The organism is Gilliamella sp. App2-1 (assembly GCF_001690255.1).
Classification (GTDB): domain Bacteria; phylum Pseudomonadota; class Gammaproteobacteria; order Enterobacterales; family Orbaceae; genus Gilliamella; species Gilliamella apicola_G.
Genome location: NZ_LZGR01000055.1, coordinates 1 through 57671, shown reverse-complemented (window position 1 = coordinate 57671; position 57671 = coordinate 1). Strand labels below are relative to the sequence as shown.

48 protein-coding genes, 2 tRNA genes, 2 rRNA genes and 1 pseudogene (1 of these 53 running past the window's edge) are annotated in these 57671 nt (G+C 36.0%); 40 read left to right on the top strand and 13 right to left on the bottom strand.

The annotated features are described in order from the left end of the window. Together glmM and tyrA are read right to left on the bottom strand one after the other, a co-directional pair. A protein-coding gene (gene glmM, locus A9G22_RS07835) for a phosphoglucosamine mutase (RefSeq protein WP_065587111.1) crosses the window boundary here: on the bottom strand, nucleotides 1-1099 show its 5' portion. Its footprint begins 233 nt before the window's first position; 1099 of the gene's 1332 nt are visible here — the first part of the coding sequence; it begins with the start codon at nucleotides 1097-1099; its stop codon lies beyond the left edge, outside the window. Between the two features lie 145 nt (nucleotides 1100-1244). Then, on the bottom strand, nucleotides 1245-2366 hold the full coding sequence (tyrA, locus tag A9G22_RS07830; protein WP_075508648.1) for a bifunctional chorismate mutase/prephenate dehydrogenase: 1122 nt from the start codon (nucleotides 2364-2366) through the stop codon (nucleotides 1245-1247). A gap of 115 nt (nucleotides 2367-2481) precedes the next feature. Here tyrA and xthA point away from each other — a divergent pair, with 115 nt between their 5' ends. The 3 genes from xthA to dolP all read left to right on the top strand — a co-directional run bounded on the left by xthA (nucleotide 2482) and on the right by dolP (nucleotide 5387). Then, the gene (gene xthA / locus A9G22_RS07825; protein WP_065587109.1) at nucleotides 2482-3288 is read left to right on the top strand and encodes an exodeoxyribonuclease III; all 807 of its coding nucleotides are present in this window, start codon (nucleotides 2482-2484) and stop codon (nucleotides 3286-3288) included. 28 nt (nucleotides 3289-3316) lie between these two features. Next, nucleotides 3317-4651, top strand: coding sequence for an exodeoxyribonuclease VII large subunit (gene xseA / locus A9G22_RS07820; RefSeq protein ID WP_075508647.1), 1335 nt, complete (start codon nucleotides 3317-3319; stop codon nucleotides 4649-4651). A gap of 163 nt (nucleotides 4652-4814) precedes the next feature. Further along, nucleotides 4815-5387, top strand: coding sequence for a division/outer membrane stress-associated lipid-binding lipoprotein (gene dolP, locus A9G22_RS07815; RefSeq protein WP_065587107.1), 573 nt, complete (start codon nucleotides 4815-4817; stop codon nucleotides 5385-5387). Nucleotides 5388-5435: 48 nt separating this feature from the next. Here the strand turns inward: dolP and csdE are convergent, their stop codons facing one another. From csdE to A9G22_RS07790, 5 genes are all read right to left on the bottom strand, one after another. Then, nucleotides 5436-5831: a cysteine desulfurase sulfur acceptor subunit CsdE gene (csdE, locus tag A9G22_RS07810; protein ID WP_065587106.1), complete on the bottom strand. Its 396-nt coding sequence runs from the start codon at nucleotides 5829-5831 to the stop codon at nucleotides 5436-5438. A 69-nt stretch (nucleotides 5832-5900) separates the two neighbouring features. Continuing rightward, nucleotides 5901-7124 carry a cysteine desulfurase CsdA gene (csdA, locus tag A9G22_RS07805; RefSeq protein WP_255306898.1) on the bottom strand — a complete coding sequence of 408 codons (1224 nt, stop codon included), beginning with the start codon at nucleotides 7122-7124 and terminating at the stop codon, nucleotides 5901-5903. Next, complete coding sequence (locus A9G22_RS07800) at nucleotides 7081-7959, bottom strand: U32 family peptidase (RefSeq protein WP_065587105.1); 879 nt, start codon at nucleotides 7957-7959, stop codon at nucleotides 7081-7083. Before A9G22_RS07800 ends, csdA begins: the two co-directional genes overlap by 44 nt. A gap of 134 nt (nucleotides 7960-8093) precedes the next feature. Next, nucleotides 8094-9089 carry a ubiquinone anaerobic biosynthesis protein UbiU gene (gene ubiU / locus A9G22_RS07795; RefSeq protein WP_065587104.1) on the bottom strand — a complete coding sequence of 332 codons (996 nt, stop codon included), beginning with the start codon at nucleotides 9087-9089 and terminating at the stop codon, nucleotides 8094-8096. A gap of 377 nt (nucleotides 9090-9466) precedes the next feature. Then, complete coding sequence (locus tag A9G22_RS07790; protein ID WP_065587103.1) at nucleotides 9467-10183, bottom strand: GntR family transcriptional regulator; 717 nt, start codon at nucleotides 10181-10183, stop codon at nucleotides 9467-9469. Nucleotides 10184-10433: 250 nt separating this feature from the next. Between A9G22_RS07790 and A9G22_RS07785 the strand changes: the two genes are divergently transcribed. The 4 genes from A9G22_RS07785 (at nucleotide 10434) to A9G22_RS07770 (ending at nucleotide 15300) form a co-directional block, all read left to right on the top strand. Then, nucleotides 10434-11762 carry a 6-phospho-alpha-glucosidase gene (locus tag A9G22_RS07785; RefSeq protein ID WP_065587102.1) on the top strand — a complete coding sequence of 443 codons (1329 nt, stop codon included), beginning with the start codon at nucleotides 10434-10436 and terminating at the stop codon, nucleotides 11760-11762. Nucleotides 11763-11882: 120 nt separating this feature from the next. Beyond that, complete coding sequence (locus tag A9G22_RS07780; RefSeq protein WP_075508646.1) at nucleotides 11883-13457, top strand: alpha-glucoside-specific PTS transporter subunit IIBC; 1575 nt, start codon at nucleotides 11883-11885, stop codon at nucleotides 13455-13457. A 165-nt stretch (nucleotides 13458-13622) separates the two neighbouring features. Further along, the gene (locus A9G22_RS07775) at nucleotides 13623-14186 is read left to right on the top strand and encodes a Sua5/YciO/YrdC/YwlC family protein (protein ID WP_075508649.1); all 564 of its coding nucleotides are present in this window, start codon (nucleotides 13623-13625) and stop codon (nucleotides 14184-14186) included. A gap of 4 nt (nucleotides 14187-14190) precedes the next feature. Continuing rightward, nucleotides 14191-15300 (top strand): anhydro-N-acetylmuramic acid kinase, encoded by a 1110-nt coding sequence (locus tag A9G22_RS07770; RefSeq protein WP_065587100.1) that lies wholly within the window; start codon nucleotides 14191-14193, stop codon nucleotides 15298-15300. A gap of 24 nt (nucleotides 15301-15324) precedes the next feature. On the opposite strand, the gene A9G22_RS07765 is transcribed toward A9G22_RS07770, so the two are convergent. Together A9G22_RS07765 and hda are read right to left on the bottom strand one after the other, a co-directional pair. Further along, nucleotides 15325-16104: a Cof-type HAD-IIB family hydrolase gene (locus A9G22_RS07765; protein WP_065587099.1), complete on the bottom strand. Its 780-nt coding sequence runs from the start codon at nucleotides 16102-16104 to the stop codon at nucleotides 15325-15327. A gap of 1 nt (nucleotide 16105) precedes the next feature. Further along, complete coding sequence (gene hda, locus A9G22_RS07760; protein WP_065587098.1) at nucleotides 16106-16789, bottom strand: DnaA inactivator Hda; 684 nt, start codon at nucleotides 16787-16789, stop codon at nucleotides 16106-16108. A 630-nt stretch (nucleotides 16790-17419) separates the two neighbouring features. On the opposite strand from hda, the gene mnmG reads away from it, so the two are divergent. Both mnmG and rsmG read left to right on the top strand, forming a co-directional pair. After that, complete coding sequence (gene mnmG, locus A9G22_RS07755) at nucleotides 17420-19312, top strand: tRNA uridine-5-carboxymethylaminomethyl(34) synthesis enzyme MnmG (RefSeq protein WP_075508645.1); 1893 nt, start codon at nucleotides 17420-17422, stop codon at nucleotides 19310-19312. Next, entirely contained in the window at nucleotides 19290-19889 is a 600-nt protein-coding gene (rsmG, locus tag A9G22_RS07750; protein WP_075508644.1) for a 16S rRNA (guanine(527)-N(7))-methyltransferase RsmG, read from the top strand. The genes mnmG and rsmG overlap by 23 nt, the downstream gene beginning before the upstream one ends. Before the next feature lie 42 nt (nucleotides 19890-19931). Here the strand turns inward: rsmG and A9G22_RS07745 are convergent, their stop codons facing one another. Continuing rightward, nucleotides 19932-21167, bottom strand: a complete 1236-nt coding sequence (locus tag A9G22_RS07745; protein WP_065587095.1) for an N-acetylmuramoyl-L-alanine amidase — start codon at nucleotides 21165-21167, stop codon at nucleotides 19932-19934. Between the two features lie 240 nt (nucleotides 21168-21407). Between A9G22_RS07745 and miaB the strand changes: the two genes are divergently transcribed. The 13 genes from miaB to A9G22_RS07680 all read left to right on the top strand — a co-directional run bounded on the left by miaB (nucleotide 21408) and on the right by A9G22_RS07680 (nucleotide 35889). Beyond that, a complete protein-coding gene (gene miaB, locus A9G22_RS07740) occupies nucleotides 21408-22835 on the top strand; it encodes a tRNA (N6-isopentenyl adenosine(37)-C2)-methylthiotransferase MiaB (RefSeq protein WP_075508643.1) in 1428 nt (475 codons plus the stop codon). 54 nt (nucleotides 22836-22889) lie between these two features. Beyond that, nucleotides 22890-23870: a PhoH family protein gene (locus A9G22_RS07735; protein ID WP_442899747.1), complete on the top strand. Its 981-nt coding sequence runs from the start codon at nucleotides 22890-22892 to the stop codon at nucleotides 23868-23870. Between the two features lie 27 nt (nucleotides 23871-23897). Then, complete coding sequence (mrdA, locus tag A9G22_RS07730) at nucleotides 23898-25835, top strand: penicillin-binding protein 2 (RefSeq protein WP_065587092.1); 1938 nt, start codon at nucleotides 23898-23900, stop codon at nucleotides 25833-25835. After that, on the top strand, nucleotides 25835-26944 hold the full coding sequence (gene mrdB, locus A9G22_RS07725) for a peptidoglycan glycosyltransferase MrdB (RefSeq protein ID WP_075508641.1): 1110 nt from the start codon (nucleotides 25835-25837) through the stop codon (nucleotides 26942-26944). The genes mrdA and mrdB overlap by 1 nt, the downstream gene beginning before the upstream one ends. A 14-nt stretch (nucleotides 26945-26958) precedes the next feature. Beyond that, nucleotides 26959-28140 (top strand): serine hydrolase, encoded by a 1182-nt coding sequence (locus A9G22_RS07720; protein WP_075508640.1) that lies wholly within the window; start codon nucleotides 26959-26961, stop codon nucleotides 28138-28140. Between the two features lie 433 nt (nucleotides 28141-28573). After that, nucleotides 28574-29311: a 30S ribosomal protein S2 gene (rpsB, locus tag A9G22_RS07715; protein ID WP_065560530.1), complete on the top strand. Its 738-nt coding sequence runs from the start codon at nucleotides 28574-28576 to the stop codon at nucleotides 29309-29311. Between the two features lie 88 nt (nucleotides 29312-29399). Then, nucleotides 29400-30257 carry a translation elongation factor Ts gene (tsf, locus tag A9G22_RS07710; protein ID WP_065587089.1) on the top strand — a complete coding sequence of 286 codons (858 nt, stop codon included), beginning with the start codon at nucleotides 29400-29402 and terminating at the stop codon, nucleotides 30255-30257. 117 nt (nucleotides 30258-30374) lie between these two features. Further along, nucleotides 30375-31109, top strand: a complete 735-nt coding sequence (gene pyrH / locus A9G22_RS07705; RefSeq protein WP_065587088.1) for a UMP kinase — start codon at nucleotides 30375-30377, stop codon at nucleotides 31107-31109. 29 nt (nucleotides 31110-31138) lie between these two features. After that, nucleotides 31139-31696: a ribosome recycling factor gene (gene frr / locus A9G22_RS07700; RefSeq protein ID WP_065587087.1), complete on the top strand. Its 558-nt coding sequence runs from the start codon at nucleotides 31139-31141 to the stop codon at nucleotides 31694-31696. 270 nt (nucleotides 31697-31966) lie between these two features. Further along, nucleotides 31967-32737, top strand: coding sequence for a hypothetical protein (locus tag A9G22_RS07695; protein WP_065587086.1), 771 nt, complete (start codon nucleotides 31967-31969; stop codon nucleotides 32735-32737). A 13-nt stretch (nucleotides 32738-32750) separates the two neighbouring features. Further along, nucleotides 32751-33152, top strand: a complete 402-nt coding sequence (locus A9G22_RS07690) for a HEPN domain-containing protein (RefSeq protein WP_075508639.1) — start codon at nucleotides 32751-32753, stop codon at nucleotides 33150-33152. A 396-nt stretch (nucleotides 33153-33548) separates the two neighbouring features. Then, complete coding sequence (locus A9G22_RS07685; RefSeq protein ID WP_075508638.1) at nucleotides 33549-34754, top strand: MFS transporter; 1206 nt, start codon at nucleotides 33549-33551, stop codon at nucleotides 34752-34754. 64 nt (nucleotides 34755-34818) lie between these two features. Further along, entirely contained in the window at nucleotides 34819-35889 is a 1071-nt protein-coding gene (locus tag A9G22_RS07680; protein ID WP_075508637.1) for an alpha/beta hydrolase, read from the top strand. Nucleotides 35890-35984: 95 nt separating this feature from the next. Here the strand turns inward: A9G22_RS07680 and A9G22_RS07675 are convergent, their stop codons facing one another. Further along, nucleotides 35985-36860 carry a LysR family transcriptional regulator gene (locus A9G22_RS07675; RefSeq protein ID WP_065587119.1) on the bottom strand — a complete coding sequence of 292 codons (876 nt, stop codon included), beginning with the start codon at nucleotides 36858-36860 and terminating at the stop codon, nucleotides 35985-35987. Between the two features lie 511 nt (nucleotides 36861-37371). Between A9G22_RS07675 and deoC the strand changes: the two genes are divergently transcribed. The 3 genes from deoC to ispC all read left to right on the top strand — a co-directional run bounded on the left by deoC (nucleotide 37372) and on the right by ispC (nucleotide 40040). Further along, complete coding sequence (gene deoC, locus A9G22_RS07670) at nucleotides 37372-38037, top strand: deoxyribose-phosphate aldolase (protein ID WP_176700249.1); 666 nt, start codon at nucleotides 37372-37374, stop codon at nucleotides 38035-38037. Between the two features lie 61 nt (nucleotides 38038-38098). Next, entirely contained in the window at nucleotides 38099-38860 is a 762-nt protein-coding gene (deoR, locus tag A9G22_RS07665) for a DNA-binding transcriptional repressor DeoR (RefSeq protein ID WP_065587081.1), read from the top strand. Nucleotide 38861: 1 nt separating this feature from the next. Next, a complete protein-coding gene (ispC, locus tag A9G22_RS07660) occupies nucleotides 38862-40040 on the top strand; it encodes a 1-deoxy-D-xylulose-5-phosphate reductoisomerase (RefSeq protein ID WP_075508636.1) in 1179 nt (392 codons plus the stop codon). A gap of 113 nt (nucleotides 40041-40153) precedes the next feature. On the opposite strand, the gene A9G22_RS07655 is transcribed toward ispC, so the two are convergent. Then, nucleotides 40154-41113, bottom strand: a complete 960-nt coding sequence (locus A9G22_RS07655; RefSeq protein ID WP_075508635.1) for an aminoimidazole riboside kinase — start codon at nucleotides 41111-41113, stop codon at nucleotides 40154-40156. A 318-nt stretch (nucleotides 41114-41431) separates the two neighbouring features. On the opposite strand from A9G22_RS07655, the gene A9G22_RS07650 reads away from it, so the two are divergent. Beyond that, on the top strand, nucleotides 41432-42901 hold the full coding sequence (locus A9G22_RS07650) for a glycoside hydrolase family 32 protein (protein ID WP_065587078.1): 1470 nt from the start codon (nucleotides 41432-41434) through the stop codon (nucleotides 42899-42901). A 727-nt stretch (nucleotides 42902-43628) separates the two neighbouring features. Here A9G22_RS07650 and tusB read toward each other — a convergent pair. Then, on the bottom strand, nucleotides 43629-43910 hold the full coding sequence (gene tusB, locus A9G22_RS07645) for a sulfurtransferase complex subunit TusB (protein WP_065587077.1): 282 nt from the start codon (nucleotides 43908-43910) through the stop codon (nucleotides 43629-43631). A gap of 133 nt (nucleotides 43911-44043) precedes the next feature. On the opposite strand from tusB, the gene tsaE reads away from it, so the two are divergent. From tsaE to A9G22_RS11570, 14 genes and pseudogenes are all read left to right on the top strand, one after another. Continuing rightward, entirely contained in the window at nucleotides 44044-44517 is a 474-nt protein-coding gene (gene tsaE, locus A9G22_RS07640; RefSeq protein ID WP_065587076.1) for a tRNA (adenosine(37)-N6)-threonylcarbamoyltransferase complex ATPase subunit type 1 TsaE, read from the top strand. 62 nt (nucleotides 44518-44579) lie between these two features. Continuing rightward, a pseudogene (locus tag A9G22_RS07635) lies at nucleotides 44580-45284 on the top strand (N-acetylmuramoyl-L-alanine amidase); the annotation flags it as partial. Between the two features lie 20 nt (nucleotides 45285-45304). Further along, complete coding sequence (gene mutL, locus A9G22_RS07630) at nucleotides 45305-47158, top strand: DNA mismatch repair endonuclease MutL (RefSeq protein ID WP_065587074.1); 1854 nt, start codon at nucleotides 45305-45307, stop codon at nucleotides 47156-47158. Further along, nucleotides 47155-48066: a tRNA (adenosine(37)-N6)-dimethylallyltransferase MiaA gene (gene miaA / locus A9G22_RS07625; RefSeq protein WP_065587073.1), complete on the top strand. Its 912-nt coding sequence runs from the start codon at nucleotides 47155-47157 to the stop codon at nucleotides 48064-48066. Before mutL ends, miaA begins: the two co-directional genes overlap by 4 nt. A 269-nt stretch (nucleotides 48067-48335) precedes the next feature. Beyond that, entirely contained in the window at nucleotides 48336-48581 is a 246-nt protein-coding gene (hfq, locus tag A9G22_RS07620) for an RNA chaperone Hfq (protein WP_065587072.1), read from the top strand. 20 nt (nucleotides 48582-48601) lie between these two features. Further along, nucleotides 48602-49897 carry a ribosome rescue GTPase HflX gene (hflX, locus tag A9G22_RS07615; RefSeq protein ID WP_065587071.1) on the top strand — a complete coding sequence of 432 codons (1296 nt, stop codon included), beginning with the start codon at nucleotides 48602-48604 and terminating at the stop codon, nucleotides 49895-49897. A 23-nt stretch (nucleotides 49898-49920) separates the two neighbouring features. Beyond that, nucleotides 49921-51150: an FtsH protease activity modulator HflK gene (gene hflK, locus A9G22_RS07610; protein ID WP_065587070.1), complete on the top strand. Its 1230-nt coding sequence runs from the start codon at nucleotides 49921-49923 to the stop codon at nucleotides 51148-51150. Between the two features lie 10 nt (nucleotides 51151-51160). Then, a complete protein-coding gene (gene hflC / locus A9G22_RS07605) occupies nucleotides 51161-52120 on the top strand; it encodes a protease modulator HflC (protein ID WP_065587069.1) in 960 nt (319 codons plus the stop codon). A gap of 19 nt (nucleotides 52121-52139) precedes the next feature. Then, entirely contained in the window at nucleotides 52140-53438 is a 1299-nt protein-coding gene (locus tag A9G22_RS07600) for an adenylosuccinate synthase (RefSeq protein ID WP_065587068.1), read from the top strand. Between the two features lie 89 nt (nucleotides 53439-53527). Continuing rightward, nucleotides 53528-54709 carry a formate-dependent phosphoribosylglycinamide formyltransferase gene (gene purT, locus A9G22_RS07595; RefSeq protein ID WP_075508634.1) on the top strand — a complete coding sequence of 394 codons (1182 nt, stop codon included), beginning with the start codon at nucleotides 53528-53530 and terminating at the stop codon, nucleotides 54707-54709. A 300-nt stretch (nucleotides 54710-55009) separates the two neighbouring features. After that, a 16S ribosomal RNA gene (locus A9G22_RS07590) occupies nucleotides 55010-56547 on the top strand. Nucleotides 56548-56605: 58 nt separating this feature from the next. Further along, nucleotides 56606-56682: transfer RNA gene (locus A9G22_RS07585), tRNA-Ile, on the top strand. A gap of 112 nt (nucleotides 56683-56794) precedes the next feature. Beyond that, a tRNA-Ala gene (locus A9G22_RS07580) sits at nucleotides 56795-56870 on the top strand. A gap of 263 nt (nucleotides 56871-57133) precedes the next feature. Beyond that, nucleotides 57134-57671 (top strand): 23S ribosomal RNA (locus A9G22_RS11570); the annotation flags it as partial.

Below are 57671 nucleotides of genomic sequence, written 5' to 3'. Positions count from 1 at the left end.
TCATGCCACTGCACAAATCTGCCAACGACATGTCATTACGTACCATTGCCGCTAGTACTTGTAAACCAGCAACAATACCATCACCCGTGGTGGTTTTATCTAATAGTAAAACGTGCCCCGAATTTTCAGCACCTAAGCGCCAATTTTTCTCGACTAATTTTTCAAGTACATAACGATCGCCTACTTTGGCTCGCACAAAAGGAATACCAAGCTTTTTAAGCGCTATCTCAAGCCCCATATTGCTCATTAAAGTGCCGACAACGCCGCCTTTTAGTTGACCTTGTCTTAATGCTTCGCGTGCAATGATGTAGATAATTAAATCACCATCAATTTTGCAACCTTTATGATCAACCATAATGATGCGATCGCCATCGCCGTCTAATGCAAAACCTAAATCGGCCTTTTCATCAATCACACTTTTAGCTAATGCTTTTACGTCAGTTGCACCACAGTTTTCGTTGATATTAACCCCATTAGGCTCACAGCCAATTTTAATCACTTGTGCACCAAGCTCTCGTAATACTTTAGGCGCGATGTGATAGGTAGCGCCATTTGCACAATCAACAACAATTTTTAATCCTGCCAAACTTAAATCATGATCGAATGTACTTTTACAAAATTCGATATAACGACCTGCTGCATCGGTGATACGGCTTGCTCGGCCGAGTTGTTTGGATTCTACGCAATCGATCTTTTTTTCAAGTTCGGCTTCGATCTCTAATTCGATGGTATCATCAAGCTTTTTTCCTTCGGTTGAAAAGAACTTAATACCATTATCATAAAAAGGATTGTGTGAGGCTGAAATGACTACACCAGCATCAGCACGGAAAGTGCGAGTTAAATATGCAATGGCTGGAGTTGGCATGGGTCCTGTAAAAGCAGCGGCAACGCCTGCGGAAGCAAATCCTGCTTCTAGTGCTGATTCAAGCATATAGCCTGAAATGCGGGTATCTTTACCGATTAATACTTTTTTAACGCCATCTTTGGCAAGCACACGACCCGCTGCCCAGCCTAATTTGAGCGCAAAATCTGGTGTGATAGGATACTCTCCAACTTTACCGCGAATCCCATCGGTACCAAAATATTTTCGTTTAGACATCTAATTCCCTCACACTAATAGTATTGTTTTTGATAACGTTTTATCTGCAACACTTTATTTTATTGCAAATATAACCACTATCTTTTGATAAACACATATTTTAAGTTGTAAAAACTTTCAGGAAAGTATACCGTTTAGTATAAACTTACTCTCGATTATCATTAGCAAATTTTAATAATACTTGGCTCTCTTTAATAAAACGCTCTGCGTAAGAGCCAAACCAAGCGGTAACTTCATTAAAATTCTGGATAAATTTTGTTTTATCGCGGTGTTCAATTATTTTAACCATTTGCCCAAATCGTTCGTAATAGCGTTTGATTAATTCGATATTATCATCCGAAGCCATAATGATATCGGCATAAAGCTCAGGATCTTGAGCAAATAAGCGCCCTACCATCATCAGTTCAAGCCGATAAATCGGTGAGGAAAGTGCGATCAATTGTTCTAAATCAGCCTGTTCACGTTGCAAATTAACGCCATACGAAAAAGAAGTAAAGTGTCGTAATGCTTGGATGAACGACATGCATTTGTCATGCTCTTTGGCATCAATAGCACATAAATTAGCCCCCCAAATACGCATTTGTTCAATTAGCCATTGGCATTTATCTGGGTATCGACCTTCACAGTAAACAATAATTTGTTTGGCTAAATTGGATACATCTGGACCAAACATCGGGTGTAAACCGACAACAGGACCATGATGTTTATCAAGCATAGCTTGGAGTGGTTTGGCTTTTATAGATGTAAAATCCGTTAAAATACAATCTTTCGGTAATTGTGGTAGTTGTTTAATGATTTCACAAGTTTTGTTAATAGGCACAGTCACAATCACTGCCGCTGCATCGGCGACCACTTCGGCAGCTTGATGCATCGTTTTTGATCCTAATGTTTTAACCTGATAGCCAGATAAAGCAAATAAGTGAGCAAATAATCGCCCCATTTGCCCATTGCCGCCAACAATAACTATCGATCCTTGACCTCTATAGACTTTTTTAAAGCCTTTATCATTTTCGCTAATATAAGACTCACGCATTAAACGACGTAAAATATCTTCAATCAATGCGGATGATATACCTGCTTTTTCAGCTTCTTGACGCCTTTTAGCTAGCATTTCTGCTTCACGCTTAGGATCGTAAATAGGAATACCGTGTTTGCTTTTTACTTCGCCAACTTCGGCAACTAATGCTAATCGCTTGGTAATTAAAGATAAAATAGATTTATCAACTTCATCGATTTTATTGCGCAAGGCAAGTAATTCCGTAGACATATTCGGTGATTCCTTTTATCACAAATGGTGGCTTTTATTGTAATAGCTTAACAGTATATCGTATTTTTGTTACGATGCGTATTTAGAACATGGAAACAAATACAATAAATTTATTATGAAAGTTATCTCGTTTAATATTAATAGCCTTCGCGCGCGAATTCATCAATTAGCAGCAATTATTGATACTCACCAACCAGATATTATTGGTTTACAAGAAACGAAGGTTCATAACGATCAGTTTCCTATTGACGAATTAGCACAGTTTGGTTATCACTTATATTATCACGGACAAAAAAGTCACTATGGAGTGGCGTTATTAACTAAGCAAAAACCATTGTCCGTACAGTATGGCTTTCCAACCGATAGTGATGATGCGCAATGTCGTTTGATTATGGCTGAGCTACCAACTAGTCAAGGCAATTTGACGGTAATTAATGGTTATTTTCCTCAAGGTGAAAGTTTACATCATGAAATTAAATATCCTGCTAAACGTAAATTTTATCAGGATTTAATAACCTATATAAATCAGCAACAATTAAGCTGTCAGTTATCTTTAATTATGGGTGATATGAATATTTGCCCAACCGATTTAGATATTGGAATTTTAGAAGAGAGCCGTAAACGTTGGCTACGCACAGGTAAATGTTCATTTTTGCCGGAAGAACGTGAATGGATGAATAGTATAATGTCGCTCGGTTTTATTGATACTTACCGCAATACTCACCCAACTGAGCTTGAATATTCTTGGTTTGATTATCGTTCTAAAGGTTTTGAGACCCATACTGGGCTAAGAATCGATTTAATATTAGCAAGCCAAAAAATGATGGCGCATTGCAAGCAAACTGGGATTGATTATGATATTCGTGCAATGGAAAAGCCATCTGATCATGCGCCAATTTGGGCTCAGTTTGATTTAGTTTAAACTTATCTAGTTATAAAAGGATAACCGCATGCAAAACAGTTCTATTTTATCGGTCAAAGATCTTAATCAAATGGTTAAAGAGCTGCTTTGTGATGCTATTGGTCAAATTTGGTTAATGGGAGAAATTTCAAACTTTTCACGTCCATCATCAGGACATTGGTATTTTTCATTAAAAGACGATAGCGCACAAGTGCGCTGTGCCATGTTTCGCAATAGTAATTTTCGTGCCGGTTTTTCACCACAAAATGGGCAGCAGGTTTTAGTCAGGGCAACAGTGACACTATATGAAGCGCGCGGTGAATATCAGCTGGTTATTGATAAAATTCAACCGGCAGGTGTGGGATTATTGCAGCAAAAGTTTGAACAGCTAAAACAAAAACTGTCTGATGAGGGCTTATTTGATCCTATTTATAAACAACCATTACCTGAAAATATTCGTACCGTTGGTATTATTACTTCGTCAACGGGGGCTGCACTACATGACATTTGTCAGATATTAAAACGCCGTGATCCCAGTTTGGATTTGATTATTTACCCAACGCAAGTGCAAGGCAGCGAAGCGGCAGGGCAAATTGCAAAGATGATTCTCATTGCCAATATTCGTCAAGAATGTGATGTTTTAATCGTTGGACGAGGTGGTGGCTCGCTTGAAGATTTATGGTCATTTAATGAAGAAGTGGTGGCAAGGGCTATTTATTCTAGTCAATTACCCATTGTGAGCGCAGTTGGGCATGAAATTGATTTTACGATTGCCGATTTTGTGGCTGATATGAGAGCAGCAACGCCATCAGCGGCAGCAGAGCTTGTGAGCCGAGATAGTTTAGAACAAGTAAAACGCTTACAAGTTCAAGAACAGCATTTATCCATGGCAATGGATTATTATTTAATGCAATGCCGAGAAAAACTCAATAAATGGCGTCATCAATTACAAACTCAGCATCCACAAGCAAAACTAGAAAAACAATTGAATCAACTATTAAGCTGCCGTCATTCACTCTATGACAATATTCAGCAATATTTACTTAAACTATCAAATCGTCATAATTCACTAGATAGACGATTATTACGAGTATCGCCACAAAATAACATGACTTATTTAGGGCAAGTGGTATGGCAAAAACAGCAGCAACTCATTAATTTAATTAAGCAAAAGTTAACAGAATCACAACATCAATTTGTTTTGCAAACTTCCCAACTCAATAGTGTCAGCCCACTTGCTACACTTGAGCGGGGCTATTCAGTCACTACCAGCCAAAACAACTCAGTGGTGCGTGGCTTTGAGCAAGTTACTGTCGGTGATTTTATAATAACAAGGCTAAAAAAAGGCAAGCTGGTTAGCCAAATTACTGAAATAAAAAAATAGGTAAATACTAGAACAAATTGCAAGCTATTTACTGAAAAAATTATTGATATTTATCTTAATTTTAATAATAAAATTGTTTTGCAAATCAATATCTACAAGGCATAATAAAGGCAAATTTATTGAAATTTGATTATTACTAAGTAATATATCATAAGGAGTTATAATGAAAAAACTTACCTTAATGGTAATCTTTTGTGCATTAACGTTACAAGGTTGTGTTGCTGCAGTGATTGGGGCAGGTGCAGGAGCTACAGCAAAAGTTGCAACAGATCCTCGTACTGCTGGAACTCAAGTTGATGATACTACCCTTAATTCACGTATGGGGATGAAAATAAAGAATCATGGACCAACTTTTATCGGATCACGGATTTTATCAAGCGTTTATAATGGAAATATTCTTTTAACTGGACAAGCAAATAGTCAACAAATTGAAAAAGCCGAAAACCTTGCTTATCAAGTTGAAGGGGTAAAAAAAGTCTATAACCAAATTCGTATTGGTCAACCAGTTAGTGCCGGTACTGTTACGAATGATACATGGATAACCACTAAAGTTAAATCTCAGTTCATTTTAGATGCCAAAACAAAAGCGCGTAATATCAAAGTCGTAACCGAAAATAGTGAAGTGTTTTTAATTGGTATTGTTACGCCAGAAGAAGGTAAAACTGCTGCTGAAATTGCAAGTAAAGTTAATGGCGTAAAAAAAGTTATAACACTATTTACTTATCCTGAAAATTAAACAGTAACTATATGAACGACAGGGGGGCGCATTAGCCAGCCCCCTTTTTTATGCCACCGATTTTATACGTTCAATTAATTTGGCAAGTCCGTGCAAACGTGATTGGCTGAGCTGATCAGAAATTTTTAACTGACTTAATAGGGATTGAAAATCGATTGCTGCAATTTCTTGTGCTGTTTTGTGATTGGCAATGATGATTAAAATGGCTAATAACCCTTTCACAATTCGCCCTTCACTATCGCCACTAAAAATATAGGTATTATCTGCTTGTTTTTGATAAATCAGCCAAACTCGGTTTTCGCAACCATTAACTTGATTTTGCGCTGTCTTTAGTTGTTCATGAAAATCAGGTAATTGCTTTGCTAACATTACCAACTGCCGATAACGATCTTGCCAAGTATGTTGCTTTGCAAATAACTCAGTTAAACTTTGCTGTGATAGCATAATATTGACCTATTTATGGTTGACTATTTTGTAAAAAACTTTCAGGAATCTATACCATTTAGTATAGAATTATACCAATATTTCAATCGCACTTTGCAATACTGAAATAAATTTCTCCACATCTTGCTGATTATTATATGGCATTAATGATAGACGAATTGCACCATGGCAACCTAATTTACTCATCAAAGGCTGAGCACAAAACTCGCCTGTGCGGATCGCAATATTTTGTTCACTTAACAAGATAGCAATATCATTATGATGAATATTGTTAAGATTAAACGTGATGATCGGGCTACTATCCACACTATAAAATTGAATATCCGCAAATTGGTTTAGTTGTGATTTTGCGTAGAAAGCGAGCTGCTTTGTGTAGTTCTCTGCTTGCTTATTATCCCAACTTTTTAACCATTCAAGTGTTGCATTAAAACCAAGAATGCCAGCAATATTGGGTGTACCTGCTTCAAATTTATAGGGAGGATCTTCTTGAATAAAATCATTAAACGAGGTGCTTTTTAGCATTTTACCGCCACCATGCCAAACCGACATTTGCTCAAATAAGGCTTTTTTACCATATAAAACACCAAGACCCGTTGGTCCATACAATTTATGCGCTGAAAAAGCATAAAAATCGATATCTAATTGCTGAGCATCAAGCGCATGATGAACTATGCCTTGAGCTCCATCAACAACTAAAATCGCATTATGTTGATGCACAAGGTGGCTAATTGTTGCTAAATCAGGACAAAATCCAGTTACGTTTGACATTTGGGTTATTGCAACAAGTTTAGTTTTTACTGACAATAGTGATAATAATTCATCAATATCCGATGACCATTTTATGACTTTAGCACCCGTTTGCTTAGCAACAATTAGCCAAGGTAATAAATTGCTATGATGCTCTAATTCACTCACAATAATTTCATCATCAGGTTGTAGCAATGGGCGAGCATAGCTTTGCGCAATGAGGTTGATTGATTCAGTTGCTCCGCGAGTCCAGATAATTTCAGTGCTGTTATTAGCATGAATTAAATCGGCAACATTTTGCCTTGCCTTATCAATTGTTGCGGTGACTTGCAAGGCAGTATTATGCAAACTACGCTGGGCTGTTGCGGTATTTTCTAAATAGTAGGCAAGCGTTGCATCAATCATCTGTTGTGGTTTAAGTGCGGTTGCTGCCGAGTCAAGATAGACGCTTTCACTATTAAGTGCAGGGAAATTTGCCCTAAATTGTTCAGGCAGAAAATATTTATTGGGTAAGTTCAAGTCCGGCAATACCATTCCAGTAACCATTACAATCTCGTTTATGTTCAATTTGCAGTGGATTTAATCCATCTTCGTTAGCTTTAAACTGCTTTACAATATCGAGTGTTTCAAGACCAAGTGGTGAAATTCTTACGATATCGACTAAACCTTTCATCTCTTTGAGATTATTACCTAAGTTATAACAATAACCACTTTGAGTCTGAATACCGTTTAACACAAATACTTTCTGCTGTTCTTGTGAGAACACTTCACGACCAACCGGATACTTAATGCAGCAAGTTTCACACTTATCTTTTGGTTTATCTTCCGATCTTGCGGTAAAACAGCGAGCCGAATAAGCTAAGGGTAAATAGCCGTAACTGAAAACTTCAACGTCAAAATTTCGTTCAACATTTAAACTTTCAAGCTGATTAAGTACATTCGCTAACCAGTCACGAGAAAGCTCAACTGGCATACACCAACGTACCATCCCTTGTTTTTGTAATAATCTTAATGTTAATGCGTTATAACAGTTAATAGCAGGGCCTGCAACAAATGGTAATTTATGCTCCTGCGCAATATTAATGGCGGCTAAATCATTTGCTTCTACTAAAAAATCGCCATTATTCACTAACTGCCGTAAGTCGTTTAATTCTGATGGCGCTTCAAGTAACGCTAAGGTTGAAAGTACCACTTGTTTGCCCGATTTAGCAATCTCTTTTGCGAGTTCAAGCCAGTTTGGCACTTTCATTTCACGGCGTTTAGTACACACCGTTTCGCCCATATAAATAATATCGGCTTCGCTATTTTTTGCGGCGTGATAAAACGCTTCTGTTGTGGTTTTAGGCCAATAATAAAGCACTGGTCCTAATGCGTATTTCATAGTTTTGCTCACTATATTTATGTTAGATTTACTCACTAATTAAAGCTGACGCTACTGGTTCATTGCATAGGCAAAATTGAGAAAAGACTAAAGCATGTCCTTTTAAGAATTATCTTTCGATAATTAATGTTACCCTATTGCCATTTACGGTGATAAGCACCTAATGTTGTTTGTGTTCCTTCTGATACTGAACCAAGCATATCCATCCAACTTTTTTCTGCTTGGTATGATTGCGGATTAGCTTTATAGCGATCGATAGCTTGTCGCCATACTTTAGTCACTTGCTCGACATAAGCAGGGCTACGTTGACGCCCTTCAATTTTAACCGAGGCAATATTAGCAGCAAACAGTTCAGGTAATAGCTCAATGGTATTTAGGCTGGTTGGTTCCTCGATTGGATGATAAAGCGCGTCACCAACAAAATAACGCCCTTTACATAGGGTTGGATAACCTGCATTTTCGCCTTTTTTATGGCAATCAATTAACACATTATTCAATCGTGACTCAAGGCCTTTTTCGGTCTCTTCCCAACGGACAAATTTAGCTGGCGAACAAGCCCCAACAGTATTAGGCGATTCACCGGTTAAATAAGATGACAAATAGCAGCGACCTTCCGCCATAATGCACAGGCTACCAAAAGCAAACACTTCAAGTGGAACAGGGGAAACTTGTGATAGTTGTTTGACTTGATGTATCGAAAGTACACGCGGTAACACTATGCGATGTACCTGAAAATTATTATAGTAAAACTTAATCGACTCTTCATTGGTCGATGACGCTTGCACAGAAACATGACGCTCAAGATTAGTATATTTTTCAGCGGCATAATCAAGCATAGCCAGATCGGCAATAATTAACGCATCAGCACCAATATTGGCTGCAGTATCAACCGCATATTGCCAACGCTGAAAATTTTCTGGGTGGGCAAAAGTATTAATGGCAATATGTAACTTTTTGCCACGTTTATGTACATAATCAGATGCTTCAATCAATCGCTTCTCATTAAAATTTAAACCAGCAAAATGACGGGCATTGGTATCATCTTTTAAACCAATATAAACAGCATCAGCGCCATTATCAATGGCCACTTTTAGTGATGGTAAAGATCCTGCTGGACAAAGGAGTTCCATAATTATTCCTAACTTGATTTCGGTAGTTTAAACGCCCTGTATTATGCAATAATTCCGAGTGTAATGCGAATAGAAAGCAATGTTACGGACAAAAAAGTAGTATCTGTTAAATAGTCATGTTAATTTCTATCAAAAAAGAGATATTAGTCATGAGCATAATTAAAAACATTTAATCATCAAAACGTTGAATGTAACCTTTAGCTCGTGTTGTTGAGTCATAAAAAATACTTTTATGACAATATGCTGCTAGATTGGTGCATTTAAAACGGTTAAAACAGTATTTATAAAAAATGTTTTTACTTAGACTGGAAGTCTAATGTAGTATTTATCCGTTTATTATAAATACAAATTAAATTGTGTATTGTTAAAATTGACGTTCATTCCAAACCTCTGCGTGCAATATATTCAAACCGATATTGGAAACCCCTTAAATATTGAATACTGTATTCAAATATTTCCCCACTAACTAATTCACTGGTCGAACGTAGGCGTAGTACAGGATAGTTTGTTTCGATATTTAAATGCTTAGCAACAATGCTAGTAGCTAAAACGGGCTTTAAGTCTTGCTTGCTATGGGATATCTGATAACCTTTTTGTTTTTCAATATAGTGATATTTTGATGTCTGCATTACTTTAACACTAAGATCAGTAAATAGTGATAATGGCATATAACTTTGTTCTAAAATTTCAGGTTCATCATCAATTGTTCTAATACGTACTATAGAATATACCTGCGTACCAATTCCAATTTTTAGATTATCTGCAATAACGGGTTGTGCTTGCTCTAACTGAAAATGTATTACTTTTGTACCTGAAATTCGTCCTTGTGAGGTAATATTTTCGTCAAATCCTTTTAATTGAAAGGCATCATGTTTGTCAGAATTACATTTTACATAAGTACCGCTGCCTTTGATTCTCTCTAATAATCCCTGTTTTTCAAGCAATTCAAGGGCTTTACGAACCGTGACACGACTCACATTATATATATCTTGTAAAGAATGTTCTGTTGGTAGTACATCTTCAACATTTAATTCGCCAGAACGAATTTTTTTTTCAATAGTTTCAGCAATTTGTCGGTATAGTGGTTTACTCACGGCAATATCCTACATATCAAATTTTCATTATATTAACATTGAATAATTAAAATAGCATCAAATGAAAAATTTATTATTAATCAATTATCAAATATAGTAGAGCGTATTATTTAATACATTTTACTAACAACAAAAAATTTTTGTGATCCTTTTCACATTTGTATTAAATAAGTATTATTATAAATAAAACTTATTGATAACATGTTTTAACTAAATTTTTATTTAACAAGTACAATTTAGGGAACATGCTATGAAAAAGATTAATTTAACTGTTGTTGGTGCTGGTAGTACTTATACCTTAGGTATTATGAGAAGTCTTGTAACAGAAAAAGAGAACTTTCCATTAAGAAGAGTTGTTTTTTATGATATTGATGCAGCTCGCCAAGAGTTAAATGCAAAAGCAACTGAAATCATGTTTAAAGAACTCTATCCAGAAATTGAAGAGTTTACTTATACAACAGATAAAAAAGTCGCTTTTGAAAACTCTGATTTCTTTTTTATGCAAATTCGTTCAGGTGGTTTAAAAATGCGTGAACGTGATGAACAAATCCCATTGTCTTATCACTGTGTAGGTCAAGAAACTTGTGGTGCAGGCGGCATGGCTTATGGATTGCGTTCAATTGGGGATATGATTGAACTTATACGTGAAATTCGTTCATATCAAAAGAATGCTTGGATTTTAAACTATACCAATCCAGCAGCGCTTGTTGCCGAAGCCTTAAACCGAGAATTTCCTGACGATAATCGAATCTTAAACATTTGTGATATGCCTGCAGCAATCATGGTAAGTTATGCAAAATTACTTAACTGTGAGATTTGGGATTTTGTACCAGAATACTTTGGGTTAAATCATTATGGTTGGTTTACAAAAGTTAAAAATAAACAAGGCGAAGATTTAACCCAACGAATTAAAAATATTATCTTAAAAGATGGTATTAAAGCTGTTGACTCAATTATAGCTAATGATCCTTCGTGGCAAGCAACGTTTAAAAACATGGAAACCATGTTAAGAGATAACCCTGAATTTTTACCAAATACTTATTTACAATACTATTTATATCCAGAAAAAATGGTGAGTAAAGAAGATATTAATAATACTCGCGCGCGTCAAGTTATCAATGGTCGTGAAAAAAATGTATTTGAAATGTGTAAACGTATTATTGAAAAAAGCTCCATTGCTGGTGAAGAAATCCATGATGATATTCATGGTCGTTATATGATTCGAGTTGCAGCATCGCTAGCCTATAACAAAGGAGATATTTATCTTGTGATTGTCCCAAATAAAGGCGTTATTAGTAACATACAAGATGATGCAATGGTTGAAGTACCATGTATGTTAACCTCTGATGGTCCTAAAGCTTTTGCTATTGGTAAGATCCCAACATTCCAAAAAGCGATGATTGAAATCCAATTAGGTTATGAAAAATTAGTTGTTGATGCCTGGTACGAAGGCTCTAAACAAAAATTAATCAATGCATTAACACTAAATAGAACGGTTGTTAATGTCCCTAAAGCAAAAGCAATCGTTGAAGAAATATTGAACGAAAATAAAGATTATTTGCCTCAGTTTTTTAAATAATACTTTTATATCAATAATGAATAATACTAAAGTTTCGATTAATGCTTAGTGATATTCATAAATATGCGTATGACTATTTTAAAATAATGAAGTCAATATATTAATAAAAGGTTAATGTATATGAGAAACACAATTCAACGTTTTGGGGCAGCAATGTTTGTTCCTGTTTTACTCTTTCCTGCTGCTGGTATTTTATTGGGATTGACTGTTGTTTTACTGAATCCTCATTTATTCCCCTTTGCCATAGAAGGGTCTATTTATGTCAAAATTGTTAATGTATTCCAAAAAGCATCGCTGGTTTTATTTCAAAATATGCCTATGCTGTTTGCTCTTGGCTTACCGATTGCATTAGCAAAAAGGGCATCTGGTCGAGCCGTCTTAGCTGCTTTTATCTCTTATTTAACATTTAACTATTTTATTGGAGGGATTCTTGATATTTGGAGTGAACAACTTGAAATCAATTACCAAGTTGGGCAAACAGGATTAACTCAAATTGGGGGTGTATTAACATTAGATACTTCAATTGTTGGCTCTATTATAACTGCAGCTTTTACCGTTTGGATTCATAATCGCTATTTTGATTTACGTTTACCAGAATGGGTAAATGTATTTACGGGTACTCCCTTAATCGTTATTATCTGTTTTCCTTTAATGCTTATATTAGCTATATTGACGGTATTAATTTGGCCTCCAATTCAAAACGGAATTCAAACTTTACAGAGTTTCATTTTAAATTCAGGTGTGATTGGAGTATGGCTATTTACATTTTTAGAACGCATTTTAATTCCTACAGGATTACATCACTTTATTTATGGACCAATTTATTTTGGTCCCATTGTCACTGATGGCGGAACAGTTAATTATTGGATTTCTCATATTTCTGAATTTGCTACTAGCACAAAAACATTAAATGAATTATTCCCTCAGGGTGGATTTATGTTAATCGGGATGGGGAAAGTATTTGGTTGTGCTGGTATTTCAATGGCTATTTACGCAACAGCAAAACCAGAAAATAAAAAAATGGTATCTGGATTGTTAATTGGCGCAACAATTACCGCTATTTTGACAGGGATTACTGAACCAATTGAATTTACTTTTATCTTTATCGCTCCTATGTTATTTGTTGTTCACGCATTTTTGGCTGCATCAATGTCCACAATCATGTATATGTTTGGTATATCGGGAAATTTCTACTTAGGCATTATTGATTTTATCTTTCAAAATTGGTTACCACTTGGTGCAAATCATTGGGAGGTTTATGCCATTCAAATAGCTATTGGTTTAACTTTTACTGTCATTTATTTCTTTGTGTTTAAGTTTTTAATTATTAGATTCAATCTTATGACTCCTGGGCGCTCAGATAAAAATATTAAACTATTTACTAAATCGGATTATAAAAAAAATAAAAACCAAAAAGTCAACAAATCTAAGACAGACTCTGTCACTATTGATAGTGTAACACAACAAGCCATTGCCTTTATTGAAGGATTAGGAGGTAAAGGAAATATTACACAATTAACTAATTGTGCGACCCGTTTACGTATTAAAGTAAATAAACCCGAATTAGTTCAGGAAGTAGATTATTTCCAAAACCATGGCGCAATAAATGTTGTATACAAAGGACAGTCATTACAAATCATTGTGGGTTTAACCGTACCTCAAGTTAGAGAGGAAATGAGTACTTTTCTGAAGTAAATAATTTGGTGAAAATTAGTAAAAAATATTATGCCATTAATTAGAGGAAAGCTTTATCCCTTTTTTGACTATCATCATTTAAAGGCGTAAGTCATGCGGATTTGCAAAACCAAAGACCTAGGTTTAATATACATCTCAATTGTACTCAGCTCGTATTCAAATTTAATGGCTAATTTATTAACATTATCCGAAATCAATAATTACTTAAAAAATGGTGAAGTGATCGCTTACCCAACTGAAGCCGTTTTTGGTCTAGGGTGTGATCCAGATTGCGAATCAGCCGTATTAAAATTGTTACAACTAAAACAACGATCAATAGATAAAGGCTTGATTTTAATTGCCAGCCATTACCTACAACTAATTCCCTATATAGATGAATCAGCCATCACTAACGAGCAAAAACAGTTAGCGCTTACTAACTGGCCTGGACCTGTTACTTGGGTTTTTCCTAAAAATAAAAATACGCCTTATTTTTTGACTGGAAAATTTGATTCCATTGCAGTACGCGTCACCAATCATCCTTTAGTTTGTAAGCTTTGTGATCTTTATGGCAAACCGATAGTGTCAACCAGTGCTAATCTTTCTGCTCATAATCCTTGCAAAACAGCCATCGAAGTCGCCAAACAGTTTGGTCAAGAATTTCCTATTTTAGATGGTGTAACAGGTCATCGATCACAACCATCGAAAATAAAAGACATCAAAACGGGCCAAATAATTCGGCAAGGGTAACTTTATGCAAAATTTATATATTGGTGTGATGTCAGGTACTAGCATGGATGGAGTTGATATTGCTTTAGTGAATATTACCGCAAAAAATGTCATATCATCAATAGCTAGCAACTGCTATCCAATGCCCGCCGATTTAAAACAGCATTTACTAAAATTATGTGAAACTCAACAAACCACATTACAGAATTTAGGTGAGATAGATCACCTAATTGGCAAACTGTTTGCTGATAGTATAAATAATTTTTTAAAAGAAAATCATATTGATAAACAAAAAATTAAAGCTATTGGCTGTCACGGACAAACAATTTACCATTCACCAAATGGTGATAATCCTTTTACCTTACAAATTGGTGATGCCAATATCATTGCCGCAAAAACAGGTATAACCACTATTGCTGATTTTCGTCGTAAAGATATGGCTTATGGTGGACAAGGTGCGCCTCTTGTTCCTGCTTTTCACAAAGCAGTGCTACAAGATCCACAAATAAATCGCGTGGTACTAAATATCGGCGGTATGAGTAACATTTCGGTATTAATACCCAATCAAACCATCCTAGGTTATGATACTGGTCCAGGTAATGTATTACTGGATGGTTGGATAAAAGAGCACTTAGGTAAAAACTATGATAAGGGCGGATTATGGGCAAAAACCGGTAAAATAAACCAAGACTTATTAAATCTTTTATATCAAGAAGACTATTTTCAAATACCCGCTCCCAAAAGTACAGGACGAGAACTATTTAACTTATCCTGGCTCTATAAAAAATTAGCTGGAACACATTTAAAAGCACAAGATATTCAAGCAACACTCGTTGAATTTACCGCTTTATCCATTGCCAATGAAATGAATAAATTACCTATAGTAAGCACATTACCTTGTGAGCTTTTAGTTTGTGGTGGAGGTGCTAAAAATCCACTAATTATGCAAAGATTATCGGCTTTATTACCCTCATGGGCCGTATTAACGACCGATACAAAAGGTATAAGTGGAGACGATATGGAGGCAATAGCCTTTGCTTGGCTTGCTTATTGTCGAATCAATAATATTCCATCAAACATTCCAGAGGTAACAGGCGCAAGTCAAGCTGTTTGTTTAGGAGTTTATTATCAATAAACTAAAAATACAGACAATTTTTGATTAAATCAATCCAAAATGTTGTAACCCTTTAGCTATTCCATCATTATCATTAGTCTCTGTAACAAACTCAGCTTGCGCTTTTAATTCATCAACCGCATTACCCATAGCAATAGGATGATCAACGGTTAAGAACATTTCAAAATCATTCATGCCATCACCAAAAGCATAGGTTGGCACATCAGTGAAACCTTTATTTTTTAATAATTGAGTAATACCATAACCTTTAGAACCACCATGATTGAAAACATCAACACAGTAAGGTGTATTACGAATAAAGGTTAACTCAGGGAAGATATCTCGATAAAGCGCCTCACCTGATTCACAAAGTAATAAAAGCATCTGAATAGGTGATTTTAAATAAATCTGATCATCGACAGGCGGAACTTGTTCTTTTAGGAAATGATAAAATTTTTTAGTGGGTTGACTATTTTGCGACACTCGCATAATTTCGTGATTATAAAAAGACAACGGAATACCGGTTTGCTGTTTAGAGTATTGATACAAACGATCGATAACGCCCTTATCAATATCATTAGTAAAGACCTTTTCGCCTTGATATAAAACAACTTGCCCATTCATGCCAATTATCGACTCAATTTGAGTCTTTTTCATTAAATCAACCACTTCACAAGGTGTTCGACCCGTTGCAATCATTGGTGTAATATTATTTTGTTTTAATTTTTTTATAGCTTCAAAAGAGCTGGGTAACACATCGATTTGGCTATTAAATAATGTCCCATCTAGATCAAAAAAAACAATAGCTTCAGGTTTTTGACTCATATTACAAATCCAAAATATGTTTGATAAAAGGAATGGTTAATTTACGTTGTTGCGCAAGCGTTGCTACTTCAAACTTTTCTAATAAAGAAAATAGCGTACGCATATCACGGTTAACACGTTTTAATAAAAATAACCCTACTTCTGTTGATAATTCAAAACCGCTTAATTGTGCTCTTAATTGTAAGGCTTTAAGCTTATCATCATCACTAAGCTCTTTTAATTGATAAACCTGTCCCCAAGATAATCTAGAAACCAAATCAGGTAATATAAAAGAAATTTGTTTAGGTGGTGCGCTTGATGTTATCAATAATTTACTCACGTTTTTTTCAGTTAAACGATTAAATAAATCAAAAATAGCCTCTTCCCAATCTCTATGACCTGCTATTGCGTCAATATCATCTAAACAGACTAAATCATAATGATCTAATCCTTGCAGAATTTCAGGTACAAGATGATAATACTGCTTTAAGGGAATATAACTAGCTAATTTATTTTGATTTGATGCATGTAAAAGATGAGTTCGACCCGCAACATTAGCCGACCATATATAAAAGATATTAAATCCTTCTAGACCTAATAAGGTTTGCAATGAATCAAACAATAATCGATTATCACCTACATAAAAACTATCAAAAGTTTCATTATTGGGTAATGAAAAAGGTAAAGGTAGCTGCGAAAGAGTAATAAAAGAACCTCACAATAAAAACATAATCATGTTAAGTATAAATTTGCTTTCATAAAAATCAATCACTTTTATAGAAAAGAAAAATTTCCTATCCTCATATTATATTTTACTTACTAGATTACTTATTACTTATTTATTTTTCATATTTAGTTTTTTTTTAATAAATATGTTAGATCTTAAATAAAGACCGATCATGCAAGTATAAAATCAAAGCAATAAGAGATAAAAAAGTAAGCAAACAAACTTGTTTTTTGTGGATAACTCTGTGATAAATTGGGATCACAAGCTGTTATAAACGCATTAATAACCTTATTAAATAAATAGACTGTGGATAAATGCAATAGTTATAAACAGGTTTAAATAAAAAAAGATCCGATCAATTAACAGAATTAAATGATCGATAAGATCCTATAAAATAATTATAAAAAATAGTTATCAACAGAAATGATCCACGGTAATAATAATAAAAATAAAAAGATCATCTAAAAGATCTTATTTTATTTAGATCGCGATCAAAATAGATCATTTGACGTAATCAAAAAGATGAGTAAAATTCCCTACCCTAAATAAACCAAATCACCCGATCTAAATTTGCGATCATCCGTACATAAATAAATACGAGGCTTTTTTATGTTTTATCCAGATCTTTTTGATGTCATCATCGTAGGTGGTGGCCATGCCGGAACAGAAGCAGCTATGGCATCAGCAAGAATGGGACGAAAAACACTACTTTTAACCCATAATATTAATACATTAGGACAAATGTCCTGTAATCCAGCTATTGGAGGTATAGGTAAAGGTCACCTAGTTAAAGAAATCGATGCTATGGGTGGCTTAATGGCTCATGCTATCGATCTATCAGGGATCCAATTTAGGATCTTAAATAGCAGCAAAGGCCCAGCTGTTAGAGCTACACGTGCACAAGCGGATCGATCTCTCTATCGAAAAGTGATAAGGACAGCACTTGAAAACCAAGAAAATTTAATGTTATTTCAACAATCCGTTGAAGATGTGATCATTGAAAACGATCAGATCATTGGTGTAAAAACTCAAATGGGTGTTTCTTTTAAAGCCAAAGCGGTTGTGTTAACAACGGGTACTTTTTTAGATGGTAAGATCCACATAGGGCTTGATAATTATAGTGGTGGTCGTACCGGCGATCCAGCTTCGATTGGTTTATCAAAATCTCTACATCAATATTCATTTAGAATGGGGCGCCTAAAAACCGGTACTCCACCACGAATAGATGCTAGAACGATTGATTTTTCAAAATTGGGGACGCAATATGGCGATGATCCTGTTCCAGTATTTTCATTTTTGGGTAATGCAAATGAACATCCTAAGCAGATCCCTTGCTATATCACCAGCACTAATGAAACAACACACGATATTATTAGATCTAATTTAGATCGCAGTCCTATGTACACCGGCATTATTGAAGGTGTCGGACCAAGATATTGCCCATCAATTGAAGATAAGATCATGCGTTTTGCCGATCGTAATTCTCATCAGATCTATTTAGAGCCGGAAGGATTAGAGAGTAATGAGATCTATCCAAATGGGATCTCAACAAGCTTACCATTTGATACGCAACTTGCATTTGTGCGCAGTATGAAAGGATTAGAAAACGCCAATATTATAAGACCAGGTTATGCGATCGAATATGATTATTTTGATCCAAGGGATCTTAAACCAACACTTGAAAGTAAAGTGATCAAAGGTCTCTTTTTAGCTGGACAAATTAATGGAACAACAGGCTATGAAGAAGCGGCAGCACAAGGAATGCTTGCAGGTTTAAATGCAGCTCGCTTTGCATATGAACAAGATCAATGGTATCCAAGTCGCGATCAGGCTTATTTAGGTGTGTTAGTCGATGATCTTTGTACACTTGGCACTAACGAACCTTACCGCATGTTTACCTCCCGAGCTGAATATCGTTTAATGTTACGTGAAGATAATGCCGACATTCGCTTAACTGAAATTGGTCGTAATTTAGGCATGGTCGACGATTACCGTTGGCGTCATTTTAATGAAAAATTTGATGCTATTGAGCAAGAAAGGGCGAGGTTACGCGATATCTGGGTACACCCTCATATTGAAACCATCGATGAAGTCAATGCTGTTTTAAGTGCGAATTTGACTAAAGAAGCCAATGGTGAAGAGTTACTTAAACGGCCTGAAATGAGTTATAACACATTGAAATCACTTTCATTATTTGCACCTGGATTATCTGACCCACAAGCTGCCGAGCAGGTTGAAATTCAAGTAAAATATGATGGTTATATTAAACTGCAAATAGAAGAAATTGAACGTCAAAAGCGCAATGAAGAAACGCTTATTCCTGAGCATATTGATTATGCCGAAATATCTGGATTATCGAATGAAGTGGTGGCGAAATTAAAGCAACATAAACCTGTTTCTATAGGGCAAGCTTCGCGTATTTCTGGTATTACACCAGCCGCTATTTCAATGTTATTAGTTTATTTAAAAAAGAAAAATTATGTTAAAAAAGAAACTCATTAGTCTAATTGATCAAACGGATCTTTTGATCCCTGAATCACAACTAGATCAACTGATCCATTATGTTGAAATGCTAAGCAAATGGAACAAAACTTACAATTTAACCGCGGTGCGCGATCCGAGTCAGATGTTAGTTAAGCATATTATGGATAGTTTAGTTGTATCGCCTTATTTAACTGGCAAAACATTTATTGATGTAGGAACAGGTCCTGGTTTACCAGGCGTTCCTTTAGCGATAGTTAACCCAGATAAACAATTTGATTTGGTTGATAGTTTAGGTAAGCGTATTCGTTTTTTAAAGCAAGTACAGTTTGAATTAAAGCTAACAAATATTAACCCAATACAAAGCCGAATCGAAGAGTATAACGATAAAAAATTTGATGGGGTTATTAGCCGAGCTTTTGCTTCGTTGCAAGATATGCTTAATTGGTGTAAGCACCTCCCAGATCAAAAAGGATCTTTTTACGCTTTAAAAGGAAGTGATATTGATCCTATTCCTGAGGGTTTTACGCTTAAACAAAATATTAAATTGACTATACCAGAATTAGATGCTGAAAGGTGTTTGATTATTATTCAATAGTTGTTTGCTTAAACACAAACTTCTCTGAAAATTTTTAAAAATTTAATGTTTACGTTTTTTCAAATAATCTTTAATACCATCCACAATTGATTTAGATACTTGATTTTGGAATGAAGCAGTCTTTAATTTTTTTTCTTCGTTAATATTACTAATAAAGGCTGTTTCAACTAAAACAGATGGAATGTCAGGTGCTTTTAACACTGCAAATCCTGCTTTTTCAAGTGATGGTTTATGTAACTTATTTATTCTTTTCATTCGATTCAAAATAGCATTACCAAGTAATACACCATTATTTAACGTTGTTTTTTGAACCAAATCTAAAATCGTATTATCTAAATACTTGTCACCACTACGGCTTACCCCCCCTATTTGATCTGCTTCATTTTGGGTTTGAGCTAAATAACTTGCGGCCGAACTACTCGCTCCACGTGTTGATAATGCAAAAACAGAGGAACCACCGACAGAACGGTTAGTAAAGGCGTCAGCATGAATAGAAATAAAAATATCAGCATGTAAAGATCGCGCCTTGGCTACGCGGACTTTTAATGGTATAAAGACATCTTCATTGCGTGTCATATAGACTTTTATATTTGGCTCTCTCTTAAGTAAATTATAAGTTCGACGCGCTATTTGTAAAACAATGTCTTTTTCTCGAGTTCTGTTGTAACCAATCGCACCTGGATCTTCACCCCCATGACCAGGATCGAGCATAACAATAAGAGGTGCATTTCTATTTTTATTGGTTGGAGTTTTAATTTCAGCTTGTTTTTTACTAAGATCACCTGCTTTATATTCTTCTAATAGTGCAAGTAAAGGATCATCATCTTTTGTTGAAGAAATTTTTGATGGATAAAGATCCATCACTAAACGATGCTTAAATTTTGCAACGGGTGATAGCGTAAAAATATTAGGCTCAACACCTTGCTTTAATTCAATCATAATTCTTACTGTTTTAGGATCTAATTGCAAAACGCGTATCGACTTAATATAAGGATCATGACTTAATACTTTTGATGAAATCGTTTTTAGCGTTGGATTTAAATTGAGATTATCAATATCAATGACTATTCTATCTGGGTTGAATAGTGAAGCCGTTTTATAATTGAGTTTAATATTTGATTCTAATGTAATTCTCGTATAGGTAGAAGAAGGCCAAACACGCACTGCAACAACTTTGGTTTGAGTGGCTGCAAGGCCAACACGAGTGACAGATAGTAAACATGTAGCAATAATACCTTTAATTAATAGGCGTTTTGTTGGGCTAAATGCTTTTGTCATACCTTAAAACTTTATTTGATGTCAAATTAATCGCAGATAATAGCATAAAATTAAGGGATATTAAAAAGAATGATTATCATAATTGGTTGTTATTTTTATAAATAAAATTTTTTGAGTTATCCGCTAATTTTTATTTTATTATAGACCCTACGATCACAAAAGATTACAATATAATGCGCTAAAATCGCGGATTTAAACCCGTTTTCATTTTAACAATTAAATAATATAGCTGAGTTATTGATGAGCAAAAAATTACATATCAAAACTTGGGGCTGCCAAATGAATGAGTATGATTCAACAAAAATGGCAGATCTCCTTGAATCCACCCATGGTTTAACATTAACAGACAATGCCGATGAAGCTGATATTTTATTACTAAATACCTGTTCTATTCGAGAAAAAGCCCAAGAAAAGGTCTTTCATCAACTAGGACGTTGGAAGAACCTTAAAAAAAATAATTCTAATATTATTATTGGAGTAGGTGGTTGTGTTGCTTCGCAAGAAGGTGCTCAAATTCGTAAACGTGCACCATTTGTAGATATTATTTTTGGACCGCAAACTTTTCATCGCTTACCTGAAATGATTGAACAGATTCGAAGCGGTAACGATAATCATGTCGTCGATGTTAGTTTCCCTGAAATTGAAAAATTTGATCGCCTACCAGAGCCTCGTAGCGAAGGACCAACAGCTTTTGTCTCTATAATGGAAGGATGTAATAAATATTGTACTTATTGCGTGGTTCCATATACCCGTGGGGAAGAAGTTAGCAGACCTTGTGATGATGTCATTTATGAAATTGCGCAACTGGCTGAACAAGGTGTGCGTGAAGTCAATCTATTAGGTCAAAATGTCAATGCTTATCAGGGGCCAACGTTTGATGGTGATATTTGTTCCTTTGCTGAGTTATTACGCTTAGTTGCAGCCATTGATGGTATCGATCGTATACGTTTTACAACTAGTCATCCAATTGAATTTACTGATGATATTATCGATGTTTATCGTGATACGCCAGAGTTAGTCAATTTTTTACATTTGCCAGTACAAAGTGGCTCAGATCGTGTATTAAATTTAATGAAACGTACGCATACTGCGCTTGAATATAAATCCATTATTCGAAAATTACGTAAAGTACGTCCAGATATTCAAATTAGCTCTGATTTTATTGTCGGTTTCCCGGGGGAAACGCAAGAAGACTTTGAGCAAACAATGAAGCTAATTGCCGAAGTCAATTTTGATTTAAGTTATAGCTTTGTTTATTCAGCACGTCCAGGTACACCCGCTGCTGAAATGGAAGATAATGTTTCAGAAGAAGAGAAGAAGCAACGCCTTTACATTCTTCAAGAACGAATCAACCAACAAGCTATGCAATTTAGCCGTCGTATGTTAAATACTGTACAACGTATTTTAGTTGAAGGTCCATCCAAAAAAGACCTTATGGAATTAACCGGTCGAACTGAAAACAATAGAATTGTTAATTTTGAAGGTTGTCCTGAGATGATCGGTAAGTTTGTTGATGTTGAAATTATAGATGTCTATCCAAATTCATTGCGTGGCAAAATAGTTAGAACCGAAGATGAAATGGATTTACGCGTAAACGAATCACCAATGTCAGTAATATCACGAACGCGAAAGGAAAATGATTTAGGTGTTGGAATTTATCAACCTTAAAATGGTTAAGGTTAATTATTAGAGGATTTATTTTTGGATATTACTACACAAATTATGATTGAACCAATTGATAATAAAAGACTTAATAGTCTTTGTGGTCCTTATAATGAAAATATTAAACAACTTGAGCGTTTATTAAACATTGAAATTAATAATCGAGAAAATTTATTTGTAATAACTGGAGATAATATTTGTGTTCAAGCTGCTGCTGATATTTTGCAGGTACTTTATAACCAAACTAAAATAAAAGATAAAATTATTAATATTGAACCCGAGCAAATTCATTTAGCGGTAAAAGATACAAGGATACATCAAAAAGTAAGTGAAAATTTACCTAGTCATGTTGATTATCAAAACGATAAACTGGTTATGATAAAAACTAAGCGAGGCGTGATAAAACCACGTACACCTAATCAGGCACAATATATTGCCCATGTTTTAGATTATGATCTTTCGTTTGGGATTGGTCCTGCAGGAACAGGTAAAACTTATTTAGCGGTAGCTGCTGCGGTTGATGCGCTTGAGAAGCAACAAATTCGTCGCATTGTGCTTACTCGGCCTGCTGTTGAAGCCGGTGAAAAATTGGGTTTTTTGCCTGGTGATTTAAGCCAAAAAGTCGATCCTTATTTACGCCCACTTTATGATGCCTTATTTGAAATGCTCGGTTTTGAAAAGGTCGAAAAACTAATTGAAAAAAGCGTGATTGAAGTGGCACCACTCGCCTATATGCGTGGACGAACGCTAAATGATGCGTTTATTATTCTTGATGAAAGCCAAAATACCACTATTGAACAAATGAAAATGTTTTTAACCCGTATTGGCTTTAATTCAAAAGCGGTTATAACCGGCGATATTACCCAAATTGATTTACCACATCATCAAAAATCAGGATTACGTCATGCCATTGAAGTTTTGAGTCAAATTAATGAAATTAGTTTTAATTTTTTAAATAGTGAAGATGTGGTACGCCATCCAATAGTCGCTAGTATTGTTAATGCCTATGAACAGTGGGAAGAAAATCAGCATAAGCAGTAGAGTATTTTAAGGAGTATTATTATCCCTATCTCAAGTAAAAAAAAGAAAACAAATATTCGAGATCATTCAGTAGAAGCGAATTTATTTTTGCGTCGAGCACTGATTGCTTTTGTTGCAATTATTATTTTAATCATTGTGTTGATTATTAACCTAGCTGGGTTACAGATTTTGAATTATAGTTATTACAGTACGAAATCGAATGATAATCGTATTGAAATTATTCCTACACCACCTAATCGTGGAATGATTTATGATCGTAATGGTACGCCATTAGCGATCAACAATATTACTTATCAATTAAATATCATTCCCGATAAAACTAAAAATCTCAATGAACAACTTAATGAACTAAAAAAAATTGTTGATTTGACAGATGAAGATATTGAAATATTTCAAAAAGAACGTCGTAATTATAAAGCTCACCGTCCGGTGCCATTGAAAGATAATTTGACCGAAAAACAAATAGCACGTTTTGTCGTGGATCAACATCGTTTTCCGTTTGTTTCTATTCTTGGCATACAGCATCGTTATTATCCATATGGCGCATCACTAACTCATATCCTTGGCTATATTTCTAAAATTAATAGTCAAGATAAACAGCGTTTAGAAAATGAAAATAAAACTAGCGATTATGTAGCAACATTTAATATTGGGAAAATGGGAATAGAAAGGTATTACGAAGACGTATTACACGGAACGCCGGGTTATGAAAAGGTTGAAGTCAATAGCCGAGGTCGTATTGTTCGCCAACTAAATCAACATCCACCGCAAGCGGGCGAAGATATTTATTTATCTATTAATCTTAAATTGCAACTTTATATTGAGCAATTATTGACTGGACGTAAAGCGGCGGTAGTGGCTATTGATCCTAATAATGGGGAGATTTTGGCCTTGGTTTCTAGCCCAAGTTATGATTCTAATCCTTTTGTTGGGGGGATTTCAAATGCTAAATATAGTGAATTGCTCAATGATCCTAGCAAGCCACTTTTTAATCGTGCTTTACTGGGCGCTTACCCCCCTGCTTCGACAGTAAAACCTTTTATTTCTATTGCGGCTTTAAGTGAAGGCGTGATCACCCCAAAAACCGTGATTAACGATCCCGGTTGGTGGCAATTACCTGGCACTGAACGACGTTACCGAGACTGGCTTAAATGGGGGCATGGCCGCGTTGATGTATTAAGAGCAATTGAAGAATCAGTTGATACCTACTTTTATCAAGTTGCTTATGATATGGGCATCGATCGCCTAAATTTATGGATGACTAAATTTGGTTATGGTGAACGAACAGGTATTGATATTTCTCCAAACGAAGAAACTCGCGCGGTTATGCCGAGTCGTGAATGGAAAATGAAGCGTCATAAAAAGTCTTGGCTACAAGGTGATACTATACCAGTTGGTATTGGTCAAGGTTATTGGACGGCAACCCCAATACAAATGGCTAAAGCATTAACCACGTTAATTAATAATGGTAAGACCTATACTCCCCACTTTTTATTATATAAAAAGAGCGATATTTTAAATTCAAATGAACATCAACCAATAGTTAACCCTGAAAAATATATAGAAAATAATAGTCTAATGGATGTTAAACCAATTTATTGGGCATTAGCTAAAGAAGGTATGCACCGTGTTATGTTTGGGACACGAGGAACAGCACGTAAGATTTATGCTGATGCAAAATATCAAGCAGCAGGTAAATCGGGGACCGCACAAGTTTATGGTTTGAAATCTGATGAAATTTATAATTCAAATAAAATCCCCGAACATCTGCGAGATCACGCTTTGTTTGTTGCTTATGCACCTTACGATAAGCCAAAAATAGCGTTAGCTATTGTTTTAGAAAATGGCGGGGGCGGAAGCTCTAACGGTGGTGCGGTTGCGCGTAAAATATTAGATTTTTACTTACTTGGTAATAATTCAACCGAGCTAGATGAACCTTCACCTAATACAGGAAATGAAGACTAATGATGAATAATAACAAAAAATCTTTTTGGCAAAAGATACATATTGATCCTTTGTTTTTTTTATTTATTACTTTATTACTTGGTTATAGTCTTTATATTCTTTGGAGCGCAACCGGGCAAAGTATCGACATGATGCAAAAGCGAGTAATTCAAATATTGCTTGGATTTGTTGTAATGATTGTGCTGGCTCAGTTTTCTCCTAGAACCTATGAAAAGTGGGCGCCGTATCTGTATATTGCTTGTATTATCATTCTATTATTAGTCGATATTTTTGGTTATACCAGTAAAGGCGCACAGCGTTGGTTAGATTTAGGTATATTGCGATTTCAACCTTCAGAAATAGCTAAAATAGCGGTGCCATTAATGGTTGCCAAATTCATTCATCGTGATGGATGTCCGCCGCCATTAAAAACTACGTTACAAACCCTTGCCATAATTGGTATACCGACGTTACTTGTTGCTATGCAACCGGATCTAGGTACGGCAATATTAATTGTTATGTCAGGAATTTTTATTATTTTTTTAGCAGGAATAAACTGGCGTTATATTCTTATTGCAGTAATTTTAATTGCTGTCTTTTTACCAATTATGTGGTTCTTTTTAATGCATGATTACCAACAAAAACGCGTATTAATGTTGATCAATCCTGAACTCGATCCAAGCGGAGCCGGCTATCATATTATTCAATCGAAAACAGCGATTGGATCCGGTGGTATATGGGGTAAAGGTTGGCTAGAAGGCACACAATCACAACTCGAATTTTTGCCTGAACGACATACTGATTTTATTTTTTCAGTTATCGCTGAAGAGTTTGGTTTTGTTGGCTCGATTGTTTTGCTGATTCTATTTTTATGCTTAATTGTAAGAGGGCTTATTATTGCTGCACAGGCACAAACCACATTTGGTCGAATCTTATCTGGTGGACTAATTTTAGTATTTTTTGTTTATGTGTTTATTAATATTGGTATGGTCAGTGGAATCTTACCAGTAGTTGGTGTACCATTACCTTTAATAAGCTATGGTGGCTCATCTTTAGTCGTATTAATGGCAAGTTTTGGCATTATGATGTCTATCCACACACATCGATATATGTTATCTAAAAATATTTAACGGAATTGTAATAAATGAAAAAGAAATTTAAATTATCTTTTGCTTTGTTTGCGCTTGCAGTTTGTTCATCAGCATCAGCAGAAATGGCTTTTCCTATTCCAGCCATTCCACAACTAAATGCTGAGTCTTATATTTTAATCGATGCCAAATCAGGTGAAATTTTAGCACAATATAATGCCGAGCAGCAGCGCGATCCGGCAAGCCTAACTAAAATGATGACCAGTTATGTGGTAGGGCAAGCATTACAGTCAGGTCGTATAAAAAATGATGATATGGTTGTGGTCAGCAAAGACGCTTGGGCAACGGGTAACCCTGTGTTAAAAGGGTCATCATTAATGTTTTTAGAGGTCGGTAAAACGGTATCGGTTTCTGATCTTAACAAAGGTATTATTATCCAATCAGGTAACGATGCGTGTATTGCCATGGCTGAGCATGTTGCCGGCAGCCAAGGAGCCTTTGTTAATTTAATGAATGATTATGCCAAGAAAATTGGACTAAATCATACCCATTTTGAAACTGTTCATGGGCTTGATGCGCCAGGGCAATACACAACAGCCAAAGACATGGCATTTTTAGGGCAAGCCTTAATTCGTGATTTACCTAAAGAATATTCTATTTATAAAGAAAAAGAATTTACCTATACGCTATCAAAACCACAACATAATAGAAATGGATTACTTTGGGATACCACATTAAATGTAGATGGCATCAAAACAGGCCACACCAATGCCGCAGGCTACAATTTAGTTGCTTCAGCGGTTGATGGTAATACGCGTTTAATTTCAGCGGTACTGGGTGGTCGCACCTTTAAAGGTCGTGAAGAAGAAAGTAAAAAACTATTAGTCTGGGGTTTCCGCTTTTTTGAAACTGCAAATCCTGTTAAAGCAGGAACGCCATTAACGACAGAAACGATTTGGTATGGTGATGAAAATAAAATTCAATTAGGTGCGATTAATGGATCTTACATCACTGTACCAAAAGGCCGCTCTGCAGATGTGCAAGTTGAATATAAAATTGATGATTATATTTATGCCCCAATCACTAAAGGCACAACTGTCGGTAAAATGCAGTTTCTATTAGACGGTCAAGTGATTAATGAACAACCCCTTGTTGCCTTACAAGATGTTGAAGAAACAGGATTTTTTGGTGGTCTATGGGATTGGATAAGCTTACAGTGCCATAAATTATTCAGCTAGTTTCTATTATTATCGTTCTGTAAGCGTTAGCTTACAGAACGGACATATTTCTTCAAAATAATACAAACTAATATAGAAATAGTCATCCAAAAAAATTTCAGAAAAACCATTGATTTTATTTGTTTTTTTTGTTTTGTGTTTGCTTGTTAAATGAATACTGAAAAGTTTAATAAAACTAATTAAAATCGCTAATAGCCTATAAATACAAATAAAGCTGGCAATCTTATACTATTTATGGTATAAAACGCGCGCTACATTTTCGCATTATTTTTTGCAAAAGTAATGGCGAATAAAAGTATTACATTTAATGATTAATTAACGTTATAACACACACATATCATTACACTTTTCCGGGGTGCCTTTTACTTTATGTGATTAGGTCGGTTAAAGCGGATATGTGGAGGCATAACCCCAACGTCAAAATGAGGAAATCATGACTACAGTATCAATGCGCGATATGTTACAAGCGGGTGTACACTTTGGACACCAAACTCGTTATTGGAACCCAAAAATGAAACCATTTATTTTTGGTGCACGCAATAAAGTTCATATTATCAATCTTGAAAAAACAGTACCATTGTTCAACGAAGCTTTAGCTGAATTAAACAAGATTGCCGCTCGTAAAGGTAAAATTTTATTTGTTGGTACAAAGCGTGCAGCTAGCGAAGCAATTAAACAAGCAGCTGAAAGTTGTGGGCAATACTATGTTAATCACCGTTGGTTAGGTGGTATGTTGACTAACTGGAAAACAGTACGTCAATCAATCAAACGTCTAAAAGATTTAGAAACACAAGCTAGTGATGGTACATTTGATAAATTAACCAAAAAAGAAGCACTTATGCGTGCTCGTGAAATGGCTAAATTAGAAAATAGCTTGGGCGGAATTAAAAATATGGGTGGCTTACCCGATGTGATCTTTGTGATTGGTGCAGACCACGAACATATCGCTATCAAAGAAGCTAACAATTTAGGTATTCCAGTCATTGCTATTGTTGATACTAACTCAGATCCTGATGGAATTGATTACATCGTACCAGGTAATGATGACGCAATTCGTGCAATTCAATTATATGCTAATGCAGTTGCTGAAGCAGTACGTTCTGGTCGTGAGCAAAACCAATCTCCAGTATCTGAAGAAAGCTTCGTAGAAGAAGCGCCAGCAGCAGAGTAATAAACTCAAATATTTTCAGGGTCGATACTTAATGCTATCGACCCATTCTAATGAAAGTTATCACAATGGTTAAATAGAGGATTAAAAAATGGCTGAAGTTACCGCTTCTATGGTAAAAGAACTGCGTGAAAGAACGGGCGCAGGTATGATGGAATGTAAAAAAGCATTAGTTGAAGCTAATGGTGATATCGAACTTGCAATTGACAACATGCGTAAATCAGGTCAAGCAAAAGCCGCTAAAAAAGCGGGTCGTGTTGCGGCTGAAGGTGTTATTATTTCTAAAATTTCTGCAGATAAAAAATTTGGTGTTATCTTAGAAGTTAACTGCGAAACAGACTTTGTTGCGAAAGATGCTGGATTTTTAGCATTTAGTGATAAAGTTGCTGAAGCAGCATTAACTGAACGCACTAGCGATATTGCGGCACTGCAAGCTAAATTTGAAGAAGAGCGTACAGCGTTAGTTGCTAAAATTGGTGAAAACATCGGTATCCGTCGTGTTGCAGAGATTTCTGGTGATGTGGTGGGTAGTTACCAACATGGTGCGCGTATTGGTGTATTAGTTGCTGCTAATGGTGCTGATGATGAATTAGTTAAACATATTGCAATGCACATTGCGGCAAGCAAACCAGAATATGTTGACCCAAGCGATGTTCCAGCTGATGTGGTTGAACATGAACGTAATATTCAAATTGATATCGCAATGCAATCAGGTAAACCACGTGAAATCGCTGAAAAAATGGTTGAAGGTCGTATGCGTAAATTCACTGGTGAAGTATCACTAACTGGTCAACCATTTGTTATGGAGCCTTCAAAAACAGTTGGCGATTTATTAAAAGAGAAAAAAGCTGCAGTAGCTTCATTTATTCGTTTTGAAGTGGGTGAAGGTATTGAAAAAGTTGAAGTTGACTTTGCTGCAGAAGTTGCTGCAATATCGAAACAATCTTAATCGTTTCAAAAAACCGCCGTTATGGCGGTTTTGTTTATCTACAAAATATTTTAAAATTACTACCGGCTAATTTTTAGCTTCTTGAGTAATTAAATAACGAAATAGTGAGACTTCAGTATGGTGACCCCTTTCTATAAACGTATTCTTCTTAAACTCAGTGGCGAAGCACTACAAGGCGACGAAGGTTTTGGTATTGATGCAACCGTTCTAGATCGCATGGCGCAAGAAATTAAAGAGCTAATTGAAATGAATGTTCAAGTTGCTGTTGTTATTGGGGGCGGTAATCTATTTCGGGGTGCAGGGCTTGCTAAAGCGGGAATGAACCGCGTTGTTGGCGATCATATGGGGATGCTAGCAACTGTAATGAATGGTCTTGCGATGCGAGATGCATTGCACCGAATTGAAGTTAATGCCCGTTTAATGTCAGCGATTCCATTAAATGGTGTATGTGATGATTATCGCTGGACCGAAGCAATTAGCTTGCTTCGTCATGGTAGAGTGGTTATTTTGTCTGCTGGAACAGGCAATCCATTTTTTACCACCGATTCAGCAGCATGTTTACGTGGTATTGAAATTGAAGCTGATGTTGTTTTAAAAGCCACCAAAGTCGATGGTGTTTATTCAGCCGATCCCGTTAAAGATCCAACAGCAACACTTTATAAAACGTTAAGTTATGACAAAGTCCTTGATGATGAACTTAAAGTGATGGATTTAGCTGCATTCACATTAGCAAGAGATCATAATCTACCCATTTGTGTCTTTAATATGAATAAACCTGGTGCTTTGCGTCGCGTTATTTTAGGTGAACAAGAAGGGACATTAATTAATAACAAGGCAACAGTAACCAGTTAATTATCTTTATTTTAAATAAGGCTTTTATTATGTTAAACGAGATTCAAAAAGAAGCGCAAACGCGCATGGAAAAAAGCATTGATGCGTTTCAAAATCATATTTCTAAAGTTAGAACCGGTCGTGCGTCACCAAGCTTATTAGATGGCATTATGGTTGAATATTACGGCAGCCCAACGCCACTGCGTCAACTAGCCAACATCGTTGCTGAAGATGCAAGAACGCTAGCTATCACTGTATTTGATAAATCATTAACCCCAGCTATTGAAAAAGCAATTTTAACGTCTGATTTAGGGTTAAACCCAGCATCAGCAGGTACTGTTATTCGCGTACCATTACCACCACTAACAGAAGAACGCCGTCGTGATTTAACTAAAATTGTTCGTAACGAAGCGGAACAAGGTCGTGTATCTATCCGTAATATCCGCCGTGATGCTAACGATCAAATCAAAGCGTTACTAAAAGATAAAGAAATTTCAGAAGATGATGAACGTAAAGCACAAGATTTAATCCAAAAAGCGACAGATGCCGCAATTAAAAAATTAGATGCAGTGCTTGCCGATAAAGAAAAAGAGTTAATGGAATTCTAATCCTTTTACTTTTTTTCTTTTCTTCTAAATGCTCTGTTTTATAAAGCAGAGCGTTTTTCCCTTGAAAAACTAATTTTTATGCTGAAACCTATTTTAGGATGGAAAATACCAATATAAGTAATCTAAATTTTTATTGGTTGATAGGAAAAATCTTTTTCTTGTTAATCATAAGCAATAATTTATAATGATTAATTACTGGACGTCCGATATTACTATCGCTTAGTGATTTTATGTATTATTCAATTCAATTCTGTATAAGGATTATCAACGATGGCAAAATCTAATGTACCTGCAACAAAAGGCACAATGATATTAGATAAGCTAATACAGATTCTTTTTTCTGAACGAAATTTCGAAGGTTGTGAAGAATTTGAGTTCCGTAAAGATTTGAAGCCTTTTCCTCAAGGAGACTTAATTGGGGATCAATTGTGGGCATTTTTTTATGCTTGTAAGGGAGATGTTTCAGCTGCATTATCGCTATTTGAAAAATCTTTTTCTTATAATGAACCTTATTTTATGATGAATTATATAACCTATTTATTTGATATAGGATTCATTAAAAAACATATTGCAGAAATCATTAGGGCAAATAATCAAATTTCAAATAACTCTAATTTTTTAATACATTTGTTTGATGCATATTTATGGAATGGTAATTTTGAGGGAATTAATAAAGTATATCAAGAAATTGATAAATTAAATAAAAAAGATGTTATTTCTGGGTTATCTCAACGCCTTAATTCATTGCGTCAATTTCAAAGTAATTTAAAATTGAGTGATGAAAATATGCAATTTTTACTTAAAACTTTTCTTGATATAGCAGATACTTATCGGTTATCACATTCTCAAATTTGTTGTGAGTATTATCCAGACGATGATATTAATATTATGATACTAACAACCAACGACACTGATTTTGTACGTTTGGCTAAAATAGATGGTGAGTTGGCTGATAAAATTGCTGAAAATGAACACCTTCATGATAAGGCTTTCGGTGTCTCTATTCGTTATCTAAAATCTGAATATCAAGTTATTACTTAGAAGGCGAAAGTAAGTGTCAGTAAACTGCAAAGACTTTCTCTCTTTTGCTGAAGATTCATTAAAACGAAATGATGAAATCGGTTATCGTAATGCAATTGCTAGAGCGTATTATAGTTGTTACCATGCTATCTTATCTTCAATCAATTTTAGATTACCTAAAGATGAACCATCTCATAAAAGTGTGACCGATTATTTAGCAGCTCCGGGTAAAGATGAAGCCATTCCAAGAATGAAATTAATTTCTTTAAGGGCAAGATTGTTAGAGCAAAAAGCACTTAGAATTAAATGTGATTACCATTTACAAGAAACATTAGACAAAAAAGAAGTCGAACTTAGTATAGCTAAAGCTAGAAAATTTATACAAGATATAGAAGAATTTATACCTTTATCAAATGATTCAGCGCCAAACTCTTAACTATTACTACCTTTAAAAATAGCCCATTTAAAAAATCTAGAAAGTCCTCCCCCAATGATAACGGTAAAAAAGCATTTAAAAATGTAAGATAGACAGATGTGATATTTACTTTTTTACTATTATTCAACAAAAAAACAATCTAATTATCCTCAACAAAACTAGCATATACTCCATGCTTTTAAGGCATATGTAACTATAAAATATAAGTATTTTACATGGATTGATAAAGTGCCTATACTTTTTTGAAGTTAGCTATTTAAACTATTTCTGCTTGTGTTATCCGCTCTGATCTTATCTATATAGATAAGTTGGCGCTTTGGTTTAGAGGCACTTACTAGCCAAGAATCCAACGTTAGTGACGCTATGGAGCTAGTTAACTAAAAGGTACTTTATGTAATGAAAACACGCTTATCCAGTCACACAGAACCAGAAAAAGCATCCCATTGGTCTGCTGTTTTTTCATTATTTATGGGGGTAACCAGCCTTATTGCGGCTGAGTTTATTCCTATTAGTTTATTAACACCTATTGCACAAACATTAAAAATTACTGAAGGAGTGGCAGGTCAAACGGTCACTGCTGTGGGGATTTTTGCTGTTATTGCAAGTTTGACATTGGCGCCACTAACAAACAAAATAAATAGACGATTAGTATTATTAACGCTCTCTATTTTATTGGTGAGCGCTAATATATTAGTCGCATTTACACCTAATTATATCATGCTATTGATGGGGCGCAGCATATTGGGGATATGTGTTGGTGGCTTTTGGTCTATGGCCTCAGCGGTAACGCTACAACTTGTACCGACAAAAGATCTATCTCGTGCATTAAGTATTATCTATGCCGGTGTCTCAGTGGCAACAATTATTTCACTACCATTAGCAAGCTATTTAGGCAATCTGATTGGTTGGCGAAATATTTTTTTGCTATCGGCATTACTGGGCGCTATCGCCTTTATTTGGCAATTTATTGCATTACCTACTTTACCTGCACAGCAAGGTAATAGTTTTAAAAATATGTTTTTTCTCTTAAAACAAAGCTGGATAACGATAGGAATAGTAGCCACAATATTTAGTTATGGGGGATATCACATATTTTTTACATACTTAAGACCATTTTTAGAAAATAATCTTGCCTTACAAACAAATACCCTCTCTACGCTTTTGCTTCTATTTGGTATTGCTAACTGTATTGGTACCCTTATTGCCGGTATTGTGATGGGCAAACAATTTAAAATAACGATGATAGTCGTTCATTTTATTTTATTAATGCTTGCTATTATTTTAATGTTTATCAATAAAAACATAATATTTAACATGTTGCTGGTTATTGCGTGGGGGTTAATGTTTGGTTTTATTCCGGTAGGTTGGTCTACTTGGATTGTACGTACACTTGCTGATAAAGCCGAAATGATGGGCGGATTATCCGTTGCGGCGATTCAGTTTTCTATCGGATTGGCAGCGGCAATGGGAGGCTTCATTTTTGATCATAAGGGGATGCAAGGTATATTTTTTAGTTCTGCGCTAATTTTTTTATGTGCCTTGATATTAATTAAATTCAGCTTTTGGTTATTTATTCGTGTAACAGGACGTTCTATTGCATAGTAAGATTTTTTACAATTGATTGAAAATATTAAATTAATATTCACTTATTAAAAGGATCACATTAATGAAAAAGGGGTTATTTTATTTCAAAGATAGTACTGCTTTAATCGTCTTTTTAAGTCTTTTTGGGTTATTTTTATCACCATCAGTAATGGGAGCCGATATGTCTAACAATGCGAATAATTTTTATCAAAGCGATAATGTCACTATGCAAAAAGTTAGTTTTCTAAATCAATATAAAATGAGTGTGGTTGGAAACCTATTTATACCTAAAACGCTTGATGCCAAAAACAAATATCCAGCCATTATTGTTGGACATCCAATGGGTGCGGTTAAAGAACAAAGTGCCAATTTATATGCGACAAAAATGGCTGAACAAGGCTTTATTACATTAGCCATTGACTTATCCTTTTGGGGCGAAAGTGAGGGACAGCCACGTAATGTTGTATTGCCCGATATGTATGCAGAAGATTTCAGTGCAGCAGTTGATTATTTAGGTACTCAAACTTTTGTGGATAGTCATAATATTGGCGTAATTGGTGTTTGTGGTAGCGGCAGTTTTGTTATTAGTGCCGCTAAAATTGATCCACGTTTAAAAGCCATTGCGACGGTAAGTATGTACGATATGGGTTCGGCCAATCGCAATGCTCTTCACCATTCGTTAACACTTGAACAGCGTAAACAGATCATTAAACAGGCGGCAGAACAACGTTATGTTGAATTTACTGGGGGGCAGACATTATATACAAGTGGTACGGTCAATAAAGGGCAACTCAAACCCGAAGATGGTCCAATTGCCCATGAATTTTACGATTTTTATCGTACGCCTCGGGGTGAATATACTCCATCCAGTTCAACGCCAGAACTAACGACTCACCCAACATTAACCAGTAATGTAAAATTTATGAACTTTTATCCATTTAACGATATTGAAACCATTTCACCACGACCAATGTTATTTATCACAGGTGATCAGGCTCATTCTAAAGAGTTCAGTGAAGATGCTTATAACCGTGCAATAGAACCAAAAGAACTCTATTATGTAAAAGGAGCTGGGCATGTTGATCTTTATGATCGCATCCATTTAATCCCTTTTGATAAATTAACAACCTTTTTTAAAACGCATTTAAAATAGCGATTAATTTTTAATGAAATGTTGTTCCACAGCAAAGGGAGTCAGAATTACGGTGCTCCCTTTTTTACTCATCATTATAAAATGGCAGAAGAATATCAAAAATGTTCTTTTAGCTGTTTTAAAAACAGTTCAGCAGCTTTAGAAAATACATGATGTTTTTTCCAGACAATATTCACATCTACTTTTAATTTTGGATATAAAGGTCTAAAACAAAGCGGGTTATCGCCCGCTGTATTAATGAGTTTATCTAAACACAAGGCATATCCGATATGTTGTTCAACCATTAAAGCTGCATTAAATATTAAGTTATATGTTGCAATAATATTTAATTTTTCATCGTTTCGTTTAAACCATTGTTCAATGCTATCACTAACATATTTTTGTTGGGAAACAATCAGTGGTAATGACCATAAATCAGATGGAGAAATGACCTCAAGGTTTGCCAACGCACAATCTTTTCTCATTAAAACTCCCCATGTATCTTGTTGAGGAAGGCACAATGATTCATATTTTGTTAGATGAGTTGGTTCAATTAACACTCCAAAATCAAGTAATCCCTTATCAATACGTTCGGTGACATCATTTGCATTACCACTATAAATATGGATGCGGATGTGTGGGTAAACCTCTTGCATTGATTTAATCACACTCACCACCAACTTCATTGCATCGGTTTCACCACAACCAATATAAATATCACCACTAATATTTTCTGTGGGTGCTTGAAACTCTTCTTCTGTTTTATGCACAAGTTCCAGTATCTCCTCGGCACGTTTACGTAATCGTATTCCTTCATCGGTCAAGGTAATTCGCCTACTGCCACGAATAAATAGGGGGGTGCCAAGTGTTTGTTCAAGCTCCATCAACTGACGAGATAAAGTAGGTTGAGTTAGATGCAAATGGTTAGCGGCAGCGGTAATACTTTCTTCTTTAGCAAGAGCAAGAAAATAGCGTAAAATTTTTATATCTATCATTGTCCTTTTCCATCATCCTTGTTTAAAAATTCTTCGATTTTTATGTTTAAAAGATGCTATGTCAGAAAACAACGTGTTGTTTATATTTCATTATTAACATAATCATTTAAAAATTAACAAATGTTTTACCATAAATGACTTAAGTTGGATAGGTTACTCTTTGTTACCACTCAGTATTGCCGAGCGAGTTAATGGGTATATAGTACGGCAAGGTCAAAACGTCCGAAACCACTACACCTAATTCATTCTATGCACTAACCCAAAAAGGCCTGATTGTATGCCAAAACCAGTCAGGAAAGATATTGATTTTATTGGGTTTTTTATTTTGTTTTTTCCCAAAAAAACAAAAAACAACAACCTGTTTATTTTTATCTGTACTATTTTTTACAATTACCCATAATGTTACTATAATAACATTATCACCCTATATCTGTTATTAAAATAACATTTTACACCTAACAAATTCATTAAATTAGACATCAAAACTAAAAATTTTAAGGACATCACTATGAATTATGCAAAGTATATCGATCATACTTTACTTGCAATGAACGCAACAAAAGACCAAATAACCAAACTTTGTGAAGAAGCTAAACAATATCATTTTTATTCAGTTTGTGTAAATTCAGGCTATGTGCCTTTAGTGGCTAGTTTACTAAAAGGTAGCGATGTAAAAGTGTGTGCGGTGGTTGGCTTTCCACTTGGTGCCATGCTGACTAGCGCTAAAGCCTTTGAAACTGAAATGGCGGTTAAAGCTGGCGCGCAAGAAATCGATATGGTTATCAATGTAGGTTGGTTAAAAAGCAATGATTTCGATGCGGTTAAACAAGATATTGAGGCGGTCTTTAATGCTTGTGGCGCTGTGCCATTAAAAGTGATTTTAGAAACTTGCTTATTATCTAAAGACGAAATTGTTAAAGTCTGTGAAATCTGTAAGCAAATCGGCGTTGCTTTTGTTAAAACCTCAACAGGGTTTAGTGTATCTGGCGCAACGGTTGAGGATGTTAAGTTGATGCGTGATACCGTTGGCAATGAGATGGGTGTTAAGGCATCGGGTGGTATTCGTGATCGTCAAACGGCTGAAAAAATGGTTCAAGCGGGGGCTTCGCGTTTAGGGGCTAGTGCTGGTATTGCGATTGTTTCTGGTGATGCAATTTCGACCAGTGATTATTAATCAATGATATCAATTAATAAGCTACTTATGTAGCTTGTTACTGTTGATTTATGGGATCAGCATGGAAACACAATCACAAAAAAGAGTGAATGATCTTATTCAACTTTTAAAAAAAACAGATAAGATTCATTTAAAAGAAGCCGCTAAGTTGTTAGCGGTTTCCGAAATGACCATTCGCCGAGATTTAAATAACATTCCTACATCATTAACTGTTTTAGGGGGTTATATTGTTAGTGAAACTCGTTATCAAACAACGCAATATTTTTTATCAGACCAACAAGATAAACAAGTTAACGAAAAGTTACATATTGCTAAATTAGCAAGCAAACTTGTTTTTGCAAACGATACCATCTTTTTTGATTGCGGTACCACAATCCCTTTTATCATTGATGCTATTGATGATGAAATAACTTTTACTGCTATCTGTTATTCATTAAACGCATTTTTAGCATTACAAAATAAATCTAATTGTAAGACAATTTTATGTGGTGGTCATTATCAGGCTAATAATGCGATTTTTAGCACTATTGGACAGCATAGTGAATTCAATTCGATTTGCCCAAATAAAGCGTTTATTTCGGCCGCGGGGATCGATATTGAACAAGGTGCAACTTGTTATCATTTTGATGAACTTGATATGAAATTGCAGGCTATAAAAAAATCAGGTCAGAATATTTTGATTGCCGATCATACTAAATTTAATCAAGTTAAACCGGCTTTTATTGGTGAGTTAACGCTGTTTAATCAAATTATTACAGATAAAGTGCCAACCAAGGAATTTATTAATTTTTTAGCTAACCATAATATAGATTTAATGTATTAATATGAAAAATATCACAATTTTAGGGTCGACAGGTTCAATTGGTTGCAGTACGCTAACCGTTATTGCTCAAAATCCACATCTGTTTAAGGCGTATGCCTTAGTGGGTGGTAATAATGTTGCCAAAATGACTGAGCAATGTTTGATGTTTAAGCCTAAATACGTTGCCATGGCAACAGCGCAAGCGGCTAAGGAGCTAAGAGCAAATCTTGTCAATCTAAAATTGGATATTGAAGTGTTAAGCGGTGAACAAGCCATTTGTGATTTAGCGCAGTTGCCCGAAGTCGATCAAGTGATGGCCGCTATTGTGGGTGCTGCTGGGCTAAAACCAACCCTTGCGGCAATTAAAAAAGGTAAACGTATTTTGCTTGCCAATAAAGAATCTCTTGTGACCTGTGGGCATCTGTTTATGCAAGCGGTTAAAGAGTATGGCGCTGAACTGTTGCCGGTGGATAGTGAACATAACGCGATTTTTCAAAGTTTACCAATAGCGGTGCAGCATAATTTAGGTTTTGCTAATTTGGCTGAACAGGGTATTACTAAAATAGTTTTAACGGGTTCTGGTGGGCCGTTTCGCGATTGGGAATTAAATAAGCTTGCATCGGTTACGCCTGCGCAAGCAGTTGCACATCCTAACTGGTCGATGGGTAAAAAGATTTCTGTGGATTCGGCAACCATGATGAATAAAGGACTTGAGTATATCGAAGCTCGTTGGTTATTTAATGCAAGTGCTGACGAAATGGAAATTATTATTCATCCGCAATCGATTATTCACTCCATGGTACGTTATCAAGATGGTAGTGTGGTGGCAGAACTGGGTGTGCCTGATATGTGCACACCGATTGCTTATGCTATGTCTTACCCCGATCGGGCTCCATCAAGTGTACCACCTTTGGATTTTTGTCAAATTTCGGCTTTAACGTTTACACAGCCTGATTTTAATCGTTATCCTTGTTTAAAATTGGCAATAGAAGCGTCCAATCAAGGGCAAGCTGCCACAACGGCGCTTAACGCAGCGAATGAAATTGCGGTAGAAGCATTTTTACAACATAAAATTGGTTTTATGGATATTGCCAAAAATGTAGCAAAAGTATTAGATCAATTGGCTTTCCCTGAACCATCGACTATTGACGATGTTTTTATGATAGATCAATGGGCTAGATCACAATGTGGTCTGTGTTAAATGCTATTTAATTTTTATAATCAATGGAATAAATAGGTAGTAAGGGCAGTCAGTCACAATGACATTTTGAAAATATTGTGTTCAGCTTTGCTGCCCTATTCATGCTTTTGTGGCTAAGCGAGTTGTTTAGCTGTTAATGTTGGATTATCGCTAATAAAAGCTTGTAAAAATGTGCTATCGGGTAATGCCGTTAACGCACCTTTTTGAGTGGTTGCTAAGGCGCCGCACGCACTAGCTATCGTCATCATGCTTTCTAACATGAGTTTATCTTCAGGCATTCCCGATGAGGCAATACTGCTAAGTAGTCCTGCCACAAAGGCATCGCCTGCACCAGTAGTATCAATACTATTTACATGGTATGAGTCAAAAGAAAATATTTTGCCTTGCCATAATACAATGCTGCCATCTTTACCTTTAGTAATTAACTTTAATGGTGCCTCATAGTGTTGTTGTAGTTTACTTAATGCTTCATGCCAGTCATTGCATTGCGTGAGCCAAAATAATTCTTCATCTGATAGCTTAAGGATATCGGCATCATGACAAAATTGAGTAATCGTTGTGCGCATTTCATCTTTATTTTCCCACATCTGCTCGCGCAAGTTAATATCAAAGCTGATCAAGCCATTTTTTGCGGTAAGGTTTTTAATAGCGGTTTTAAGCGTTTGTCGACAAGTATGGCCGACTAGCGCCAAAGAGCAAAAATGTAAAATATCTTGGTTAAAATCAGGTATCGCTTGCTCAGACAAAAATTGGTCGGCTGATGGCGAAACTAAAAAAGTAAAACTCCGTTCCCCATTTTGACCTAAATCAACAACAACAGTACTTGTTTTATAGTGATCATCTTTTTCAAGGCTTTGACAATCAACATGATAGTCACGGAACGTTTTTTCCATAAAATGACCAAAAGGATCATTACCAACACGGCCAATAAAAGCAGAAGGTAGCCCCAATTTAGCAATACCAATCGCCACATTGGCCGGCGCGCCACCTGCACAAGCTTTATAATTCATATCACCAAATGGTAACAAATCAATAACGGCATCCCCAAGGGACCAAACTTTAGTATTATTCATTTTTTAACTCGATTATAGTTAGTGACTAAGGTAATCTAATCTAGCGTAGAGGCAGATTATTTTAATTTTGTGAAATACGTCATCTTCTTGCCTTTTAATAAAGTCTTTGATGTTTAATTTATTATTGAATTAATGATGGTTATATTTTAAAAGTTTGTCATAGACTAAATCATTTGGCAAAAAATTCATTGTTAACGTTAAAAATGTGTGACTATCATCACATATTTTATCTCTAATTTCATTAACAGTTAACGTTAACAGTTAAATTAAGATACCATTAGATAAAGGTATCTAATATTGGATAAAAAAGGGGTTTTTATGTCTACTGCTATTGATAAAGCCAATCAAGCTGTTAAAGCGTTAGAAAAAGTGATGAATAAACAATACTACCCACATTTTCATTTAGCTCCCTCAGCAGGTTGGATGAATGATCCTAATGGTTTGATTTACTTTAACGGTCAATATCATGCTTTTTATCAGCATCATCCTTACGATGAAAATTGGGGGCCAATGCATTGGGGGCATGCTGTTAGTGATGATTTGGTTACATGGCGTAGATTGCCAATTGCGATTGCTCCTGATCAAGAATTTGATAAAAGCGGTTGTTTTTCTGGCTCAGCGGTCGATAACCATGGTGAATTATGCTTAATTTATACAGGTCATCTTTGGTTAGCAGGTCAAGGTAATGATGAGCAGATTCGGCAAGTCCAATGTTTGGCGAGTAGCAAAGATGGCATTCATTTTGAAAAGCAAGGCACAGTACTTGCGCCAAAAAATGGCATTATGCACTTTCGCGATCCTAAAGTGTGGCAACAAGATGGCAAATGGTGGATGGTGGTTGGTCAACGAACGCCAAATGATGTGGGGCAAGTTTTACTTTATTGTTCAGATGACTTAAAAAATTGGATATTTGATCATGTCGTGGTAAGTGATATCGATCCTGATGTTTATATGCTTGAATGTCCAGACTTTTTTCCACTGGGTGATAAATGGATTTTGATGTTTTCTCCACAAGGTATGAAAGCAACTGGCTACCAGTACCGCAATCGATTTCAATCGGGCTATATTGTAGGTAACTGGCAGCCAGGGCAACAATTTACAATTATTAAACCTTTTCAAGAGATGGATTTTGGGCATGATTTTTATGCACCGCAATCATTTCTTGCTGCTGATGGGCGTCGCATTGTGTTTGCTTGGATGGATATGTGGGAGTCAGCGATGCCAAGCAAAAACGATAAATGGGCTGGTGCATTTACGCTGCCACGTGAACTCACTTTAGATCAAGATAATAGTGTCCGAAACCGCCCGATTAAAGAACTTGAAGCATTGCGCGAAAAAACGGAATCATTTGGTGAAATAATGCTGAGTAATGAACTTAAACACACCAATATTCAATCTATTAGTTGCGAACTTAATGTTGAATTTGATTTAAATAAAAGCGATGCTGAACGTTTTGGTTTGCAACTTGCAGCCACTGGAGATGGTAAACAAGCAACGTTACTATATGTTGATTTACAATCCGATCGAATTATACTTGATCGCAGTTTATCCGGTCTTGAATTAAGCGGTTATCGTAGCGTACCGCTACCAAAAACAGATAAGCTAACTTTGCATATTTTTATTGATGCCTCATCTGTCGAGGTTTTTGTTAATAATGATTTGTATAGCCTTACGAGCCGTATTTACCCACAATTACCCGCCGAGCGAGTCATCAACCTCTTTGCTGAAAATGGAAAAGCGAAAGTGACAAAATTGGAAAGTTGGCAATTGAATTCTATTTATGCGTAATGTCTATTCACTGCCAATTGGCAGTGAAATTCATTTTAAAAAGATGACTTTTTTGTAAAGAAGTTTCAGAAAATAAATATATTTAATTAAAAAGTTTTAATTTACAAATGGTTATTCTATCACGCATTTTAACAAAATTAGAGTCAAAATCGATAACCGCCGGACGCATAAATGTAATCTCGAGAAGGTTAGGCACTGCTGTAGATGTGTTTACTTCTTGTCAAAATTTTATTCGGGCAGGTAAGTAGAAAAGCATAATATAGGTTCAGTCTTGCTAAATGATATTAATGGATTATTATATACATTTAATGCAATATTTGGATTCACAACTTTAACTATCTATCATATAACTAGATTAACCAAATAAGCGTTAACCGAAGGTCTCTTTCCCGTGAAATCATTGTCTGTACTATTGTCACTTATGATGTACTTTTGATGGATTTATGGTAAGGAAAATTGAATACTCAGGCTTGGTTTTGGGATTAAAGTGTTTATTTTAATTATGGTAGGGTTTAACTAGTCGGTACCTTAACCTGAGTTTAAAGATCTGTTTTGTTATGCGCCTTTTTCAGGATTTTATTTGTTATTTTTGTTCTTTATTTTCGCTTTCTTGTGCCATAATCTGATGTTACTCGGCTGAAAGTCCTCACCGTAGCATTTTTTAATAAAAGCTAGGTTCTTTTTAGGCAACACATCAGGTGGCAATGATGAGCATCATGATCTGAAGTCATTCCCAGTTCATTTGTGGAAAATGGTTAGCTGTAAGTTCAACGACTTGTTGCATATTAATAATTTTAAGTCTTGAATCAATTATCTTGCTAAGTCCGCGAGCCTCAATATCGTTGTCGATGATATAACAATGTTTGGTTTTGTTGATGATGTCATTGAATAGTGGATTATTTTGTATAGCCAGAATAACGCCATTTTGCCAGAATAATACGGTATCTTGAGCTGATATTAATTGTAGATCTATGGTTGATTGATTTGCTGTCGATATAGTATGTAACATTATTTTTTTCACTTTTTATACTGAAACGTAGTTTTTCCTGAATTTTTTTTAAAAATTAAGGTTATTTTGCTTGGTACATCTTTAATGGTTATTAGTATATAATAAGGACTATTTATTGAGCAAAGAATTCATCATGAAACCGATTATTTTAACTAATGAGCAAGAAACGATTTTGTTTGGTAGTAAAATTGCCAAACAGTGTTTAAACTATTTGTCTAAGCATGATGATACAATTGTTATCTATTTAATTGGTGATCTTGGTGCTGGTAAAACAACTTTTAGTCGTGGTTTTTTGCAACAATTAGGTCACATTGGTAACGTAAAAAGCCCTACTTATACGTTAGTAGAACCCTACCAGTTTGATAGTTTTTCTGTTTATCATTTTGATTTTTACCGGCTTTGTAGCCCTGAAGAGCTGGAGTTTATGGGAATACGTGAATATTTTGCTTTGCGCTCGATTTGTTTAATTGAGTGGCCAGAACAAACAAATGGTATCTTGCCGAGTGCTGATCTTGAAATTCATTTGGCTTATTTGGCGCATGAGCGTACAGTTTGCGTGCAAGCAAAAAACGAAAAAGGCCAAGCGATTATTAATTTATCACAATAGAAATAAACAATAAAAAGACAATGAAAAAACTACTCACTTTTTTTATATTATTACTGCTTTGTAGCTCTACTTATGCAGCTAGAGTTATGATTGCCGTTGATGCTGGTCATGGAGGTAAAGATTCCGGTGCAATAGGAAAAAATAAGTTATATGAAAAAACAGTGACGCTTTCAATCGCAAAAAAACTTACCAGTTTGCTAAATAAAGATCCCAATTTTAAAGGAGTATTAACCCGTAGCAGTGATAATTTTATCTCGGTTTCGCAGCGCTCCGAAATTGCTCGTAAAAATAAAGCCAATTTATTAGTTTCAATTCATGCTGATGCTGCACCAAATAGGAGTGCAACAGGTGCGTCGATATGGGTGTTATCAACTAAGCGTGCTGATACGGAACTTGGTCGTTGGCTTGAACAAGAAGAAAAACAGTCACAATTACTCGGTGGGGCAGGTGATGCTCTTAGTGATGATCATAATCCTCATTTAAGCCAAGCGGTATTAGATCTACAGTTTTCTTATTCTCAACAAGTGGGTTATAAGCTAGCAAAACATGTATTAAAAGAAATGGAAGGAATAATCAAGCTGCATAAATCTGTTCCAGAGCATGCAAGTTTAGGTGTATTACGTTCACCAGATATCCCGTCAATTTTAGTTGAAGTGGGTTTTATCTCTAACGAAGGAGAAGAAAAATTGTTAGGCAGTAATGCCCATCAAAATAAGATTGCAAAAGCTATTTATCAAGGTATAAAAAATTACGTTAAACAAAATCCAAAATTTGGGGAACAACATTAATGGCAATTCATATTCTTTCTCCCCAATTAGCCAATCAAATTGCTGCTGGTGAGGTGGTAGAACGCCCCGCATCTGTCATCAAAGAGTTAGTTGAAAATAGCCTTGATGCGGGTAGTAACCAAATTGATATTGATCTTGAACAAGGCGGCTGTAAGTTAATTCGTATTCGTGATAATGGTTGTGGTATTGCTAAAGCTGAATTAGCGCTGGCGCTTGCTCGTCATGCGACAAGTAAAATCAGTACATTAGATGATTTAGATTCAATTGTGAGCCTTGGGTTTCGTGGTGAGGCGCTAGCGAGTATAAGTTCGGTTGCTAGATTGACATTAACTTCACGTACTGCTGAACAATCCGAAGCATGGCAAGTTTATGCTGAAGGACGGGATATGAAGCCGATGATTAAACCTGCAGCTCATCCTGTGGGATCGACTGTCGAAGTCCTTGATCTGTTTTATAATACACCGGCAAGACGTCGTTTTTTAAAAACAGAAAAAACTGAGTTTATGCATATTGAAGAGTTTGTTCGGCGTATTGCACTTGCACGACCTGATGTTACCTTTAATTTGCAACATAATGGTAAATTGGTTAAGCAGTATCGTTCATCCACCCTTGAAAAAAGAGTCGAATTGGTGTGCGGGCGTGCATTTATGCAAAAAGCTGTCAAATTAGATTGGCAACATGATGATTTACTCATTCAAGGTTGGGTCACTAGTAGTGAAAGTAGTGATTTGCAGTATTTTTATGTTAATGGGCGAGTCATCAAAGATAAATTACTTAATCATGCATTGCGTCAGGCCTATATAAGCCGTACGAATGAACAACAAAGTTATGTGGTGTTTTTACACATCGATCCAAAACAAGTTGATGTCAATGTTCACCCTGCTAAGCATGAAGTCCGTTTTCATGAAGCAAGATTGGTTCATGATTTTGTTTATCAAGCTATAGTAATGGCACTTGAATCGAATTTACCTGTAACAGAAGAAATAGCAACAATAACGCCCAATCGACAAGCAGCTGGTGAGAATATCTTTAATCAAAAAATATCCACTAAGTCTTATCAAACGAATAGTCAATTATCAAAAAAAAACAGTAATTATGCTAAAGAAAATGCATTATATGGTCAATTAGTCAATGTTGTTCCCCCATCTCAAGAAATTATACAATCTGAGCTAAAAAAATCAGGTTTATCTGTAGAGAAAAATGAAATAACTGAACCACAAAAAGCGGTTATTGAAGCATTATTTCCTAAACGTAATATACCTTTGCAAACATTACAAAAGCAACTTGATAGCTCATCAATAGTGCAATTTGGTCGAGTGTTAACTATTATTCAACCCGACATCGCATTGCTTGAAAAGTATGAAGATACTCAGCAAAAATTAATGTTGATGAAATTACCTATTGCTAAGCAAAAAGTGACTGCAATTAAATTATTATCACAAGATTCTGAAAAATTGCTTATTCCATTAACCATTTTAATCAATCATCAAGAGCAGCAAGTGCTTTCCAGTTATCAACCTCAGTTGAATTTTTTAGGCTTTGATTTTTATATTGATAAAGCAAAATTGTATTTGCAAAATGTTCCTAAAATGTTGCGCACTATGAATTGGCAGCAATTATTACCTGCTTTAATTGCTTTTATATCAGATTCAAAAAATGAAGTGTTAGATCCTACACAAATAGCGGCTTGGTTAGCTAATCAGTATGATGATAATCGCACTATGATCTGGAGTGTGGCTAAAGTCATTCCGTTGCTTGCTCAATTAGAAGAGGTGGATATTAATCTATTACAACAAGAATCATTTTTATATCCGATTGATATACAATCTTTAACTCAATCCATTTTATCATGAATAAACCAAAAATTATTTCGTTAATGGGACCAACAGCATCTGGTAAAACGGCATTTGCTATGGCACTTTACGAACGTTATCCTATTGATATTATTAGTGTCGATTCCGCTCTGATTTATCGCGGTATGGATATCGGTACCGCAAAGCCAACTAAAAAAGAGCAACAATATTATCCACATAAATTGATTGATATTTGTGATCCCGCAGAGAGTTATTCTGCAGCTAATTTTAGGCGTGATGCAATTGTAGAAATTGAAAAATCACTAAAAAAAGGTCGAGTTCCATTGTTAGTTGGTGGAACAATGCTCTATTTTAAAGCTTTAATTGAAGGGCTTTCACCACTTCCAGCGGCCAATAGTGAAATTCGTGAGCAAATAGAAGAAAAAGCCAATAAATTAGGTTGGCAAGCGATTCACGATGAACTAAAAAAAGTTGATCCCGTTTCGGCTAAAAGAATTCATCCTAACGATCCACAGCGTCTTAATCGTGCTTTAGAAGTCTATTTAATCTCAGGAAAAAGTCTTACTGAACTTACACAAGAAAGCGGCGAAGCATTACCCTATGATATTATGCAGTTTGCTATTATGCCGCAAGATCGGTCGCAATTACATGAGCGTATTGAACAACGTTTTTTAAAGATGTTAGATGAAGGATTTGAAAATGAAGTTAAAACGCTTATGCAGCGATCTGATTTGCATTTAAATTTGCCTTCTATTCGCTGTGTAGGCTATCGCCAAATGTGGGAATATTTAAATGGCGATATAAGTTATGATGAAATGGTTTTTAAAGGTATCTGTGCTACTCGTCAATTAGCCAAACGACAAATCACGTGGCTGCGTGGTTGGAAGCAACCTATTACATGGTTAAATAATGATAATATGGATTCAATTTTTCAAAAAATGTTCTAATCTATAATTTTTAGAAAGAGGATTAATAGTATACTATTGTATAGTATTGTTGATAAAATTATGCGCATTATTGTCAAGATTTAGTCTTTTTTTTATCTTTTTAGTTTAAAATTATTAAAAAATTAGTTATTTGTGCATAAATTGTTGTTGATTAGTTCAAGAGAAGTGCTTTTTATGTTATTTTGGTAGATACTAAAGATGTATCTGAAATCGTATGTAAAAAATACATTAATTTTATATTCATATAATTATTTTTAAAGGATAAACTCATGTCAAAAGGGCAGTCATTACAAGATCCTTATTTAAATTTGCTTCGTCGAGAGCATATTCCTGTATCAATCTATTTAGTTAATGGTATTAAGCTACAAGGACAAATTGAATCATTTGATCAGTTTGTAATTTTACTAAAAAATACTGTAAGTCAAATGGTATATAAACACGCTATCTCAACAGTTGTACCATCTAGGCCTATTTCTGGACTAGTAACTCAACCTGAAGAGGAAGCTGAAAGCTGATATTTCAGTGGAGAATTTGATTGTTCGATCGATATAAAGGCGGTGAAACTGCCTTATTAGTTCATGTATTCTTCCCGCAAGAAAGCGATATCGAGGATCTTAAAGAGTTTGAAGTTTTAGTTTCTTCAGCTCAAATAGATATTCTCGATATTGTAACAACCTCAAGGAAAGTACCTCAAAGCAAATATTTTATTGGTGAAGGTAAAGCACAAGAAATAGCTGAAAAAGTTAAACAGCTTGATGCTTCTGTTATTTTAGTAAATCATACTTTAACACCCTCCCAAGAACGTAATCTAGAACAGTTGTGTAAATGTCGGGTTGTTGATAGAACAGGATTGATTCTTGATATTTTTGCTCAACGGGCTAGAACACATGAAGGTAAATTACAAGTTGAATTAGCACAGTTACAACATCTTTCGACTCGATTAGTTCGAGGTTGGACGCATTTAGAAAGGCAAAAAGGCGGAATTGGCTTACGAGGGCCCGGTGAAACACAATTAGAAACAGATAGACGATTGATTCGTCATCGTATTCAGTTAATTTTATCAAGACTTGCTAAAGTTGAAAAACAGCGAAATCAAAATCGTCAATCAAGAAATAAAGCCGATCTATCAACAGTTTCTTTAGTTGGCTACACTAATGCGGGTAAATCAACATTATTTAATGCATTAACAAATGCAAATGTATATGCTGCTAATCAGTTATTTGCTACACTCGATCCAACATTACGGCGGATCATTGTCGATGATGTTGGTGAAGTTGTTTTAGCTGATACAGTCGGATTTATTCGTCATTTACCCCACGATTTAATTGCCGCTTTTAAAGCGACACTACTTGAAACGCAAGAAGCCAATTTATTATTACATGTTATTGATGCAGCCGATCCAAATATATTGGATAATATGCATGCCGTTAATGAAGTGTTGCTTGAAATTGATGCAGATGAAATTCCAACATTGCTCGTTATGAATAAAATTGATTTAATTGAGGGGAAACAGCCAAGTATTGATCGGGACGAAAACGGCATACCAATTCGAGTTTGGATTTCAGCACAAAAAGGTTTAGGATTGGATCAATTATTTATTGCTTTAAAAGAAAGGTTAGCTAAGCAAATTCAAGTTTGCCATTTGAGTTTACCTGCCTATTTAGCAAGACTAAGAAGTCGTTTATATCAGTTAAATGCGGTAGAAAATGAATTTATTAATGAGGATGGTAGTTTTCATCTAAATGTGAGAATTCCCTCTATTGAATGGAATCGCCTCTGTAAACAAGAGCCAGATCTGTTATACTTAATCAATAAGCAAAATAACAACTAATTGTTAAATGGAGCATATAAAATATGGCGTGGAATCAGCCCGGCAATAACGGACAAGATAACGACCCATGGGGAAATCATAACAAAAAACCAACTAATCATTCATCTAATGATTTATTGGGTAAAATTAAAGATTTATTAAAAAAAAGCAATTTTGGTAATAATAAGGGATCGTCAGGAATTAAGTTGCCGATGAATACGGCTAAAATTATTATATCTATAATCGCTTTATTCGTGCTAGTTTGGGCGGGGAGTGGTTTTTATACTATTAGCCAAAGCCAACGAGGTGTAATTACCCGATTTGGTCAAGTTCAGGCAGAAATTATTCAACCTGGATTAAATTGGAATCCACCGTTAATTGATAAAGTATATAAAGTTGATACACAAGGTACACACAATTTTAATGTGAATGGCTTTATGATAACAACCGGTGAAGATTTAGTCTTTGTTGAAATGAATGTACAATATCGTGTTAGCGATCCTGTAAAATATTTATTTAATGTTACTAATGTTAAAGATAGTTTACAACAAGCTGCTGATAGTGCTTTGCGTACTGAAGTAGGTAGCTCAAGTATGGATGATATTTTAACTAATGGGCGTTCAGCATTAGAAACTCGTACAAAAGATGAGCTAGTTAATGTCATCAATAATTACGATATGGGAATTAGTATAGTGGATCTTAATTTCCAATCAGCTCGTCCGCCTGAGGCTGTACAAGAAGCCTTTAATGATGCAATGAATGCTCGAGAAGACAAAAAACGTGAAATAAATAAAGCTGCTGCTGAAAAAGTTCAACAAGTACAACAGGCAGAAGGTCGCTCTGCAAGAATTTTAGCTGATGCAAATGCTTATAAAATTAGAGTGGAACTTGAAGCGGAAGGTGATGTGGCTCGTTTTGAAAAAATCTTACCACAATATAAAGCAGCACCAGAAATTACTAAAGAACGCTTGTATATTGAAACTATGGAAAGAGTGTTAACCAAAACCAACAAAATTATAGTTAATGATAAAAATGGGAATTTAATGGTATTGCCATTAGAACAATTATTAAAAAATAAAAATGAAAAAAATTCAGAACCCATGACTTTAGAAAACCCAAATAGTGAATATAATTCTAATATGCCAAACTCATCTGAAATTATAAAAGAGCAGTTTCAAACAACGCAGGAATTGCCAAAAGAGGTTAACAATAACACAAATAGTATAAATAAAACCAGCAACACCACGCGGACTCCGCGGTTTATGGGAAGATAAGGAGATGATTATGCGAAAATTATTGATTCCTATAACATTAATTTTAATTGGTGTGCTTTTTTCTAGTGTTTATGTTATTGAAGAAGGGACTTGTGGTATAGTTTTACGATTCAATAAAATTATTAGATTATCTGGGCCTGGATTACATTTTAAAATTCCAGGAATGGATAATGTAAAAATTGTTGATGCTAAAATCCAAACAACAAATAGTTCTGATAATATAGGTCGGGAGCAAAAGTTCATAACACGTGAAAATAAAGATTTAGTTGTTGATTATTTTGTACAATGGAAGATTGTTGATTTTAATCGATATTATGAAACAATTGCTGGTGGTAATAACATTGAGAACTTGTTGCTTGCTCGATTAAATGGACGTCTAAGAGCTGAAATTGGGAAATTGAATATCATTGATATTATTAATGACACAAATAATAACTCTCGTAATTCTATAATGACACGAGTAAAAGATGCATTAAATGGCACTGTTCAAGAGTTGGTTAGAAGTGAATCAAACGAAAATTTTATTGGTTCGGCTGAAAAAGAATCTGAAAGTAATAAGACAAGTATGAGATCTTTTGGTGTTGAAGTTATTGATGTTCGTATAAAGAAAGTTAATTTTCCTCAGGAAATCTCCAATTCAATTTATGAGCAAATGAAAGCAGCTCGAAAAGTTGTTGCACAAAATCAACGTTTTGAAGGTGTTAAGAAAGCCGATGAAATACGAGCAGATACTACACTAGAAGTAACAAAGATATTATCCGAAGCTGAACGTCAATCTCGATCTATTCGTGGTGAAGGTGATGCGAATGTAGCCAAGCTTTATGCTGATGCTTTTGGTAAAGATAGAGAATTTTTTAGCTTTATTCGTAGTTTAAAAGCTTATGAACAAAGCTTTACAGGTAATGATGTTATGGTCATTAGTCCTGATAGTGAATTTTTTAAATATATGAAATTAAAATCTAATAAATAACTGAATGAGTAAATAGTCTATGAGTAATAATATTGTTGTACTAGGTACACAATGGGGTGATGAAGGCAAAGGTAAAGTTGTTGATTTACTCACAGAAAAAGCAAAATATGTTGTTCGTTATCAAGGTGGACATAACGCTGGTCATACATTAGTGATTAATGGTGAAAAAACCGTATTACATTTAATTCCATCAGGAATCTTACGCAATGATGTGATAAGTATTATTGCCAATGGTGTTGTGTTATGTCCTGATGCTTTAATAAAAGAAATGAATGAGTTAGAAAAAAGTGGCATTCCTGTTAAAGAAAGACTCCTTATTTCAGAATCATGCCCTTTAATTTTACCCTACCATATTGCATTAGACCAAGCGCGAGAAAAAGCGCGTGGCAGTAAAGCTATTGGAACAACAGGGCGTGGTATTGGTCCTGCTTATGAAGATAAAGTGGCACGTCGTGGGCTTCGAGTTGGTGATTTATGTGATCGCCAAACTTTTGCCGAAAAATTAAAAGAAGTAATGGAATATCACAATTTCCAATTAGTTAATTATTACAAAGCAGAAGCTGTAGACTATCAAAAAGTTCTCGATGATACATTAGCGATAGCTGATATTTTAGTTGCTATGATTGCCGATATTCCTGCTCTTTTAGAAGAAGCACGCAAAAAAGGTGAGAGAATTATGTTTGAAGGGGCGCAAGGTACATTACTTGATATTGACCATGGGACTTATCCTTTTGTTACTTCTTCTAATACTACTGCTGGCGGTGTCGCAACAGGTTCTGGTTTTGGTCCGCGTTATGTTGGTTATGTACTAGGTATTGTCAAAGCTTACTCTACACGAGTTGGTGCTGGCCCATTTCCTACAGAGTTATTTGATGAGACTGGTGAATACCTATGTAAGCAAGGTAATGAATTTGGCGCAACAACTGGTCGTCGTCGTCGTACTGGATGGCTTGATGTGGTTGCTGTTCGCAAGGCAGTACAACTTAATTCTATTTCTGGATTTTGTTTAACTAAACTCGATGTGCTAGATGGACTTAAAGAAGTGAGGCTCTGTGTTGGTTATCAATTACCAAATGGTGAGGTCATCAAAAATGCTCCAGCCGCTGCTGAAGAATGGAGCTTAGTCAAACCTGTTTATGAATCAATGCCTGGATGGAATGAGTCAACCTTTGGTGTTAAAAGTTATAATGCTCTTCCACAAGCAGCTAAAGCTTATATTAAACGGATTGAAGAGTTAACCGAAACGCCAATTGATATTATTTCAACAGGACCTGATCGAAGTGAAACAATGATTTTACGCGATCCGTACCAAAACTAATTTAGCGTCAATCAAATCGGGATAAATGTCCCGATTTTTTGTTTTTATGATATTTTTTTCTAAAAAAGTTAATTGGGTAAGAGGAATTTATGGCTAAATTGGGGACCCCATTATCACCCAGTTCAACTAAAGTTTTACTTTGTGGGGCGGGTGAGCTTGCAAAAGAAGTTGTCATTGAGTTACAACGATTTGGTTGTGAGGTTATTGTCGTTGATCGTTATGCAAATGGGCCAGCGATGCAAGTTGCTCATCGGCACCATATCGTTAATATGCTTGATGGAGATGCTTTAAGAAAAGTCATAGAAGTAGAAAATCCAGATTATATTGTCCCTGAAATTGAAGCTATTGCAACATCTACACTAATTGAGCTGGAAGATGAAGGTTTTACAGTTATTCCAACAGCAAAAGCAACTCAACTTACGATGAATCGTGAGGGGATTCGTCGACTTGCAGCGGAGGAATTAAAATTACCAACGTCACCTTATCGATTTGCTACAAATGCAACAGAATTTAGAAAAGCAGTCAAAGAAATTGGTCTTCCTTGTTTAGTCAAACCTGTTATGAGCTCTTCTGGTAAAGGACAATCGTTATTAAGAAGCGAAGCAGATATTGAATTATCATGGAAATATGCACAAGAAGGTGGTAGAGCTGGCGGTGGAAAAGTTATCATCGAAGGCTTTATTGATTTTGATTACGAAATTACCCTACTCACTGTTAGACATATTAAGGGTGTGTCATATTGTGAACCGATAGGACATCGTCAAGAAAAAGGTGATTATCGAGAATCTTGGCAACCTCAGCAGATGTCTGATAAGGCCTTAAAACAGGCAAAAGATATTTCAACTAAAATAACAGATGCATTAGGTGGGCGAGGGTTATTTGGTGTTGAATTGTTTGTTAAAGGTGATCAAGTATGGTTTAGTGAGGTATCACCTCGTCCACATGATACAGGCATGGTGACATTAATTTCACAAAATTTGTCTGAGTTTGCACTACATGCTAGGGCAATATTAGGGCTGCCTATTCCTATTATAGAACAATATGGGGCATGTGCATCAGCTGTTTTATTAATAGAAGGTGATTCAAAACAAGTCACTTTTACTAATCTTGATAAAGCATTAAGTGAACCGCAAACTGATTTACGTTTATTTGGTAAACCAGAAGTGAAAGGTACTCGCAGAATGGGGGTTGCGCTAGCGAAGGCTTTAACGATTAACGATGCGATTACTAAAGCCATTAATGTAGTAAAACAACTAAAAATAACCCTATAATGAATTTTATTGTCTAAAAAGCAATCGCTTAATTCAAAAAAAGAAAAATTTATAAAATAGGGGTTGACGTATGCAAGTGAAGTGAGTAACATACGCAACCCTTGAGACAGCAAACTAAATCAACAAAAAGTTGTTTGGGAATTGAAGCTGTCAGCTCTTTAAAAAGAAGAAACAGACAATCTGTGTGGGCACTTGCGAGACGAAGAATGAAAAGTCTACGGACTTAAAAATTAAGTCTTGATAAGTGACACTGAAGATTCATTTGAATATGTCAGAGACAGTTATTGAGCGTCAAACTTTAAATTGAAGAGTTTGATCATGGCTCAGATTGAACGCTGGCGGCAGGCTTAACACATGCAAGTCGAACGGTAACATGAGTGCTTGCACTTGATGACGAGTGGCGGACGGGTGAGTAATGTATGGGGATCTGCCGAATGGAAGGGGACAACAGTTGGAAACGACTGCTAATACCGTATAAAGTTGAGAGACCAAAGCATGGGACTTTCGGGCCATGCGCCATTTGATGAACCCATATGGGATTAGCTAGTAGGTGAGGTAATGGCTCACCTAGGCGACGATCTCTAGCTGGTCTGAGAGGATGACCAGCCACACTGGAACTGAGACACGGTCCAGACTCCTACGGGAGGCAGCAGTGGGGAATATTGCACAATGGGGGGAACCCTGATGCAGCCATGCCGCGTGTATGAAGAAGGCCTTCGGGTTGTAAAGTACTTTCGGTGATGAGGAAGGTAGTGTATCTAATAGGTGCACTAATTGACGTTAATTACAGAAGAAGCACCGGCTAACTCCGTGCCAGCAGCCGCGGTAATACGGAGGGTGCGAGCGTTAATCGGAATGACTGGGCGTAAAGGGCATGTAGGCGGATAATTAAGTTAGGTGTGAAAGCCCTGGGCTCAACCTAGGAATTGCACTTAAAACTGGTTATCTGGAGTATTGTAGAGGAAGGTAGAATTCCACGTGTAGCGGTGAAATGCGTAGAGATGTGGAGGAATACCGGTGGCGAAGGCGGCCTTCTGGACAGATACTGACGCTGAGATGCGAAAGCGTGGGGAGCAAACAGGATTAGATACCCTGGTAGTCCACGCTGTAAACGATGTCGATTTGGAGTTTGTTGCCTAGAGCGATGGGCTCCGAAGCTAACGCGATAAATCGACCGCCTGGGGAGTACGGCCGCAAGGTTAAAACTCAAATGAATTGACGGGGGCCCGCACAAGCGGTGGAGCATGTGGTTTAATTCGATGCAACGCGAAGAACCTTACCTGGTCTTGACATCCACAGAATCTTGTAGAGATACGAGAGTGCCTTCGGGAACTGTGAGACAGGTGCTGCATGGCTGTCGTCAGCTCGTGTTGTGAAATGTTGGGTTAAGTCCCGCAACGAGCGCAACCCTTATCCTTTGTTGCCATCGGTTAGGCCGGGAACTCAAAGGAGACTGCCGTTGATAAAGCGGAGGAAGGTGGGGACGACGTCAAGTCATCATGGCCCTTACGACCAGGGCTACACACGTGCTACAATGGCGTATACAAAGAGAAGCGAGCTCGCGAGGGTAAGCGGACCTCATAAAGTACGTCTAAGTCCGGATTGGAGTCTGCAACTCGACTCCATGAAGTCGGAATCGCTAGTAATCGTAGATCAGAATGCTACGGTGAATACGTTCCCGGGCCTTGTACACACCGCCCGTCACACCATGGGAGTGGGTTGCACCAGAAGTAGATAGCTTAACCTTAGGGAGGGCGTTTACCACGGTGTGGTTCATGACTGGGGTGAAGTCGTAACAAGGTAACCGTAGGGGAACCTGCGGTTGGATCACCTCCTTACGAAGAGCTCGTAAGTGTTCACACAGATTGTTTGTTTAGAAGAAAGAGTCACTTTATTGGGTCTGTAGCTCAGGTGGTTAGAGCGCACCCCTGATAAGGGTGAGGTCGGTGGTTCAAGTCCACTCAGACCCACCAATTCTACTTAACTTTGCTGATTTTGGCTTACGTTGATGAAGTGAAGGCATAAATTAGCACGAAGCGGTCTGCGTTAAGCGAGTTGGGAAGTACACAGATGAAGTGAATTATTGGGGCTATAGCTCAGCTGGGAGAGCGCCTGCCTTGCACGCAGGAGGCCAGCGGTTCGATCCCGCTTAGCTCCACCATTAAAGATATCTCTTTCATTAGATATATAAAAAATTATGTTTGTATTTGCTTGAGAGTTATAGTTAAGTAAATAGAAAGATAAAGCTCTTTAACAATTAGGAACAAGCTGAAAGAAACGAGTTCTCGTTCTTATGTAAAGCTTTTATAGAATCGTATGATTAAAAGTTAGCGATAAATTTTAATTAATGACGAATAAATAAAGTGGATAACGTAAGAGAGAGAAAAAAAGCGTAATTAAAACCGAGACAACTGTGAGTTGTAAGGTTAAGAAATTAAGCGTACACGGTGGATGCCTAGGCAATCAGAGGCGAAGAAGGACGTGTTAATCTGCGAAAAGCGACGGTGAGCTGATAAAAGGCGCTATAGCCGTCGATGTCCGAATGGGGAAACCCAGTGTAGGTGACTACACTATCATCTGATGAATACATAGTCAGATGAGGCGAACCGGGAGAACTGAAACATCTAAGTACCCCGAGGAAAAGAAATCAACCGAGATTCCCTAAGTAGCGGCGAGCGAAAGGGGAGGAGCCCAAGCGGGTAGCATATAGTATTAGTGGAAGCGTCTGGAAAGTCGCACGATAGAGGGTGAAAGTCCCGTACACGAAGGTGCGATATGTGGAAGCTTATAGAGTAGGGCGGGACACGTGATATCCTGTCTGAAGAAGGGGGGACCATCCTCCAAGGCTAAATACTCCTGATTGACCGATAGTGAACCAGTACCGTGAGGGAAAGGCGAAAAGAACCCCGGGAGGGGAGTGAAATAGACCCTGAAACCGTGTACGTACAATCAGTGGGAGCTG

Bases quoted from the DNA above. Each gene is read 5' to 3' on its own strand.
- tyrA (WP_075508648.1), bottom strand. From the start codon at position 2,366: ATGTCTACGGAATTACTTGCCTTGCGCAATAAAATCGATGAAGTTGAT.
- xthA (WP_065587109.1), top strand. From the start codon at position 2,482: ATGAAAGTTATCTCGTTTAATATTAATAGCCTTCGCGCGCGAATTCAT.
- xseA (WP_075508647.1), top strand. From the start codon at position 3,317: ATGCAAAACAGTTCTATTTTATCGGTCAAAGATCTTAATCAAATGGTT.
- dolP (WP_065587107.1), top strand. From the start codon at position 4,815: ATGAAAAAACTTACCTTAATGGTAATCTTTTGTGCATTAACGTTACAA.
- csdE (WP_065587106.1), bottom strand. From the start codon at position 5,831: ATGCTATCACAGCAAAGTTTAACTGAGTTATTTGCAAAGCAACATACT.
- csdA (WP_255306898.1), bottom strand. From the start codon at position 7,124: ATGGTTACTGGAATGGTATTGCCGGACTTGAACTTACCCAATAAATAT.
- A9G22_RS07800 (WP_065587105.1), bottom strand. From the start codon at position 7,959: ATGAAATACGCATTAGGACCAGTGCTTTATTATTGGCCTAAAACCACA.
- ubiU (WP_065587104.1), bottom strand. From the start codon at position 9,089: ATGGAACTCCTTTGTCCAGCAGGATCTTTACCATCACTAAAAGTGGCC.
- A9G22_RS07785 (WP_065587102.1), top strand. From the start codon at position 10,434: ATGAAAAAGATTAATTTAACTGTTGTTGGTGCTGGTAGTACTTATACC.
- A9G22_RS07780 (WP_075508646.1), top strand. From the start codon at position 11,883: ATGAGAAACACAATTCAACGTTTTGGGGCAGCAATGTTTGTTCCTGTT.
- A9G22_RS07775 (WP_075508649.1), top strand. From the start codon at position 13,623: ATGGCTAATTTATTAACATTATCCGAAATCAATAATTACTTAAAAAAT.
- A9G22_RS07770 (WP_065587100.1), top strand. From the start codon at position 14,191: ATGCAAAATTTATATATTGGTGTGATGTCAGGTACTAGCATGGATGGA.
- A9G22_RS07765 (WP_065587099.1), bottom strand. From the start codon at position 16,104: ATGAGTCAAAAACCTGAAGCTATTGTTTTTTTTGATCTAGATGGGACA.
- mnmG (WP_075508645.1), top strand. From the start codon at position 17,420: ATGTTTTATCCAGATCTTTTTGATGTCATCATCGTAGGTGGTGGCCAT.
- rsmG (WP_075508644.1), top strand. From the start codon at position 19,290: ATGTTAAAAAAGAAACTCATTAGTCTAATTGATCAAACGGATCTTTTG.
- A9G22_RS07745 (WP_065587095.1), bottom strand. From the start codon at position 21,167: ATGACAAAAGCATTTAGCCCAACAAAACGCCTATTAATTAAAGGTATT.
- miaB (WP_075508643.1), top strand. From the start codon at position 21,408: ATGAGCAAAAAATTACATATCAAAACTTGGGGCTGCCAAATGAATGAG.
- A9G22_RS07735 (WP_442899747.1), top strand. From the start codon at position 22,890: ATGATTGAACCAATTGATAATAAAAGACTTAATAGTCTTTGTGGTCCT.
- mrdB (WP_075508641.1), top strand. From the start codon at position 25,835: ATGATGAATAATAACAAAAAATCTTTTTGGCAAAAGATACATATTGAT.
- A9G22_RS07720 (WP_075508640.1), top strand. From the start codon at position 26,959: ATGAAAAAGAAATTTAAATTATCTTTTGCTTTGTTTGCGCTTGCAGTT.
- rpsB (WP_065560530.1), top strand. From the start codon at position 28,574: ATGACTACAGTATCAATGCGCGATATGTTACAAGCGGGTGTACACTTT.
- tsf (WP_065587089.1), top strand. From the start codon at position 29,400: ATGGCTGAAGTTACCGCTTCTATGGTAAAAGAACTGCGTGAAAGAACG.
- pyrH (WP_065587088.1), top strand. From the start codon at position 30,375: ATGGTGACCCCTTTCTATAAACGTATTCTTCTTAAACTCAGTGGCGAA.
- frr (WP_065587087.1), top strand. From the start codon at position 31,139: ATGTTAAACGAGATTCAAAAAGAAGCGCAAACGCGCATGGAAAAAAGC.
- A9G22_RS07695 (WP_065587086.1), top strand. From the start codon at position 31,967: ATGGCAAAATCTAATGTACCTGCAACAAAAGGCACAATGATATTAGAT.
- A9G22_RS07685 (WP_075508638.1), top strand. From the start codon at position 33,549: ATGAAAACACGCTTATCCAGTCACACAGAACCAGAAAAAGCATCCCAT.
- A9G22_RS07680 (WP_075508637.1), top strand. From the start codon at position 34,819: ATGAAAAAGGGGTTATTTTATTTCAAAGATAGTACTGCTTTAATCGTC.
- deoC (WP_176700249.1), top strand. From the start codon at position 37,372: ATGAATTATGCAAAGTATATCGATCATACTTTACTTGCAATGAACGCA.
- deoR (WP_065587081.1), top strand. From the start codon at position 38,099: ATGGAAACACAATCACAAAAAAGAGTGAATGATCTTATTCAACTTTTA.
- ispC (WP_075508636.1), top strand. From the start codon at position 38,862: ATGAAAAATATCACAATTTTAGGGTCGACAGGTTCAATTGGTTGCAGT.
- A9G22_RS07655 (WP_075508635.1), bottom strand. From the start codon at position 41,113: ATGAATAATACTAAAGTTTGGTCCCTTGGGGATGCCGTTATTGATTTG.
- A9G22_RS07650 (WP_065587078.1), top strand. From the start codon at position 41,432: ATGTCTACTGCTATTGATAAAGCCAATCAAGCTGTTAAAGCGTTAGAA.
- tusB (WP_065587077.1), bottom strand. From the start codon at position 43,910: ATGTTACATACTATATCGACAGCAAATCAATCAACCATAGATCTACAA.
- tsaE (WP_065587076.1), top strand. From the start codon at position 44,044: ATGAAACCGATTATTTTAACTAATGAGCAAGAAACGATTTTGTTTGGT.
- mutL (WP_065587074.1), top strand. From the start codon at position 45,305: ATGGCAATTCATATTCTTTCTCCCCAATTAGCCAATCAAATTGCTGCT.
- miaA (WP_065587073.1), top strand. From the start codon at position 47,155: ATGAATAAACCAAAAATTATTTCGTTAATGGGACCAACAGCATCTGGT.
- hfq (WP_065587072.1), top strand. From the start codon at position 48,336: ATGTCAAAAGGGCAGTCATTACAAGATCCTTATTTAAATTTGCTTCGT.
- hflK (WP_065587070.1), top strand. From the start codon at position 49,921: ATGGCGTGGAATCAGCCCGGCAATAACGGACAAGATAACGACCCATGG.
- hflC (WP_065587069.1), top strand. From the start codon at position 51,161: ATGCGAAAATTATTGATTCCTATAACATTAATTTTAATTGGTGTGCTT.
- A9G22_RS07600 (WP_065587068.1), top strand. From the start codon at position 52,140: ATGAGTAATAATATTGTTGTACTAGGTACACAATGGGGTGATGAAGGC.
- purT (WP_075508634.1), top strand. From the start codon at position 53,528: ATGGCTAAATTGGGGACCCCATTATCACCCAGTTCAACTAAAGTTTTA.